General features: G+C 65.0%; 48 protein-coding genes and 2 pseudogenes (1 of these 50 cut by a window edge). 30 read left to right on the forward strand and 20 right to left on the reverse strand.

What is annotated here, in order from left to right; all coding sequences use genetic code 11:
* The 3 genes from sucD to DUGA2_RS18785 all read left to right on the forward strand — a co-directional run.
* Window positions 1-318: the final stretch of a succinate--CoA ligase subunit alpha gene (gene sucD / locus DUGA2_RS18775; protein ID WP_008452531.1), read on the forward strand. 564 nt of this gene lie to the left of the window's left edge; the window shows 318 of its 882 coding nt (coding positions 565-882); its start codon lies off the left edge, out of view; it ends in the stop codon at window positions 316-318.
* Between the two features lie 97 nt (window positions 319-415).
* Window positions 416-991: an FHA domain-containing protein gene (locus DUGA2_RS18780; protein ID WP_070271008.1), complete on the forward strand. Its 576-nt coding sequence runs from the start codon at window positions 416-418 to the stop codon at window positions 989-991.
* A gap of 197 nt (window positions 992-1,188) precedes the next feature.
* The gene (locus tag DUGA2_RS18785; protein ID WP_008452528.1) at window positions 1,189-1,656 is read left to right on the forward strand and encodes a pilin; all 468 of its coding nucleotides are present in this window, start codon (window positions 1,189-1,191) and stop codon (window positions 1,654-1,656) included.
* A gap of 49 nt (window positions 1,657-1,705) precedes the next feature.
* On the opposite strand, the gene DUGA2_RS18790 is transcribed toward DUGA2_RS18785, so the two are convergent.
* Window positions 1,706-2,419, reverse strand: a complete 714-nt coding sequence (locus DUGA2_RS18790; protein WP_008452526.1) for a flagellar brake protein — start codon at window positions 2,417-2,419, stop codon at window positions 1,706-1,708.
* Window positions 2,420-2,668: 249 nt separating this feature from the next.
* A complete protein-coding gene (locus tag DUGA2_RS33625; RefSeq protein WP_141753316.1) occupies window positions 2,669-2,863 on the reverse strand; it encodes a hypothetical protein in 195 nt (64 codons plus the stop codon).
* A gap of 162 nt (window positions 2,864-3,025) precedes the next feature.
* On the opposite strand from DUGA2_RS33625, the gene DUGA2_RS18795 reads away from it, so the two are divergent.
* From DUGA2_RS18795 to DUGA2_RS18805, 3 genes are read left to right on the forward strand one after another with little or no spacing between them, the layout of a single operon-like run.
* Window positions 3,026-3,517: a type VI secretion system tube protein Hcp gene (locus tag DUGA2_RS18795; protein ID WP_070271009.1), complete on the forward strand. Its 492-nt coding sequence runs from the start codon at window positions 3,026-3,028 to the stop codon at window positions 3,515-3,517.
* 8 nt (window positions 3,518-3,525) lie between these two features.
* Window positions 3,526-4,008 carry a penicillin-insensitive murein endopeptidase gene (locus tag DUGA2_RS18800; RefSeq protein WP_070271010.1) on the forward strand — a complete coding sequence of 161 codons (483 nt, stop codon included), beginning with the start codon at window positions 3,526-3,528 and terminating at the stop codon, window positions 4,006-4,008.
* 2 nt (window positions 4,009-4,010) lie between these two features.
* Complete coding sequence (locus DUGA2_RS18805) at window positions 4,011-4,388, forward strand: hypothetical protein (protein ID WP_229214725.1); 378 nt, start codon at window positions 4,011-4,013, stop codon at window positions 4,386-4,388.
* Between the two features lie 159 nt (window positions 4,389-4,547).
* Here the strand turns inward: DUGA2_RS18805 and DUGA2_RS18810 are convergent, their stop codons facing one another.
* On the reverse strand, window positions 4,548-4,784 hold the full coding sequence (locus tag DUGA2_RS18810; RefSeq protein WP_070271011.1) for a hypothetical protein: 237 nt from the start codon (window positions 4,782-4,784) through the stop codon (window positions 4,548-4,550).
* Window positions 4,785-4,949: 165 nt separating this feature from the next.
* Here DUGA2_RS18810 and DUGA2_RS32805 point away from each other — a divergent pair, with 165 nt between their 5' ends.
* Complete coding sequence (locus tag DUGA2_RS32805) at window positions 4,950-5,816, forward strand: DUF2971 domain-containing protein (RefSeq protein ID WP_083296373.1); 867 nt, start codon at window positions 4,950-4,952, stop codon at window positions 5,814-5,816.
* Between the two features lie 166 nt (window positions 5,817-5,982).
* Here DUGA2_RS32805 and moaC read toward each other — a convergent pair whose 3' ends face one another.
* The gene (gene moaC, locus DUGA2_RS18815) at window positions 5,983-6,486 is read right to left on the reverse strand and encodes a cyclic pyranopterin monophosphate synthase MoaC (protein ID WP_070271012.1); all 504 of its coding nucleotides are present in this window, start codon (window positions 6,484-6,486) and stop codon (window positions 5,983-5,985) included.
* A 112-nt stretch (window positions 6,487-6,598) separates the two neighbouring features.
* On the opposite strand from moaC, the gene DUGA2_RS18820 reads away from it, so the two are divergent.
* Window positions 6,599-8,272 (forward strand): M48 family metalloprotease, encoded by a 1,674-nt coding sequence (locus tag DUGA2_RS18820; RefSeq protein WP_070271013.1) that lies wholly within the window; start codon window positions 6,599-6,601, stop codon window positions 8,270-8,272.
* Here the strand turns inward: DUGA2_RS18820 and DUGA2_RS18825 are convergent.
* The 4 genes from DUGA2_RS18825 to DUGA2_RS18840 all read right to left on the reverse strand — a co-directional run bounded on the left by DUGA2_RS18825 (window position 8,250) and on the right by DUGA2_RS18840 (window position 10,564).
* The gene (locus tag DUGA2_RS18825) at window positions 8,250-8,831 is read right to left on the reverse strand and encodes a DUF2946 family protein (RefSeq protein ID WP_070271014.1); all 582 of its coding nucleotides are present in this window, start codon (window positions 8,829-8,831) and stop codon (window positions 8,250-8,252) included. The two genes, DUGA2_RS18820 and DUGA2_RS18825, sit on opposite strands and share 23 nt — an antisense overlap.
* Entirely contained in the window at window positions 8,824-9,798 is a 975-nt protein-coding gene (locus DUGA2_RS18830; protein WP_070271015.1) for a YheT family hydrolase, read from the reverse strand. Before DUGA2_RS18830 ends, DUGA2_RS18825 begins: the two co-directional genes overlap by 8 nt.
* Before the next feature lie 90 nt (window positions 9,799-9,888).
* Window positions 9,889-10,314 carry a nuclear transport factor 2 family protein gene (locus tag DUGA2_RS18835; protein ID WP_070271016.1) on the reverse strand — a complete coding sequence of 142 codons (426 nt, stop codon included), beginning with the start codon at window positions 10,312-10,314 and terminating at the stop codon, window positions 9,889-9,891.
* A 31-nt stretch (window positions 10,315-10,345) separates the two neighbouring features.
* Complete coding sequence (locus tag DUGA2_RS18840; RefSeq protein ID WP_008452514.1) at window positions 10,346-10,564, reverse strand: zinc-finger domain-containing protein; 219 nt, start codon at window positions 10,562-10,564, stop codon at window positions 10,346-10,348.
* A 137-nt stretch (window positions 10,565-10,701) separates the two neighbouring features.
* Here DUGA2_RS18840 and DUGA2_RS18845 point away from each other — a divergent pair, with 137 nt between their 5' ends.
* From DUGA2_RS18845 to DUGA2_RS18900, 12 genes are all read left to right on the forward strand, one after another.
* Window positions 10,702-11,448: an AzlC family ABC transporter permease gene (locus DUGA2_RS18845; RefSeq protein WP_070271088.1), complete on the forward strand. Its 747-nt coding sequence runs from the start codon at window positions 10,702-10,704 to the stop codon at window positions 11,446-11,448.
* The gene (locus DUGA2_RS18850; protein ID WP_070271017.1) at window positions 11,441-11,770 is read left to right on the forward strand and encodes an AzlD domain-containing protein; all 330 of its coding nucleotides are present in this window, start codon (window positions 11,441-11,443) and stop codon (window positions 11,768-11,770) included. The genes DUGA2_RS18845 and DUGA2_RS18850 overlap by 8 nt, the downstream gene beginning before the upstream one ends.
* A 68-nt stretch (window positions 11,771-11,838) precedes the next feature.
* Window positions 11,839-13,056, forward strand: a complete 1,218-nt coding sequence (locus DUGA2_RS18855; RefSeq protein WP_083296374.1) for a phosphoglycerate kinase — start codon at window positions 11,839-11,841, stop codon at window positions 13,054-13,056.
* A 203-nt stretch (window positions 13,057-13,259) separates the two neighbouring features.
* Window positions 13,260-14,711, forward strand: coding sequence for a pyruvate kinase (pyk, locus tag DUGA2_RS18860; RefSeq protein ID WP_008452504.1), 1,452 nt, complete (start codon window positions 13,260-13,262; stop codon window positions 14,709-14,711).
* A 99-nt stretch (window positions 14,712-14,810) separates the two neighbouring features.
* Window positions 14,811-15,875 carry a class II fructose-bisphosphate aldolase gene (gene fba, locus DUGA2_RS18865; protein WP_008452502.1) on the forward strand — a complete coding sequence of 355 codons (1,065 nt, stop codon included), beginning with the start codon at window positions 14,811-14,813 and terminating at the stop codon, window positions 15,873-15,875.
* A 121-nt stretch (window positions 15,876-15,996) separates the two neighbouring features.
* Window positions 15,997-16,890, forward strand: a complete 894-nt coding sequence (locus DUGA2_RS18870) for a phosphoribosylaminoimidazolesuccinocarboxamide synthase (RefSeq protein WP_070271019.1) — start codon at window positions 15,997-15,999, stop codon at window positions 16,888-16,890.
* 1 nt (window position 16,891) lies between these two features.
* The gene (purE, locus tag DUGA2_RS18875) at window positions 16,892-17,392 is read left to right on the forward strand and encodes a 5-(carboxyamino)imidazole ribonucleotide mutase (RefSeq protein ID WP_070271020.1); all 501 of its coding nucleotides are present in this window, start codon (window positions 16,892-16,894) and stop codon (window positions 17,390-17,392) included.
* A complete protein-coding gene (locus DUGA2_RS18880) occupies window positions 17,393-18,607 on the forward strand; it encodes a 5-(carboxyamino)imidazole ribonucleotide synthase (RefSeq protein ID WP_070271021.1) in 1,215 nt (404 codons plus the stop codon).
* Window positions 18,604-19,683, forward strand: coding sequence for an L-threonylcarbamoyladenylate synthase (locus DUGA2_RS18885; RefSeq protein WP_070271022.1), 1,080 nt, complete (start codon window positions 18,604-18,606; stop codon window positions 19,681-19,683). The genes DUGA2_RS18880 and DUGA2_RS18885 overlap by 4 nt, the downstream gene beginning before the upstream one ends.
* 143 nt (window positions 19,684-19,826) lie before the next feature.
* The gene (locus tag DUGA2_RS18890; RefSeq protein ID WP_070271023.1) at window positions 19,827-21,368 is read left to right on the forward strand and encodes a S9 family peptidase; all 1,542 of its coding nucleotides are present in this window, start codon (window positions 19,827-19,829) and stop codon (window positions 21,366-21,368) included.
* A 183-nt stretch (window positions 21,369-21,551) separates the two neighbouring features.
* On the forward strand, window positions 21,552-22,925 hold the full coding sequence (locus DUGA2_RS18895) for an SGNH/GDSL hydrolase family protein (RefSeq protein WP_070271024.1): 1,374 nt from the start codon (window positions 21,552-21,554) through the stop codon (window positions 22,923-22,925).
* A gap of 75 nt (window positions 22,926-23,000) precedes the next feature.
* Window positions 23,001-23,681 carry an OmpW family protein gene (locus DUGA2_RS18900; protein ID WP_070271025.1) on the forward strand — a complete coding sequence of 227 codons (681 nt, stop codon included), beginning with the start codon at window positions 23,001-23,003 and terminating at the stop codon, window positions 23,679-23,681.
* Window positions 23,682-23,799: 118 nt separating this feature from the next.
* Here the strand turns inward: DUGA2_RS18900 and DUGA2_RS18905 are convergent, their stop codons facing one another.
* Together DUGA2_RS18905 and DUGA2_RS18910 are read right to left on the reverse strand one after the other, a co-directional pair.
* A complete protein-coding gene (locus DUGA2_RS18905; protein WP_070271026.1) occupies window positions 23,800-24,984 on the reverse strand; it encodes an acyl-CoA dehydrogenase in 1,185 nt (394 codons plus the stop codon).
* Window positions 24,985-25,079: 95 nt separating this feature from the next.
* The gene (locus tag DUGA2_RS18910; RefSeq protein ID WP_070271027.1) at window positions 25,080-25,583 is read right to left on the reverse strand and encodes a flavin reductase family protein; all 504 of its coding nucleotides are present in this window, start codon (window positions 25,581-25,583) and stop codon (window positions 25,080-25,082) included.
* Between the two features lie 110 nt (window positions 25,584-25,693).
* Here DUGA2_RS18910 and msrA point away from each other — a divergent pair, with 110 nt between their 5' ends.
* From msrA to DUGA2_RS18925, 3 genes are read left to right on the forward strand one after another with little or no spacing between them, the layout of a single operon-like run.
* Window positions 25,694-26,248: a peptide-methionine (S)-S-oxide reductase MsrA gene (gene msrA / locus DUGA2_RS18915; protein ID WP_070271028.1), complete on the forward strand. Its 555-nt coding sequence runs from the start codon at window positions 25,694-25,696 to the stop codon at window positions 26,246-26,248.
* 16 nt (window positions 26,249-26,264) lie between these two features.
* A complete protein-coding gene (locus DUGA2_RS18920) occupies window positions 26,265-27,320 on the forward strand; it encodes an HD domain-containing phosphohydrolase (RefSeq protein ID WP_070271029.1) in 1,056 nt (351 codons plus the stop codon).
* The gene (locus DUGA2_RS18925; RefSeq protein WP_070271030.1) at window positions 27,313-29,574 is read left to right on the forward strand and encodes an ATP-binding protein; all 2,262 of its coding nucleotides are present in this window, start codon (window positions 27,313-27,315) and stop codon (window positions 29,572-29,574) included. Before DUGA2_RS18920 ends, DUGA2_RS18925 begins: the two co-directional genes overlap by 8 nt.
* Here the strand turns inward: DUGA2_RS18925 and DUGA2_RS18930 are convergent.
* Both DUGA2_RS18930 and pdxH read right to left on the reverse strand, forming a co-directional pair.
* On the reverse strand, window positions 29,508-30,857 hold the full coding sequence (locus tag DUGA2_RS18930; protein ID WP_229214720.1) for a cyclopropane-fatty-acyl-phospholipid synthase family protein: 1,350 nt from the start codon (window positions 30,855-30,857) through the stop codon (window positions 29,508-29,510). The two genes, DUGA2_RS18925 and DUGA2_RS18930, sit on opposite strands and share 67 nt — an antisense overlap.
* Window positions 30,858-30,930: 73 nt before the next feature.
* The gene (gene pdxH, locus DUGA2_RS32810) at window positions 30,931-32,166 is read right to left on the reverse strand and encodes a pyridoxamine 5'-phosphate oxidase (protein WP_071658948.1); all 1,236 of its coding nucleotides are present in this window, start codon (window positions 32,164-32,166) and stop codon (window positions 30,931-30,933) included.
* A 73-nt stretch (window positions 32,167-32,239) separates the two neighbouring features.
* Between pdxH and DUGA2_RS18940 the strand changes: the two genes are divergently transcribed.
* From DUGA2_RS18940 to cysK, 3 genes are all read left to right on the forward strand, one after another.
* Window positions 32,240-33,082 carry a ThiF family adenylyltransferase gene (locus DUGA2_RS18940; protein WP_070271031.1) on the forward strand — a complete coding sequence of 281 codons (843 nt, stop codon included), beginning with the start codon at window positions 32,240-32,242 and terminating at the stop codon, window positions 33,080-33,082.
* A 119-nt stretch (window positions 33,083-33,201) separates the two neighbouring features.
* Window positions 33,202-33,693 carry an FKBP-type peptidyl-prolyl cis-trans isomerase gene (locus tag DUGA2_RS18945; protein ID WP_070271032.1) on the forward strand — a complete coding sequence of 164 codons (492 nt, stop codon included), beginning with the start codon at window positions 33,202-33,204 and terminating at the stop codon, window positions 33,691-33,693.
* A gap of 51 nt (window positions 33,694-33,744) precedes the next feature.
* A complete protein-coding gene (gene cysK / locus DUGA2_RS18950; RefSeq protein ID WP_070271033.1) occupies window positions 33,745-34,680 on the forward strand; it encodes a cysteine synthase A in 936 nt (311 codons plus the stop codon).
* 16 nt (window positions 34,681-34,696) lie between these two features.
* Here cysK and DUGA2_RS18955 read toward each other — a convergent pair whose 3' ends face one another.
* The 3 genes from DUGA2_RS18955 to DUGA2_RS18965 are packed head-to-tail and all read right to left on the reverse strand — an operon-like array spanning window position 34,697 to window position 37,089.
* Entirely contained in the window at window positions 34,697-35,725 is a 1,029-nt protein-coding gene (locus DUGA2_RS18955; protein WP_070271034.1) for a cation diffusion facilitator family transporter, read from the reverse strand.
* Entirely contained in the window at window positions 35,722-36,048 is a 327-nt protein-coding gene (locus tag DUGA2_RS18960; protein ID WP_070271035.1) for a helix-turn-helix transcriptional regulator, read from the reverse strand. The genes DUGA2_RS18955 and DUGA2_RS18960 overlap by 4 nt, the downstream gene beginning before the upstream one ends.
* A gap of 54 nt (window positions 36,049-36,102) precedes the next feature.
* Complete coding sequence (locus tag DUGA2_RS18965; protein WP_070271038.1) at window positions 36,103-37,089, reverse strand: zinc-binding dehydrogenase; 987 nt, start codon at window positions 37,087-37,089, stop codon at window positions 36,103-36,105.
* A gap of 89 nt (window positions 37,090-37,178) precedes the next feature.
* Between DUGA2_RS18965 and DUGA2_RS34910 the strand changes: the two genes are divergently transcribed.
* A complete protein-coding gene (locus tag DUGA2_RS34910; RefSeq protein WP_307170714.1) occupies window positions 37,179-37,469 on the forward strand; it encodes a LysR family transcriptional regulator in 291 nt (96 codons plus the stop codon).
* Between the two features lie 6 nt (window positions 37,470-37,475).
* Window positions 37,476-38,072, forward strand: a complete 597-nt coding sequence (locus DUGA2_RS18970; protein ID WP_307170716.1) for a LysR substrate-binding domain-containing protein — start codon at window positions 37,476-37,478, stop codon at window positions 38,070-38,072.
* Here the strand turns inward: DUGA2_RS18970 and DUGA2_RS18975 are convergent.
* Window positions 38,069-38,740: a DUF6683 family protein gene (locus DUGA2_RS18975; protein WP_070271041.1), complete on the reverse strand. Its 672-nt coding sequence runs from the start codon at window positions 38,738-38,740 to the stop codon at window positions 38,069-38,071. The genes DUGA2_RS18970 and DUGA2_RS18975 overlap by 4 nt on opposite strands.
* A gap of 70 nt (window positions 38,741-38,810) precedes the next feature.
* Window positions 38,811-39,437 carry a DJ-1/PfpI family protein gene (locus DUGA2_RS18980; protein WP_070271045.1) on the reverse strand — a complete coding sequence of 209 codons (627 nt, stop codon included), beginning with the start codon at window positions 39,435-39,437 and terminating at the stop codon, window positions 38,811-38,813.
* A gap of 85 nt (window positions 39,438-39,522) precedes the next feature.
* Between DUGA2_RS18980 and DUGA2_RS18985 the strand changes: the two genes are divergently transcribed.
* Together DUGA2_RS18985 and DUGA2_RS35025 are read left to right on the forward strand one after the other, a co-directional pair.
* Window positions 39,523-40,068 carry a TetR/AcrR family transcriptional regulator gene (locus tag DUGA2_RS18985; RefSeq protein WP_229214721.1) on the forward strand — a complete coding sequence of 182 codons (546 nt, stop codon included), beginning with the start codon at window positions 39,523-39,525 and terminating at the stop codon, window positions 40,066-40,068.
* Window positions 40,069-40,377: 309 nt separating this feature from the next.
* Window positions 40,378-40,659: pseudogene (locus DUGA2_RS35025) on the forward strand (GNAT family N-acetyltransferase); the annotation flags it as partial.
* A 36-nt stretch (window positions 40,660-40,695) separates the two neighbouring features.
* Here the strand turns inward: DUGA2_RS35025 and DUGA2_RS18995 are convergent.
* The 3 genes and pseudogenes from DUGA2_RS18995 to DUGA2_RS19005 all read right to left on the reverse strand — a co-directional run.
* A complete protein-coding gene (locus tag DUGA2_RS18995; RefSeq protein ID WP_070271056.1) occupies window positions 40,696-42,207 on the reverse strand; it encodes a triple tyrosine motif-containing protein in 1,512 nt (503 codons plus the stop codon).
* Window positions 42,208-42,225: 18 nt separating this feature from the next.
* Entirely contained in the window at window positions 42,226-43,704 is a 1,479-nt protein-coding gene (locus DUGA2_RS19000; RefSeq protein WP_070271058.1) for a two-component regulator propeller domain-containing protein, read from the reverse strand.
* A pseudogene (locus DUGA2_RS19005) lies at window positions 43,701-44,009 on the reverse strand (hypothetical protein); the annotation flags it as partial. The gene DUGA2_RS19000 and the pseudogene DUGA2_RS19005, both read right to left, overlap by 4 nt.

The following is a 44,009-nucleotide window of genomic DNA, read 5'->3' on the forward strand; positions in this document are numbered from 1 at the left end:
AACGGTCTGAAGCACATCGACGTGATGAAGATGTTCAACGACGATCCTGATACCGACGCGGTCATCATGATCGGCGAAATCGGTGGTCCGGACGAAGCCAACGCGGCTTACTGGATCAAAGACAACATGAAAAAACCGGTCGTCGGCTTCATCGCCGGTGTAACCGCTCCTCCGGGCAAGCGCATGGGCCACGCCGGCGCGCTGATCTCCGGCGGCGCTGACACCGCACAAGCCAAACTGGAAATCATGGAAGCTTGCGGCATCACCGTCACCAAAAACCCGTCCGAAATGGCGCGTCTGCTGAAAGCCATGCTGTAATAACAGCCGGCTTGAATGTGGAAAAAAAGCCCCGTGTGTGCATGCGACGCTCAAGATCGTCGCACGGCCACACGGGGCTTTTTCATTGGAGAATAACTTGGCGAAGATCCTCATCTCGCGCGACGGACAGCTAGAACAGCAAATACAACTGAGCAAGGAGCGGATGACCATCGGCCGTCACCCGCGCAACGACATCGTGCTGACGCATCCGGCCGTCAGCGGCGACCACGCGGTCATCGTCACCATCCTCGACGATTCTTTTCTGGAAGACCTGCACAGCACCAACGGCACCTTCGTCAACGGCCATCGCATCGGCAAGCACTTCCTGCAACACCAGGACGTGATCAAAATGGCCAAGTTCCAGGTCGAGTTCATCGCCGACGGCGTGCGGCCGATGATGGCGGCGGCGCCCGTGCTGGCGCAGATCGAAGTCTTAAACGGCAACAATGCCGGAAAACAAATGGCGCTGACCAAGCCGCAGACCACGCTCGGCCGCGCCGGCGTGCAGGTGGTGGTGATCCATCGCCACCCGGATGCCTACACCATCACCCACCAGGAGGGCGCGCAGGCGCCGCTGGTCAACGACATCCCCCTCGGCAAGCAGCCGCAGCGCTTGAACCATGGCGACGTGATCGACCTGGGCGGCACGCACATGGCCTTCCGCATCGCCTGACAATATTTGTCAGCGCGCCGGACGGCTGACAAATTGCGGCGCCGCGACTGACAAAAAACGGCAGTCCGGGCGGCGAAAAGCGACAGTTTTTGGCAGATTTGGCGGGTTTGGACCCGAAAAATGGGGTGGCACACCAATTGCTCATAGCTAAGTGTCCTACCAAATTTTGATGTTCAACACACCCCCAGGAGTCGAAAATGAAATCCATGAAAATGATGAAGAAACAAGCACAAGCCGGCTTCACCCTGATCGAACTGATGATCGTGGTTGCCATTATCGGTATTCTGGCCGCTGTGGCGATCCCGGCGTACAGCGACTACACCGTGAAAGCCAAGATGGCGAATGCCCAGGGCGCGATCGACTCGATCAAGACCGCGGTGGCACTGTGCGCCCAGGAAGGTGGAGGGGATCTGACCGGCTGCAACGCCGGTGCCAAAGGTGTACCGACCTTCACCCCGACCAAGGAAGTTTCCGGCGCCACCGTTACCGACGGCGTGATCGTTGAAACCTTCGCCACCGGCGTCGGCAAAGACATCGACGGCAAAACCGCGACCTTCACCCCGACCATCGCCGCTGGTGCAGCGAACGTAACCTGGAACGTGACCACCACCGTCACCAACACCGCAGCGTCGCAAGCACTGACCAAAAACAACGTCACCCCATAATGCTGTTGGGCCAGACGTAAAAAAACCGGCTTCGGCCGGTTTTTTCGTTTCAGACGATCTTTTGCCGATCGGCGATCAACGCCTCGTAGGTCAGGTTTTGCAGCATGGTGTAGTGGACCGGATCCAGGTCGATGAACTGTACGCCGTAGGTGAAGACCTCGGCCTTGTCGCTGGTGGCCGGCTTGACCACGTTGATGTTGCGGATGGTGGCGTTCGGATTGATGCGCACCTGGCGGTTGCCGGGCTGGGCGATCAGGTAGAAGGACAGGCCGACCTGGGCCTCGTCCTCGGACAGTTTCTTGGCCGACTCGATCAGCGCACCGGACACGCTCAGGTTCACCAGGAACACCGAGGTGGTGCCGGCCGGCGACGTCACCTGGGCCGGGATATCGACCTTGACCCGCATCGCCGCGCGCAAGCTGGTGCCCTGGATCGACACCGGGAACGACAGGTGGACATAGAACAGCGGCCGTGGGAACACGCGTTGCACGACGCAAGAGAATGAGCAGACGTTGACGCCGGAGAAGACGCGGATGGTCAGCTTGTCGCCGTCATTGAGGGCGATCGGCGCGCCATTCTCGAACGGAACCTTGACGATCATATACTCGTCTTTGACCCAGCCGATCAGCGTGGAGAAGTGCTGGATAGGCTTGATGGTGCGATGAGTAATGAACTGAATCCTGCCACCCACCTGCAGGTTCATCTGTTCGAATTCGTATTCCTGAGTCTTTGCTTCGCTCGGTGGAGGAGGGTTGCTGCTCATTCAAATTCTTTCTCGTATGCGCGAGGCGGGTACGGTGAGGCCTACGTCAAAAAATTACTTCAGCAACATTTATTATATACGCGCCATGCAAAGGTAACAATCAGACAATACACGAGGTTGCTGATTGGTCGCAGACTAGCACGTTAGCGGCGATGCAAGGCTGAAAAACGTTGCATTTCTGAGCAAGTGGGGGCAGGGCCACGGAGATGGACTTTGCTGTTCTCGGGCGTTAATCAGGAAATTGCCTAGCTAATCCTGTTCTGTCCTGATCTCTAGCTGATAGTCCAATCCGTTGTCAGGGAACACGCCCTTGTCTTTCAAGATTCCGAAGGCCGCAGCGATGGCGTTTTTGCGTGCATCAGACTTCGCCGCGATATCGGCCGATGCCGCCGGTGCGTTGGGCACGGCCGGGTTTGGATCATGCGTTTTTGAACGACGTTGCATGGCGACCTCCCGAGTGAACCGCTGGACGGTAAATTATAGATCACCGTGCTGTGATCTGTATCTGTCCTGGACTGTGTATTTGACGGCGCCTGATAAGGCGCAATGCCACCAATGCAGCAGTCGTCAATACTTGCACCGTCATCTACGCAACGGAGAGTAACCATGGCAATCGACGTGTATCTGCAAATTGACGGAGTCAAAGGCGAATCGACGGACTCCGCGCATACGGGCTGGATCGAAATTAGCTCGGCCCACTTGGGCGTCGAACAGCCCAAGAGCGCCACGTCATCGACCGCTGGCGGCCATACGGCCGAACGCTGCGAGCACCGCAGCATCGCGCTCACCAAGTTAGCCGATCTTTCCTCGCCGATTTTGATGCAACTTTGCTCCGCTGGGAAAACGATCGCCAAGGCGAAGTTGGAGTTCATGCGCGCTGATGGACAGGGGGAGCGTGTCAGGTACTACGAAGTCGAATTGGAAAACGTACTGATCGGTAGTATCAATCAAATGGTCCATGAAGGCGATATCCTGCATGACAGTTTTGCTTTGAAGTTCTCCAAGATCAAGCACAAGTACACGCAGCAGAAAATCGGCGGCGGTGCCGGCGGCAATACGTCGGGTGGTTGGGACTTAGCGGCCAACAAAGTTGTCTGAGGTCCACCATGAACCAAGAACAAGAACCGCTGGACTCGCGGCGCTACTTTATGGTTCCTCAAGCGCCAGAAGACGCCGGCTACTACGTGTACGGCAGGCTTGATGGCAAACCCAGCAAAGGCGCCTACCAGTATGCGAACGCCACAATGCTTACCGCCATCCTGTGGGTCGAAAGGGAATGGCAGCTAATCGATGATCGGAAGTTTGGGGTCGGAGACATTAGCCTTGCCGGCGGCCCGAAGCACAAGGACCATGCCACGCATCGAAGCGGGCTGGAAGTGGACATACGGCCTATCCGTAAGGACGGCAAGCACGAGCCATGCAAATGGTGGGATGAAGCGTACGACCACGACGCAACACAGCGGCTGATAGAACTATTTTGCATCTATTCCCCGGTCATTCTGATCTACTTCAACGGACCGAATCTACCCGTGGTGAGGAAGCGGATCAAACACGACGACCACTTTCACGTCCAACTAATAGCCCCTTGAATATGAGAAAATTAATTTGGCTGGCCGTCGCCGGCGGCGGCATGATCGTTTCCCTGGCTTGTGCCGCAGAGTGGTCCGGGGAGTGGAAGGCGCTTCGCGCGACCTACACGATTTACTCTGGTGAGTTGGCGGAGCGGGAGGCGCCAACCTCTACCGAGCGGAGCATGACTGTGGCGTTTGAAGGTCAGGCGGCCAAGGAATTATTCGATTCGATTGGTCCTGATTCTCGCGATACATGCAGCCAAGACAAGGGCGACAGGGAGCGACGTAAGAGGGGCATCTACTGCACCTATACCCTGAAGGGCACAGGGCGTGGATATCAGTGCTGGATTGGGCTGAACCTGCGCACGGGCGAGAGCATTCCAACTGTAAGTTGCTGAGTTGATCTGTTGTAATGTCCTGAATCTAGGGTAGCAGAGTTGTAGGAAAAGCTGTAAGCGCATTTCATGAGGCTAACTCACAGAGGTTGTACCTCTTTGCGTACTGGTGTGGGATGGCGCTGGCTCTTGTGCCATGCTTTCAGCTTGGCGATGCTCCCCCTAATGTCTTTTATTCTGTGCCAGTTGCTTACAGTAGGACATCGCCATCAGCGTGCTTGCTTCTTCGTCAAGGTAGTCGCACGGTTTCCCGCGTCCCAGTTTGTCGATATAGATGCCGCTCTCCCCTGCATTATTAATTTCATCACGAACCTTCTTCAGAAAGTCGTAATGTTCCGTCAAAGGCCCGCCCTTCGTACTGGGCGAGTTGATGAACGCTACGATGTCCACCCTGGACATGGTGGGTACGCCGTTGACTTCGTGGATGTTTAGGGGCGCTTCTACTGCGTTGGCACTGTAACGACAACGGCCCCTGGAGCGCTAGCAGCGGCCTTGGCAGAGTTTGCAGCGGTGCCAGATTATGCCGTTGTGTTACGCTACAGATAAACTACACACGGATTAAACATGCCGACCATTTATCATTACTGCGACACAAACGCTTTTTTATCTATTGTTGAGAGAGACATACTTTGGCTTTCGTCTGTGTTTTCAATGAACGATTTGGGCGAGATGAGTTTTTTTGGTGAAAAGGTTCTTCCAGCAATACTCAAATCAATTGATAACAATCCTGACATTCATAGTAATCGTGAGTTGACAGATCAAAGAGCGGTCATTAAGAATGCTATGGAGAATGTTGATTGTTATTCTCTTTGCTTTTCTGAAAATGATGACGATCTTTATCAGTGGCAAGCATATGGTTGTAGAGGGAAGGGTATTTCCATCGGATTCGACTCCTATTCGCTGTGCGATAACCACGTCGATTTCAACTTTAAAACTCGATCTATCAATGTTCCACGTAATACGAATTCCATTCCTGATGTGGAGCTTGCGCGGGTAAATTATGTTAAAGCGGAACAGGTAGCGGAATATGCAGATATGCTACGTAGTGCTATGTGGGCCATTACGCCAACTGGAGAAGAGCAAGGGAGTGATCCACTTACGCGATTCATGCTCACAGCATGTAAGCTAATTAAAAGCACAGCCTTTGATGCCGAGCGTGAGCACAGGCTGATGTATTCTCCAAGTATCATTGAGCCTGTGCGTCCCGGCGACAAAGAAGAGATAAAAGGAATTCTTGATAAGAGAAAATGGCGGATGGGTGCGTATGGTATAACTCCGTATTTTGAATATCCAGAGAAAGCAAAAGAAGCTATACGTGAAGTGACAATTGGTCCGAGCAGCTTGGAAACTGTGGAGAAGGTGCAGGCTTTTTTACGCAGCCAAGGTCTGTCTGATGTTAAGGTAACTAAGTCTGCATCAACGCTGCGCTAAAAAATCTAAAAATTTTAGCAAGGTCGAGGGGCTGACTTAACCACAGCCAGCGGCACTAAAACTGCCACTGCCAGAAGCTGAATCTCGCATGGTGTCGGTACGGTCTATCAGCAGTGCCGGTTATTGGCAGTCTAACCACGAGAAATTCCCTAGCCAGATCAGCAACTTAGCTCGTCACGCTCCAATCCCCCGACTTGCCGCCATGCTTCTCCATCACCCGGATATCGGTCATGACCATGCCCCGGTCTACGGCCTTGCACATGTCGTACACGGTCAGCAGGCCGACTTGCACCGCCGTCAGCGCCTCCATTTCCACCCCGGTCTTGCCGTAGGTCTCGACCTGGGCCTTGCAGTGCACGCTTGAAGCGGCGACATCGGTCTCGAAATCCACCGTCACCCGGGTCAAGGCCAGCGGGTGGCACAGCGGCACCAGGTCGCTGGTGCGCTTGGACGCCATGATGGCGGCGATGCGCGCGATGCCCAGTACGTCGCCTTTCTTGGCCGTGCCGCCGGTGATGATGGCCAGCGTTTCCGGCTTCATGCGGATGGTGCCGCTGGCCAGCGCGATGCGGTGCGTCTCCGTCTTGGCGCCGACGTCGACCATGTGCGCCTGGCCGGCGCTGTCGAAGTGGGTCAGGTGGTCGGCGGGTGCGGAGTTTTCGATGGTCATGGCAGGCTGAAAAACGTAACAAAATAATTCGTCGGCGGACGCCGTGCGTGAGCGCCCAAGTTGCGGGTATCATATCATCGTGAATACCAAACGTTCCCCCCGCTCCCTGCGCATGCGCGCAGTCGCCGCCGCGCTGCTGGTCGCCATGCCGCTGGCCATGGCCCAGGATGTGCTCGCGCCCGCCAAAATCCCGAACCTGCCCGCGCTCGGCGATACCGAACGCCAGGATTTGTCGCCGCTGATGGAGCGCAAGCTGGGCGAGGAAATCATGCGCGATATCCGCCGCGACCACGATTTCCTCGACGACGGCCCCATCCTCGAATACCTGAACAACTTCGGCAACTCGCTGGTCGCCGCCCGCCCAGGCGCGCGCGGCGAGGCCAATTTCGATTACTTCTTCTTCGCCGTGCGCGATCCGCAACTGAACGCCTTCGCACTGCCCGGCGGCTTCATCGCCGTGCACTCGGCGCTGCTGCTGGCGGCGCAGTCCGAATCGGAGCTGGCGTCGGTGCTGGGCCACGAGATCGGCCACGTGGCGCAGCGCCACATCGCCCGCTCCATCGGCCAGCAGAAGCAGGACGCGCTGATCCCGCTGGCGGCGATGATCCTGGCCGCGCTGGCGTCCAAGGCCGGCGGCGACGCGGCCCTCGGCGTGTTCTCGGCCGGGCAGGGCCTGGCGATCCAGCGCCAACTTAACTTTGGCCGCGACGCCGAGCGCGAAGCCGACCGCATCGGCTTCCAGATCATGGGCGCGGCCGGCTATGACACCTCGGGCATGGTGGCCTTCTTCCAGCGCATGCAGACCGCCACCCGCAACTACAGCGACCTGGTGCCGGCCTATCTGCAAAGCCACCCGCTGACCACCGAGCGCATCGCCGACATCCAGGCGCGCATCCGCGAGCAGCCGTACAAGCAGCGCCAGGACAGCCTGGACTTCTACCTGGTGCGTTCGCGCGCGCGCGTGCTGCAGGATTCCAGCAGCAACGGCCTGGCCGAGGCCAGGACTTTCTTTGAAAGCCAGATGAAACAGGAGAATCGCCAGCAAGTCACGGCAGGCCAGTACGGCATGGCTTTCCTGTCGCTGAAAAAAGGCGAGACCGCCAACGCCCAGGCCTGGCTCGACAAGGCGCGCGCGACCTTCGACAAGCCGCCCGCCGCCGGCACCTTCAGCGCGGCGCCGCGGCCGGCGCCGGATTCGATCTTCGTCAGCACGTCGATCGAGATCAAGCTGGCGCAGCCGGACGACAAGGCCATGATAGAGAAGGCGCTGGCCGAGGCGGAGGCGGCGCACCTGCAGTTCCCGCTGTCGCGCGGCATCGCCCACCAATATGGCGAAGCCTTGATCGCGGCCGGCAAGCTGGAGCAGGCGGCCACCTATCTGCGCGACCAGGTGCAGCTGTACCGCGAAGACCCGGACGCCTACGATTTGCTGGCGCAAGCCTATTCCAAGCAGGGCAAGCTGGCCTTGCAGCATATCGCGCTGGCCGAATCGTATGTGTTGCAGGGCGGCGTGCTGTCGGCGCTGGACCAGCTGAGCTATGCGCGCAAGGCGCCCGACGCCTCGTTCTACGACCAGGCCGTGATCGATGCGCGCGAGCGCGAGTTGCAGGCCCGCCGCCGCGAGGAGCTGGGCGAGAAGGGCAAGAAGGATTTGCGCGAGGCGGAATCGCGCCCGGCGTTCAAGGCGGAGATGCGCCACAGCGCGGAAGAGACGACGCCGGCCAACCGCTTCGACCGCATGCGCCAGGATGCCGACAGCCTGACTAAGGGGCGGCAGGTACGCTGACGTAGCCGTAGCGCGCCGGCAGTTCGGCGGCCGCCACGCGCTGCACGGCCACGCCGTCCAGCGTCAGCGCGCCGGCGGCGGCGCCATCCATCCACGCCAGCAAGGCGTCGTCGTCCACGGCGGCGCCGTCCATTTGCAGGCGATGCAGCACCTGCGCGAAATCGCGGTCGTCCAGCTGCGCCACCGCGCCGCCGCTGCGCAAGACCAGCGCGCCCGTCTCCGTCAGCACCACTTCCTCGACCGTGCCCAGCGCCGCGCCCGTGTGCAGCAGCCAGCCCTGCGCCGGATCGGTGCGGACGATGTAGGGCGTGGCCTCCAGCTGCACATACACGCGCTGCGGGCCGTTCTGGAAATACCAGCAGCCGCGCTCGTCGGCCGCGTAGTTGCGGACGATGAAGGCCACCAGCGCCGCATGCTGCAATTTGTCGCCCGGCAGGTTCAGGTGCTGGGCGCGTTCGTCGCGCATGCGCCAGTGGCCGCGCGCATCCAGTCCCAGCCAACCGTAGCAGTAGGGCACGTTCGGCCATTTGGCCAGGGCTTGCTTGACGATGTCATCCATGTTGTTCTGCCAGTGCGTCGTTGGTGGCGGTCGCGCCCGTCATGAAGTTGAGCAGGCGCTGCGGCAGCCAGTGCAGCTTGCCCGGCAGGCCGCCGACGGCAAAGCCCACATGGCCGCCCTCGGCAGGATAGTCCAATATCACGTTGGCCGCCGCACGTTGCGGCAGGTGGCGGCCCGGCAGGAAGGGATCGTTCTTCGCGTTCAGCACCAGCGTCGGCACGGTGATGTCGTTCAGCACGTGCTTGGCGCTGGCGCGGTCCCAGTAATCGTCGGTGTCGCGGTAGCCGTGCAGCGGCGCCGTCACCACGTTGTCGAAGGCGTACAGGTCGCGCGCGGCGTGCAGCGCGTCGAGGTCGAACAGGCCGGGGAACTGCTGCAGCTTGGCCACGCACTTGGGCTTGAGCGTTTGCAGGAACATGCGCGTGTAGAGCATGTTGAAGCCGCTCGACAGCGAGACGCCGCCCTGCGCCAGGTCCAGCGGCGCCGACACCGAACAGGCGGCGTCGACGAAGTCGGCCTGGTGCTGCGACTCGCCCAGCCAGCGCAGCAGCGCGTTGCCGCCCAGCGAGACGCCGGTGGCGTAGAACTTGCCGCTGCTGCGCGCATGCAGGCGGCGTAGGATCCAGTCGATCTCGGCGGCGTCGCCGGAATGGTAGAAGCGCGGCGCGCGGTTGGGCTCGCCGGAGCAGCCGCGGAAATGCGGCACCGCGCCCGACCAGCCGCGCGCCGCCACGGCCGCCATCAGCGCCCGCGCGTAGTGGCTGTCGGACGAGCCTTCGAGGCCGTGGAACAGCACCACGAAAGGCTGGCCCGGCTGGCCGTCGACGAAATCGACATCGACGAAATCGCCGTCCGGCGCTTCCCAGCGCTCGCGCCGGAACCGCACCGCCGGCCTGGCGATGCACAGGGCCGGGTAGATGGTTTGCAGGTGGCCGGTGGGTAGCCAGAAGGGCGCCGAGTATGTCATTGCTGTCCGTTGATTGAGCCGAGCTTTTACCCCGGTAGGGCGGGGTCGTACCCCGTACGGGGTACGACCCCTGTGGATCGCCGTGCGGGTTTAATGCAGGATCTGGCTGTGGCTGTCCGCCGGCGCCGGTCCCGGCGCCACCGAGGCGTGGTGCAGCACGATGCGCCAGCCGCGCGGCGTCTTGACGTAGACGTTGGTGGCGACCAGGTGCGCGGCCTCGCCGCCGGCGGCCGTGCCCTCGACCACGGTGTGCACCGAGCTCATCAGATTGTGGGTTTCATGTAGCTGCGTCGGCACGATGTGCAGGCCGCCATGCTCCAGGATCGCCGCCCACGAGGTGCGGATCGCCGCATGCCCGATCAGGCGCGGCCCGCCCGGATGCACGCAGACGATCTCGTCGTCGTCGGCCCACAGCGACATCAGCGTGTCCAGGTCGGCGCGGTTGAGCGCGTCGTAAAAAGCCGCTTCGGTTTCTGCGGCACTGCCGTTCAACTGCTTGACTCGCTTGGTGGGCATGCTGGCTCCGGGACGCGCTGGCTGGCTGGGATTAGTGGTGGCCGACGACGGTGCCCGGCTTCAGGCGGTAGGCGGTGCCGCAGTATGGGCACTTGGCGATGCCGTCGTGGTTGAATTCCAGGAACACGCGCGGGTGCGACGACCACAGCGGCATGGCCGGGTTAGGGCAGTGGGCCGGCAGATCCTTGCCTTCGAGCTCGACTGCGTTGACAGCTGCGTTGGTGGCGGCGGACGTGTGGGCGTTGGTCATATTCTTGTGCTCCGAAAGGCTGGGGAAAACCACGATTTTAACGGATTCGCGCATTGAGCAAAAATCATCGGTAAAATAGCGCCTCTACAACCCCGGTGCGGCCCGCTATGTGGCGGGAATGACACACGATGACGCACATGACCGATTTGAGCAGCACACCTCCCCAGCCCTACGTCGCCGAGCACCACGAACCCTCGTGGCGCGAAGGCTTGAAGACCGGCACCCCCACCCTGTTCGGCATCGGCGCCTGGGGCCTGGTGGTCGGCATCGCCATGGTCAAGAGCGGCCTGACGGTGCCGCAGGCGCTGGGCATGACGCTGCTGGTGTTCGCCGGATCGGCCCAGCTGGCCGCGCTGCCGCTGATCGCCTCGCATTCGCCGATCTGGGTCATCTTCGCCACCGCCTTCGTGGTCAACCTGCGCTTCGTGATCTTTTCGGCACTGCTGGCGCCGCACTTCGCCCACCTGCCGTGGCGCAAGCGTTTCGTGCTCGGCTACGTGGCCGGCGACATGACGGTCGCCCTGTTCCTGCAAAAATACCCGAGCGAGGCGCCGCAGGTGGGCAAGCTGTCCTACCTGAAGGGCTTGCTGTACCCGAACTGGGCCGCCTGGCAGATCGGTTCGATCGCCGGCATCTTCCTCGGCAGCGCCGTGCCCACCGAATGGGGGCTGGGCTTTGCCGGCACCCTGGCCATCATCTGCGTGATGATCCCGCTGATGGTGGGCCGTCCCGCGCTGTGCGGCGTGCTGGTGGCCGGCGTGGTGTCGGTGCTGGCGGCCGGCCTGCCATACAAGCTGGGCCTGCTGCTGGCCGTGCTGGTCGGCATGCTGACCTCGATGGCGGTCGAAGAGGGCGTCGAAAAATGGAGAAAACACCATGGCTGATTGGGAAATCTGGGCCGTCATCGGCGTGCTGGCGCTGGCCACCGCCGCCACGCGCAGCTCGTTCTGGCTGATCGGCCAGCACATCACCATCCCCAAGCGGGTGCAGGAAATGCTGCGCTACGCGCCGGCCTGTGCGCTGGCCGCCATCGTCGCGCCGGACCTGGTGCTGGTCGACAGCCACCCGCTGCTCGATTTGAGCAATCTCAAACTGGTATCAGGCATCGTGGCGACGATTTTTTACTTGCTGCGCCGAAATATGTTGCAGACGATTGTGTTCGGCATGGCCTTTTACACGGTTTTGCGACTGATGCATGTATTTTAATAACAGATAAATCACCCCGTCCTTGCGGTAAAATAGCGCTCTTTCCTCAACTCGACCTTTGGGTAGCCATGTCCGCTGTTTTGAACTTCATCCGTCTGCAAGATCTCATCGCCCAGAATGCGCTGCAAGGCAAGCGCGTTTTCATCCGCGCCGACTTGAACGTGCCGCAGGATGATAGCGGCAATATCACCGAAGATACGCGCATCCGCGCTTCCGTACCGGCCATCAAGGCTGCCGCGGCCGCCGGCGCCAAGGTCATGGTCACGTCCCACCTGGGCCGTCCGACCGAAGGCGAGTTCAAGCCGGAAGACAGCCTGGCGCCGGTCGCCGCGCGCCTGGCTGAGCTGCTGGGCCAGCCGGTCGAGCTGAAACAGAACTGGGTCGACGGCGCCGGCCTGGAAAACCTGCAGGCCGGCCAAGTGGTATTGCTGGAAAATGTACGCGTCAACAAGGGCGAGAAGAAGAACAGTGACGAACTGGCGCAGAAAATGGCCGCTTTGTGCGACATCTACGTCAACGACGCTTTCGGCACCGCGCACCGCGCCGAAGCGTCGACGCACGGCATCGCCAAGTTTGCGCCGGTCGCCTGCGCCGGCCCGCTGCTGGCCGCCGAACTGGACGCGCTGGGCAAGGCGCTGGGCGCCCCGGCCCGTCCGCTGCTGGCCATCGTCGCCGGTTCCAAGGTGTCGTCCAAGCTGTCCATCCTGAAGGCGCTGGCCGACAAGGTCGACAACCTGATCGTCGGCGGCGGCATCGCCAACACCTTCATGAAGGCCGTCGGCCTGAACATCGGCAAGTCGCTGGTGGAAAACGAGCTGGTCGAGGAAGCCAAGGCCATCATCGAAATCATGGCCAAGCGCGGCGCCCAAGTCCCGATTCCGGTCGATGTCGTCTGCGCCAAGGAATTCTCGCCGACCGCCGCCGCCACCATCAAGGATGTGGCCGACGTCGCCGATGACGACATGATCCTGGACATCGGCCCGAAAACCGCCGCCATCCTGGCCGCGCAGATCGGCGCCGCCGGCACCATCGTCTGGAACGGCCCGGTCGGCGTGTTCGAGTTCGACCAGTTCGGCGAAGGCACCAAGACGCTGGCGCTGGCCATCGCCGCATCGAAGGCGTTCTCGATCGCCGGCGGCGGCGACACGCTGGCGGCCATCGCCAAGTACCACATCACCGAGCAGATCGGCTACATCTCGACCGGCGGCGGCGCTTTCCTGGAGTTCCTGGAAGGTAAGACCCTGCCGGCGGTGGAGATTTTGACGCAGCGTGCTGCGGCGCAGTAATACAGCTGGAAAATACTAGGTATAAAAGCACGGTCGTGCGGTGTAGCAAATTAACAGTAAAATCAAGTTAATGCCTGGGAATGGCTAAAATTTTGTAGCTTTGCTACAAAATTCTGGCCTCACCATCACAAACAGCGCAGCTCTTCCGCGTCCCCGCCGCTTTTGCGGGGACGGTTCGCATGACCCAACGCTCAAGGAATCCTATGTCCCGTGGTACCAAAATTGTTGCAACGATCGGCCCAGCCTCCACTGACTTCAACGTCTTGGTGAAAATGATACGTGCGGGCGTCGATGTCGTGCGCCTGAATTTCTCGCATGGCAAGGCCCAGGATCACATCGACCGCGCCCGCCTGGTGCGCGAAGCGGCGGCCGAATGCGGCCGCGAGGTGGCGATCATGGCCGACATGCAGGGTCCTAAAATCCGCGTCGGCAAGTTTGAAAATGGTAAGATTGACCTTGCGAACGGCGATAAATTCATCCTGGACGCGAAATGGGGCGAAAACGGCGAACTGGGCAACCAGGAACGCGTCGGCCTGGACTACAAGGCGCTGCCGCAGGATTTGCGCGCCGACGACAAGCTGCTGCTCAACGACGGCTTGATCGTGCTGGTGGTCGACAAGATCGTCGGCCATGAGATTTACACCACCGTGAAAATCGGCGGTGAACTGTCCAACAACAAGGGCATCAATCGCCAGGGCGGCGGCTTGACCGCGCCGGCGCTGACCGCCAAGGACATGGAAGACATCAAGACGGCAATGAGTTTCCAGTGCGATTACCTGGCGATCTCGTTCCCGAAAAGCGCGACCGATATGGAAATGGCGCGCCAGCTGGCCAATATCGCCGGCGAGCCGTTCGGCCACAAGCCGCTGATGATCGCCAAGATCGAGCGCGCCGAAGCGATCCCTGTGCTGCAGGAGATCCTCGACGCTTCCGACGGCATCATGGTAGCCCGTGGCGATCTGGCGGTGGAGGTAGGCAACGCGGCGGTGCCGGCGCTGCAGAAGCGCATGATACGCATGGCGCGCGAGTCGAACAAGCTGGCGATCACCGCGACCCAGATGATGGAGTCGATGATCTTCAACGCCGTGCCGACCCGCGCCGAAGTGTCGGACGTGGCCAACGCGGTGCTGGACGGCACGGATGCGGTGATGACCTCGGCGGAAACCGCATCGGGCCGTTATCCGATTGAAACGGTGGAAATGATGGCCGCCATTTGCGTGGAAGCCGAGCAGTCCGAGTATAACAAGCTCGACGCCGACTTCCTCAATGCGACCTTCACCCGGATCGACCAGTCGATCGCCTACGGCGCGCTGTTCACCGCGCACCATCTGGCGGTGAAGGCCATCGTGGCGCTGACCGAGTCCGGCTCGACCGCGCTGTGGATGAGCCGGCACAACATCGACACGCCGATCTTCGCGCTGACGCCCAGCGTGACGACCCAGCGCAAGGTGGCGCTGTACCGCAACGTGAAGGCCTACAATCTGCTGCAAAAAGCCGGCAGCGCGGAAGTGCTGAAGCAGGCGGAAGATTTGCTGGTCGAGTACGGCATCGTCAAGAAGGGTGACATGATCGTCGTCACCTGGGGCGAGCCGATGGGCCAGGTCGGCGGCACCAATGCGCTGAAGATCGTCAAGGTTGGAGAATTTACCAAGTAAGTCCGGTAGCGCCCCCTCGCGGAACGAGGGTGGCCAGCTTCGAACAACGAAGCTGGCCGGCTCCGGCAACCAGGTTTTTTTATTGTTTGGAGTATTACCATGTCCCTCGTATCCATGCGTCAACTGCTGGACCACGCCGCTGAAAACGGCTATGGCATCCCTGCGTTCAACGTCAACAATCTGGAGCAAGTGCAGGCCATCATGGCCGCCGCCGACGCCCTGAACAGCCCGGTCATCATGCAAGCCTCGGCCGGCGCCCGCAAATATGCCGGCGAAGCCTTCCTGCGCCACCTGATCGACGCCGCCGTCGAAGCCTACCCGCACATCCCGGTCGTCATGCACCAGGACCACGGCCAGTCGCCGGCCGTGTGCCAGGCCGCGATCCGTTCCGGCTTCACCTCGGTGATGATGGACGGCTCGCTGGAAGCGGACGGCAAGTCGGTCGCTTCGTACGAGTACAACGTCGAAGTGTCGAAAGAAGTGGTCAAGTTCTCGCACGCCATCGGCGTCACGGTGGAAGCCGAACTGGGCGTGCTCGGTTCGCTGGAAACCATGAAGGGCGACAAGGAAGACGGCCACGGCGCCGACGGCACCATGACCCGCGAACAGCTGCTGACCGACGTGGCCCAGGCCGCCGACTTCGTGCAGCGCACCCAGTGCGACGCGCTGGCGATCGCCATCGGCACCTCGCACGGCGCCTACAAGTTCACCCGCAAGCCGACCGGCGACATCCTGGCCATCGACCGCATCAAGGAAATCCACGCCCGCATCCCCAACACCCACTTGGTGATGCACGGTTCGTCGTCGGTGCCGCAGGAACTGCTGGCCATCATCCGCGAATTCGGCGGCGACATGAAGGAAACCTATGGCGTGCCGGTCGAAGAGATCCAGGAAGGCATCCGTCACGGCGTCCGCAAGATCAACATCGACACCGACATCCGCCTGGCCATGACCGCGGCCGTGCGCCAGTTCATGTTCCAGAACCCGTCGAAATTCGACCCGCGCGACTTCCTCAAGCCGGCCCGCGCCGCCGCCGAGCTGGTCGTGCGCGCGCGCTTCCAGTCGTTCGGCTGCGAAGGCCAGGCGTCGAAGATCAAGGTCATCCCGCTGGAAAAAATGGCCGAGCGTTACAAGGCCGGCGAGCTGTCCCAGATTGTGAAGTAAAATTCTGTTTTGGAACGGATCGATTCTCTCGGGAATCGGTCCAACTCTCTTGACCGGCTAGCAAGGTTTTCCCTGCGCCGGTTTTCGCTTTTCTATACCGCTAGTCTATCCACCTCCCGCTATGAACAGCCTTTACCAGACCTCCATCAAGTCCCTGCCACTCCTCGGCCACGGCAAAGTCCGCGACAACTACGCTGTCGGCGACGACAAGATTTTGATCGTCACCACCGACCGCCTGTCGGCCTTCGACGTCGTCATGAACGAGCCTATCCCCGGCAAGGGCATGGTCCTGAACCAGATGAGCGATTTCTGGTTCGAGAAACTCGGCCACATCGTGCCTAACCACCTGACCGGCGTGGCGCCGGAATCCGTGGTCGCCGCCGACGAAGTGGAGCAGGTCAAGGGCCGCGCCGTGGTCGCCAAGCGCCTGAAGCCGATCATGGTCGAGGCGGTGGTGCGCGGCTACATCATCGGTTCGGGCTGGAAGGATTACCAGGACACCGGCAGCATCTGCGGCATCAAGCTGCCTGCGGGCCTGCAACAGGCCGAGAAGCTGCCTGAGCCGCTGTTCACCCCGGCCGCCAAGGCCGACCTGGGCGAACACGACGAGAACATCAGCTTTGCCGACATGGAAAGCCGCATCGGCGCCGAACTGGCCGCCAAGATGCGCGACGTCAGCATCGCCCTGTACCAGGCCGCCGCCGACTACGCCGCCACGCGCGGCATCATCATCGCCGACACCAAGTTCGAGTTCGGCTTGGACGAAAACGGCGTCATGCACCTGATGGACGAGGTGCTGACCGCCGATTCCTCGCGCTTCTGGCCAGCGGACTCGTACCAGCCTGGCATGTCGCCGCCGTCGTTCGACAAGCAGTTCGTGCGCGACTACCTGGAAACCCTGACCTGGGGCAAAACCGCACCGGCGCCGGCGCTGCCTGCCGACGTCATCGACAAGACCCAGGCCAAGTACTTCGAAGCCATCGAGCGCCTGACCGGCCAGAAGCTGAAGGCCTGATATGAGCGAGCAGAACAAGCCACTGGTCGGCGTCATCATGGGTTCGTCGTCGGACTGGGACGTGATGCAGAACGCGGTCGCCATCCTCAAGCAGTTCGGCGTGCCGTATGAAGCGCAAGTGATTTCCGCCCACCGCATGCCGGACGAGATGTACGCCTACGCCAAGAGCGCCCGCGCGCGCGGCCTGCGCGCCATCATCGCCGGCGCCGGCGGCGCGGCCCACCTGCCTGGCATGGTGGCCGCGATGACCATCGTGCCGGTGCTGGGCGTGCCGGTGCCGTCCAAGTACCTGCGCGGCGAGGATTCGCTGCTGTCCATCGTGCAGATGCCCAAGGGCGTGCCGGTGTCGACCTTCGCCATCGGCGAAGCCGGCGCCGCCAACGCCGCGCTGACGGCGGTGGCGATGATCGCCGCCAACGACGACGCGCTGGCCGACAAGCTGGAAGCATTCCGTGTCACGCAAACCGAAGCCGCCAAGGCCATGACTTTACCGCTGGAATAAATGAGTAATCTGTTACCCCCGCAGTTTTCACCAATTCTGCCAGCCGCCAATCCGCCAGCCTGGCTGGGTGTGATGGGCGGCGGCCAGCTCGGCCGCATGTTCGCCCAGGCCGCGCAAAGCATGGGTTATCAAGTGGCCGTGCTGGAACCGGCGGCCGACTGTCCCGCAGGGCAGGTCGCGCAGCGCCTGGTCGAAGCCGGCTATGAAGATGCCGCCGGCCTCGACGCGCTGGCCGCGCAATGCCTGGCCGTCACCACCGAATTCGAGAACGTGCCGGCCGACAGCCTGTCGCGCCTGGCGCAGCAAGTGTTTGTCGCGCCGAACGCGCATGGCGTGTCGGTGGCGCAGGACCGCATCGCCGAGAAACGCTTCTTCGTCGATTGCGCGCCCAAGTCGGGCGTGATGCCGGCGCCGCACAAGGTGATCGCCACGCATGCGGACATCGACGCCATCGGCGACGAGCTGCTGCCCGGCATCCTGAAGACGGTGCGCATGGGCTACGACGGCAAGGGCCAGGTCCGCGTGCGCAGCCGCGAGGATGTGCGCGCCGCCTTCGACAGCATGGACGGCGTCACCTGCCTGCTGGAGAAGATGCTGCCGCTGGCCTACGAGGTCTCGGTGCTGACCGCCCGTGGCGCCGACGGCGAATCGGTGGTGTATCCGATCGCCGAGAACGTCCACCGCGACGGCATCCTGTTCACCACCACCGTGCCCGGCCCGAACGTGTCGGAAGCCAGCGCCAGGGTCGCGCAACAGGCGGCGCAAGCCATCGTTGCCGAGCTCGGTTATGTCGGCGTGCTGTGCATCGAATTCTTCGTGCTCACCGACGGCAGCCTGGTGGTCAACGAGATGGCGCCGCGTCCGCACAACAGCGGCCACTACACGATGGATGCCTGCGTCACCAGCCAGTTCGCGCAGCAGGTGCGCGCCATGGCCCGCCTGCCGCTGGGCGATGTGCGCCAGCATTCGCCAGCCGTGATGCTCAACATCCTCGGCGACGTCTGGTTCACCGACGACACCGACGCCACGCGCGAGCCGGCGTGGGACCAGGTGCTGGCGCTGCCGGGCGCTTGCCTGCATCTGTACGGCAAGGACGATCCACGCCGCGCCCGCAAGATGGGCCACCTGACCTTCATCGCGCCGACCCTGGCGCAAGCGCAGCAGCAGCTCGACGCCGCCTGCGCCATCCTGGGCATCGCCAAGGCGGCGCCGTGAAGCAGCAGGCCGCAACGGTAGCCGACCACACCGCCATCGCGGCGGCGGCGACGATCCTGGAGGAGGGCGGCCTGGTCGCCTTCCCTACCGAGACCGTCTACGGCCTGGGCGCCGACGCCGAGAACCCGGCGGCCGTGGCCCGCATCTACCAGGCCAAGGGCCGGCCGAACGACCATCCGGTGATCGTCCACGTCGCCCCCGGCGCCGCGCTCGACTACTGGGTGGCCGACATTCCGGACGAGGCCCGCCAGCTGGTCGCGGCCTTCTGGCCGGGCCCGCTGACGCTGATCTTGAAACGCGCCAGCCACATCCCCGACGCCGTCTCCGGCGGCCAGGATACGGTCGGCATCCGCTGCCCCTCGCACCCGGTCGCGATCGCCCTGCTGAGCGCCTTCAAGGGCGGCAAGGGCGGCGTGGCAGCGCCGTCGGCCAACAAGTTCGGCAACGTCAGCCCGACCACGGCCCAGCACGTGCGCGACGAGTTCGGCCTGGACGAGCATGACGACGGCGCCACCGACGGCGAAGCCTGCAGCGGCGCCTTGCTGAGCACCGTGCTCGAAGGCGGCCCCAGCCAGGTAGGCATCGAATCGACCATCGTCGACCTGTCGCGCCTGGCCACGCACGGCCCGGTGCTGCTGCGTCCCGGCCACATCAGCGCGCAGCAGATCGCCGACGTGATCGGCGCCATGCCGGCCGCGCCGGACCAGGCCGCGCCGCGCGCCTCCGGCACGCTGGAATCGCACTACGCGCCGCGCACGCCGGTGACGATGCTGCCGCAGTCCGAACTGGCGGCCGCGCTGGCGCAGTTGCAGGCGCGCGGCGTCAAGGTGGCGCTGATCGGCCATACGCTGCCGCCGCAGTCGCAGTCGCCGTCGTCGCAACGCCTGCTGCCGTCCGACCCGGCCGGCTACGCCTACGGCCTGTACGCCGCGCTGCGCGACATGGACCAGACCGGCTCCGACCTGATCCTGGTGGAGACCCCGCCGCAGGACGCGGCATGGCTGGGCGTCAACGACCGCCTGCGCCGTTCGGTGTTCGGCTCGGCCGGCGTGATCGCGTCCCTGTTGAAAAACTGAAATGTAAGTGTTGCGATAGGTCATGCATTTGGCTTGCTTTTCTGCTAAGCTGAAGCGTTGCTCGACAAAAAAAAATTCCGGCAACCTTGACCTACCAGCAGGGGCCGCCTCATAGGGCCCTGCACCCTATTCGAGGACGCATCATGTTCAACGCCGCACGCTTTTCCGTGATTTCCCTGGCCGTACTGCTCGCCTGTTGTGGAGGCGGCGGCGGTTCCGCCGGCAACCAGACCGGCGGCGCCATCGTGACGCAGCCTCCGACCCAGCTGCGCGGCGTGCCCATCGGCGGCGCCACGCTGGTGCCGGCCGCCATCGGCAACGGCGCCATGGCCAACACCGTCGAGCCTGGCGTCATGAAGAAGCTGATGGATGGCACCATCCCCCTCGGCAGCTCGATGACCGGCACGCCGACCTGCGCCGTCACCGCCTACACCCTCAAATACCACACCGTCGACTCGGTCGCGGCCGACACCGACGCCAGCACCGCCATCATCGTGCCGTCCGGCACGGACGCGGCCTGCCAGGGCAGCCGTCCGGTGATGTTGTACGCGCACGGCACCTCGCCGCGCAAGACCACCGATATGTCCAACCTGTCCGCCACCGAGGCGCGGCTGGTGGCGGCGATGTTCGCGGCCCAGGGCTACATCGTGGTGGCGCCCAACTACGCCGGTTATGCCGGCTCGTCGCTGGCCTACCATCCCTACCTGGACGCCGACCAGCAATCGAACGACATGATCGACGCCTTGCGCGCCGCCCGCAGCGTGTTCGGCAGCATCGGCGCCAGCGCTTCCAGCAAGCTGGTAGTGAGCGGTTACTCGCAAGGCGGCTTCGTGGCCTTGGCCACCCAGCGCGCGATGCAGACCAGGTACGCCGGCGAATTCTCGGTGGCGGCGGCGGCGCCGATGTCCGGCCCGTATGCGCTGCTGCAATTCGGCGACGCCATCTACGGCGGTGCGCCGACGGTGGGTTCCAGCGGCTTCCTGCCGATGCTGATCAACGCCGGCCAGCGCGCCGGCGCCAACATCTACGCCAGCCTGGACGACATCTACGAAGCCAAGTACGCCCCCGGCATCGACACGCTGCTGCCGGGCACGCAGGGCCTGGGCGACCTGGTGGCGGCCGGCAAGCTGCCGAACGACGTGCTGTTCGCGCAGGATTCGCTGCCGCAGGCGTCGGGCTACGCGTCCTACTTCGGTTTCGACCACCTGATGAAGACCAGCTACCGCAACGGCTACCTGGCCGACCTCAAGGCCAACCCCTGCAACACCAACAGCGTCGCGCCGCTGGGCTGCACGCCGACCCAGCCGCTGCGCAAGTGGCTGCTGAGGAACGATCTGCGCACCTACACGCCGACCGTGCCGCTGCTGCTGTGCGGCGGCAACGAGGATCCGGTGGTGCCGTTCGCCAATACCGACGCCACCAACGATTACTTCCGCGCCCACGCCATGGCTTCCGGCCTGCTGACGGTGCTGGATGTGGACGATTCGGCGCTGCTGGGCCCATATCGCACCACCCGCGCCGAATTCGCCGCCGCCAAGCAGGTGCTGCGCTTGTCCACGCTCTCCAGCACCGGTTCGGCGGCAGCCGCCAACAAGGCCGTCAGCGACGCCTACCACGCCGGCCTGGTCGCCCCATTCTGCATGCGCGAGGTAAGAAACTTCTTCGATTCTGCACCTGGGCGCTAAAATCGGTTTGCGTAAAGTTGTCTCCTTGAAAATAAAGCCGAGCAATCGTTCTTTTTAGCCACAGACGACAGGGGATTTGATGTGCTCCCCTATACATCGATAGCTAACGCTGGCATATTAGTTGGGTTGCGAATAGCACGGCCGTTCGTATCACACTATAAAAATATTTTCCTAGGAGACAACATGCGTCATACCAAATTTGCACTTGCTGCAATGACCCTGGCCGTCCTTGCAGGTTGCGGCGGCACCGATCCCAAACCCGGCGATCAAACTGTCAAGAACAAATACAGCGCGCAGGTGTCGTTCGGCGACAGCCTGTCCGACGTTGGCTCCTACGCGGTCGGCACGGTCGTCGCGCTCAAGGGCGGCAAATTCACGATCAATGGCGATAGCTCCGCCACCGTCTCCACACTGACCGGCAAGAACTGGACCGAACTGGTCGCCGCCCAATTGGGCCTGGCTGCGCCGTGCGCGGCAGTGACCGGCCTCGATGGCGATGCCAGCAAAGGTTTCTCGGTACCGCAAGTGGCCCACGCCGGCTGCTACGGCTACGCCCAGGGCGGCGCCCGCGTCACCAATCCTGTCGGGCCTGGCCACAAGCTGACCGGCAGCGTGCTGGGCGCGCTGACCATCCCGGTCGTCACCCAGGTGGCCAACCATCTGAAAGCGGTGGGCGGCAAGTTCAAGGGCGATGAAATGGTGTTCGTCATGGCCGGCGGCAATGACGCGCTGTTCAACCTGACCAAGCTGAGCACCGACGCCACCGCCGCCGGCACCGCCGCTGGCGGCACCGCCTATGTCACCAGCCTGGTCGGCCAACTGGCCGCCGGCGCCACCGATCCGCGCAGCGCCGCCGGCGCCATCGGCCTGGCCGCGCAAACGGAAGCGGCCCGTCCGGGCAGCACCCAGACCACCATCACCCAGGTCGCCGTCGGCACCGCGGCGGTCCAGCCGGGCAATTCGGCCGTGGCTTCGCCGGCCGTCTACGGCCCGATGGTGACGAAGGCCACGGCCGACGCCACCGCCGCCGGCGCCAAGGCCGGCGCCGACTACGCCGCCGCCCACGGTCCGGAACTGGTGGCGGCCATGGCCACCGCCGGTACCGAACTGGCCAACCTGGTCAAGACCCAGATCCTGGCCAACGGCGCCAATTATGTCACCGTCAACAACCTGCCGGACGTGGCCACCACGCCGTCCGGGCGCGCCAAGCCCACCTCGCAGCCGCTGATCAACGCCATGGTTTCGGCGTTCAACAGCGCACTGAGCGCCGGCCTGGCGGCGGAATCGAAGGTGCTGATCGTCGACGTGTTCTCCGTCAGCCACGACCAGGCCACCAACCCTGGCCCCTATGGCCTGACCAATGTCGAGGAGCCTGCCTGCAACCTGACCGCGCCGACCAACCCGCTGGGCAGCGCGCTGGCGTGCAACGCCGGCAACGTCAAGTCCGGCGATATCAGCCACTGGTCCTTCGCCGACGAAGTGCACCCGACGCCGTTCAACAACCTGCTGCTGGCCCGCTACGTGGCCGAGAAGCTGGTCGTCAAGGGCTGGCTGTAATTCAGTCGTCGCGCGCAGCCGCCGCCCGCGGGAGGGCGGCTGCCGGACTCACCACACAATAAATCAGGAGACGATATGAAGAACACGGTAAAACTGCTGGCGCTGGCCGCCGCACTGACGGTAGCCTCGGCCGCATCGGCGCAACAAACCGCCGGCACCTGGCTGGGCACGCTGGGCATCAACAAGATCACGCCGAAAGTCGATTCGGGCGATGTGTCGGCGCCGGCGCTGCCGGGCACCAAGGCCGACGTGGGCACGGACACCAAGCCGCGCTTCGCGATCGCCTATATGTTGACCGACAATATCTCGGCCGAGCTGGACCTGGGTCTGCCGTACAAGCACGACCTGATCGGCGCCGGCGCCATCCAGGGCACGGGCAAGCTGGGCACGTCGGAAGTATTGCCGCCGACCGCCTTTGTGCAGTACCGCTTCCTGCCGGCCAACTCGATGTTCCGTCCGTACGTGGGCCTGGGCATCACCTACGCGATGTTCCAGAAGGAGACCGGTTCCGGCCAGCTGACCGCGCTGCTCAATACCGGCGGCCCGGGCACGACCTTCAAGCTGGACGACAAGTGGGCGGTCAGCTACCAGATCGGCGGCACGGTGAAGATCAACGAGAAATGGTTTATCGACGCCACCGTCATCAAGACCAAGCTGAAAACCATGGTGCACTTCTCGACCGGCCAGACCCAGGACGTGCGCCTGGATCCGCTGGCGGTCAGCGTCAGCGTGGGCTACAACTTCAAAGGCTTCTAAGCCCAGCCTCCGAAGCAAAAAAAACCGCTGGGGCCTTGCAGCCGCAGCGGTTTTTTTACGTCCACCCCGAACCGAGGCGGGGTCTGACCCCACGGGGTCAGACCCCAGGCTTTGGGGGTTACTGGAAGGCCTGGATGCCGGTCTGGGCGCGGCCCAGGATCAGCGCGTGGATGTCGTGCGTCCCTTCGTAGGTATTGACCACTTCCAGGTTGACCATGTGGCGGATGATGCCGAACTCGTCCGAGATGCCGTTACCACCCAGCATGTCGCGGGCGACGCGGGCGATGTCCAGCGACTTGCCGCAGGAATTGCGCTTCATCATCGAGGTGATTTCCACCGCCGCCGTGCCGGCGTCCTTCATGCGGCCCAGCTGCAGGCAGCCTTGCAGGCCCAGCGTGATCTCGGTCTGCATGTCGGCCAGCTTCTTCTGCACCAGCTGGTTGGCGGCCAGCGGACGGCCGAACTGGTGGCGGTCCAGCACGTACTGGCGCGCGGTGTGCCAGCAGTCCTCGGCCGCGCCCAGCGAGCCCCAGGCGATGCCGTAGCGTGCCGAGTTCAGGCAGGTGAACGGACCCTTCAGGCCGCGCACGTCCGGGAAGGCGTTCTCTTCCGGGCAGAACACATTGTCCATCACGATCTCGCCCGTCACCGAAGCGCGCAGGCCGAACTTGCCGTGGATGGCGGGGGCGCTCAGGCCGGCCATGCCTTTTTCCAGCACGAAGCCGCGGATCGCGCCCTCATCGTCCTTGGCCCAGACCACGAACACGTCGGCCACCGGCGAATTGGTGATCCACATCTTGGCGCCGCTCAGCGCGTAGCCGCCCGGCACCTTCTTGGCGCGGGTGATCATCGAGCCCGGGTCGGAGCCGTGGTTCGGCTCGGTCAGGCCGAAGCAGCCGATCCATTCGCCGGTCGCCAGTTTCGGCAGGTATTTCTGTTTCTGCGCTTCGGTGCCGAACTCGTAGATCGGCACCATCACCAGCGACGACTGCACGCTCATCATCGAACGGTAGCCGGAATCGATGCGCTCGACTTCGCGGGCGATCAGGCCGTAGGCCACGTAGTTCAGGCCGGGACCGCCGTACTGTTCCGGAATGGTCGGGCCCAGCAGGCCCAGTTCGCCCATCTCGCGGAAGATCGAGGTGTCCATCTTTTCGTGGCGGAAGGCGTCCAGGATGCGCGGCGCCAGTTTGTCCTTGCAATACGCGGCGGCGGCGTCGCGCACCATGCGCTCGTCGTCGGTCAGTTGCTGGTCCAGCAGCAGGGGGTCATCCCAGTGGAATTGGGCGCGGGCTAGGCTCATAGTGGTCTCTCATTATGAAAATTGGTGAAGGCTGCCCGCATTCTATGCCGCGGCCACCATCACGGCTTTTCAAATGGCGACACCAATTTCCGTTTTTAGCCCAGCTCGCCGAACTGGCCGCCGTGGAAAATCAGCGGCGGCGACGGCGAGAACTCGCACAGCTCGACCTCGCCGACGAAAATCACGTGGTCGCCCTCGGGGTAGCGGCTGCGGTTGTGGCATTCGAACCAGGCCGACGCCCCCTTGAGGATGGGCTGGCCGGTGCGCGACAGCTCGTATTCGGTGTTTTCCCACGGGTCGATGCCGCGCGTGGCGAACTGCTTGGCCAGATGGGCCTGGCTGGCCGACAACACATTGATGACGTAGTGCGAGTTGCCGGTGAAGATGGGCATGCTGTTGGCCGTGGTCGCCAGGCTCCACAGCACCAGCGGCGGGTCCAGCGACACCGAATTGAAGGAACTGGCCGTCAGGCCGCGAAACGTGCCGTCCGCCAGCCGGGTGGTGATGACGGTGACGCCGGTGGCGAACTGGCCCAGCGCCTGGCGGAAATGGCTGGTATCGAAGGGGCGCTGGTCGGCGCGGGGAGAACGAGTGTGCATGGTGGACCTGTGACTTTTCAGCCATTATGCCAAAGTTTACCGTGCGATAGCGTATTGCCCTGGTTTGCGTTACAGTGAACCCATGGGCATTCTTCTACGCGGGGGGAGTCATGACGAGTCAGACCGCGCCGGCCACGGCGCTGGAAACGGCGTATCTGGGCGGCGGCTGCTTCTGGTGCACCGAGGCCGTGTATGCCCAGGTGAAGGGCGTCGTCCAGGTCGAGTCGGGCTACACCGGCGGCCACCAGCCCGACCCCACGTACGAGCAAGTCTGCGCCGGCGGCACCGGCCATGCCGAAGTAGTGAAATTGCAATTTGATCCCGCCGTCATCGGTTTCCGCGACCTGCTGGAAATCTTCTTCACCATCCACGATCCGACCACGCTGAACCGCCAGGGCAACGACGTCGGCACCCAGTACCGCTCGGTGATCTTTTACCAGTCGCCGCAGCAGGAAGCCACCGCGCGCCAGGTGATCGCCCAGATGGCCGGGGTGTGGGACGCGCCCATCGTCACCGAGCTGGCGCCGGCCTCGGCCTACTATCCGGCCGAGCCCTACCACCAGGATTATTTCACCCAGCATCCCCTGCAAAGCTATTGCGCCTTCGTGGTGGCGCCCAAGGTGGCCAAGTTCAAGAGTACCTACGCGTATCGCCTGAAATCATAACAACGAGGGGACGTGCATGAAGGTGGTGCTGGTCGACGATACCCATATCAACCTGGTGCTGATGTCGCGCCTGGTGGACAAGCTGCAGGACGTGAGCACCATCAGCTTCCAGTCGGCGCGCGAGGCGCTGGCCTGGTGCAACGCCCATCCCTACGATCTGCTGATCGTCGACTACATGATGCCGGACATGAACGGCCTGGAGCTGATCGCCCGGCTACAGGCGCCGGCCGACCAGCGGCCGCCAGTGCTGATGGTCACGGCCAGCGTCGACGTCGACGTGCGCCACCGCGCGCTGGAAAACGGCGCCAGCGATTTCCTCATCAAGCCGATCGACAAGGTCGAGTTCCTGGCGCGCACCCGCAACATGCTGGCGCTGCGCAGCGCCACGCTGGGCCTGCAGCACCGCGCCAGCTGGCTGGCCGAGGAAGTGGCCAAGGCCACCGCCGAGCTGCGCGCGCGCGAGCAGGAAACCATCATGCTGCTGTGCCGCGCCTCCGAGTACCGCGACCCCGAAACCGGCGCCCACATCCAGCGCATGGCGCACTACTCGCGGCTGATCGCCGAGCAGCTGGGCCTGCCCGAGGAACAGCAGCAGGACGTGCTCAACGCCGCGCCCATGCACGACATCGGCAAGGTCGGCACGCCCGACCACATCCTGCTCAAGCCCGGCCGGCTGGATCCCGACGAAATGGCGGTCATGCGCCAGCACGCCGGCATCGGCTACAACATCCTCAAGGATTGCCAGGCGCGCATGTTGCAGCTGGCGGCCGAGATCGCGCTGACCCACCACGAGCGCTACGACGGCACCGGCTATCCGCGCGGCCTGGCGGGCGAGGCCATCCCGCTGGTGGGCCGCATCGTCGCCGTGGCCGACGTGTTCGACGCGCTGACCAGCGTGCGGCCGTACAAGAGCGCCTGGAGCATGGAGGACGCGCGCCAGCACCTGCTGGACAACTGCGGCGGCCACTTCGATCCGCGCTGCGTCGACGCGCTGTTGCAGCGCTGGGACGACGTGCAGGAGATCCGCGCCCGCTTCCGCGACGAGCCCGGCGCCGCCACGGCCCATGGATAGTCACGTCGCCCTGATACGGCAAGCGCTGGCAACGCTGGACGCGCAGGAACTGGCGCGCCTGCTGGAGCCGCAGCTGGCCGCGCTGGCCGAGCTGGAAGCGGAGGCGCACCAGCTGCGCTCGGCCAACGCGCTGCTGCGCAAGGAGAACCGCCAGCAGCGCGGCAACGTCGGCACCTGGCGCGACGAGCACACCGCGCGCCTGGCCGGCCTGCAACGCGAGCTGCACGCAGACCTGCAGGTGCAGCCGCGCCCGCCGTCCGCCGACCAGGCCGCCCGCGACCAGCAGGAGCTGACCGAGCAGATCCTCGACCAGCTGCCCATCCCCATCTTCCTCAAGGACCGCGACGGCCGCTTCCTGCGCTTCAACAGCCGCTTCGAGGAATTCACCCAGCGCTCGCGCGCCGAAATCCTCGGCCGCACCATCGACGACTTCGCCTCGCCGCGCTGGGCCGCCGCCACCCACGTCGAGGACGAGCAAGCCTGGTCCACCGGCCGCATGGTGACGACCGAGCGCCGCATGGCCACCTTCGATCCGCCGCTCGACGTGCTGGTCAGCCGCAAGGTCATCAACAGCGGCGGGCTGTCCTACATGCTGGGCTACTTCATCGACATCAGCGAGCAGCGCGCCGCCCGCGCCGCCATGCAGCACGCGGTCGAATCGGCCGAGGCGGCCAGCCGCGCCAAGAGCGAATTCCTGGCCAATATGAGCCACGAAATCCGCACGCCGATGAACGGCATCCTCGGCATGACCGAGCTGGTGCTGGAGTCCGACATCGACGCCCACCAGCGCGCCGACCTGACGCTGGTGAAAGCCTCGGCCGACGCGCTGTTGCAGATCGTCGACGACATCCTGGACTTCTCCAAGATCGAGGCCGGCAAGCTGGACATCGAGGAAGTGCCGTTCGACCTGCGCCAGCTGGTCGGCGACACGCTGCGCGCCATGAGCTTGCGGGCGCGGCAGAAGGGGCTGGCGCTGGCGTCCGAGATTCCGCCGGACGTGCCGCGCATCATGAAGGGCGATCCGGGGCGGCTGCGGCAGGTGCTGCTCAACCTGGTCGGCAACGCCATCAAGTTCACCGGCGCCGGCAGCGTGACGGTGCAGCTGTCCATCGGCGCCGAGCACGACGGCCGCAGCGAGATCGTGTTTGCCGTGCGCGACACCGGCATCGGCGTGCCGGAAGAAAAACAGCACCTGATCTTCGAAGCCTTCGCCCAGGTCGACGGCTCGACCACGCGCCAGTACGGCGGCACCGGCCTGGGACTGGCGATCTGCCGCCGGCTGGTGATCCTGATGCAGGGCCGCATCGAGGTCCACAGCGCGCCGGGGCAGGGCAGCGTGTTCAGCTTCGCCGTGCCCTTGCAGCACACCGGCGTGGCGCAGGCCGCGCCGCTGCCGCCGCTGGCCGTGCTGGCGCCGGGCCAGGGCATGAACCTGAGCGCCAACGACGGCGGCCTGATCGTCGGCGAGGGCGATCTGCCGCCGCCGGCAGGCCGGCAGCATCCGGCGCCAGGCGGCCTGCGCGTGCTGCTGGCCGAGGACAACCCGGTCAACCAGCGGCTGGCGGTGCGGCTGCTGGAAAAGCTGGGCCACCGCGTCACGCTGGTCGACAGCGGCCTGGCGGTGCTGGAGCGCGCCGCGCGCGGCGCGCACGACGTGATCCTGATGGACGTGCAGATGCCGGGCCTGGACGGCCTGGCCGCCACGCGCCAGATCCGCCAGCGCGAGGCCATGCAGGGCGGCCACGTGCCCATCATCGCGATGACCGCGCGCGCCATGGCGGGCGACCGCGAGCGCTGCCTGGAAGCGGGCATGGACGACTACCTGGCCAAGCCGGTCGACAGCCAGCAGCTGCGCGACATGCTGCTGCGCTACCAGCCCGACAGCGGCCACCAGCTGCTGGACTGGCGCGGCGCCTTGCAGCGCCTGGACGGCGACGCCGAACTGCTGCTGGAACTGGCCGCGCTGTTCCTGCACGACGGCCCGCAACTGTGGCAGGAGCTGGGGGAGGCGCTGGCGGCGGGCGACCTGCCGCGCAGCACGCGCGCGGTGCACAGTTTGAAGGGCGTGCTGGTCAACTTCGGCGCGGCGCGCGCGGTGGCGCTGGCCGAGCAACTGTCGGCCGCGCTGCACGCCGGCCAGCCGTGGCAGCTGGCGGCCGGCCGTCTGGAGCCGGCCTTGCAGCAGGTCTACGTCGCCTTGAAGGAGTTGATCGCCGGCGGCGTCGACGCCATGGCCGCGCCGCCGTCTTCCTGAAGCAGCGTGAACGAGGGCAGGCCGGCGTCCGCCAGCGCGTAATGGGCGCCGATGCCGATGCCGATGCCGATGCTGGCCGGCGCCGGATACATGTGCCGGCGCGACCACGGCAGCGCCGCACTGCGCTGGCCCGCCTTGCGGCAGACGATCTGGTACAGGCTGATCCAATCCTGTTCGAAGGCATAGCTGCAACCGGCCAGGTACACATGCCAGATGCGGTAGCGCTTGTCGCCCGCCAGCGCCCGCGCGCGCTCGGCGTGGGCCTCGAAGTTGTCGGTCCAGATGGCGCAGGTGCGGGCGTAGTGGCGGCGCAGGTTCTCGACGTCGCCGACCTCCAGCTTGGCCTGCTGCATGGCCTTGAGCACATGGCCGATATGCGCCAGCTCGCCCTGCGGGAACACGTATTTTCCGATGAACTCGCCGCCGCCGTAGGGTGTCTCGCCGTTGTCCGGATCGGTGGTGGTGATGCCGTGGTTCATCACCACGCCGTCGTCCGCCAGCAGCTTGTGGATGGCGGCGAAATACTCGGGCAAGTGCTTGATGCCCACGTGCTCGAACATGCCGACGCTGGTGATGCGGTCGAAGCGGCCGCGCACGTCGCGGTAGTCCTGCAGGCGGATTTCGACCAGGTGCTCCAGCCCCGCGCGCCGCACCCGCTCCTTGGCCAGCGCGAACTGGTTTTCCGACAGCGTGATGCCGACGCAGCGGGCCCGGTACTGCTGCGCCGCACGTATAACCAGCGCGCCCCAGCCGCAGCCGATGTCGAGCAGCGTCTGGTTGGGCCGCAGCTCGATCTTGCGCAGGATGTGGTCGATCTTCTTGGCCTGGGCGGTGGCCAGGTCTTCGTCGCCGTCCTCGAAGTAGGCGCAGGAATACACCATGGCCGGATCGAGGAACTGCTGGTAGAACTCGTTGGAAACGTCGTAGTGGTAGCGGATCGCCTCGGCGTCCTTCTGCTTGCTGTGCACCATGCCGCGCACGATGCGGGCGAACTTGCCCTCGGCCTTGAGCGTGGTGCGCGCCAGCGCGTTGACGATGGCGATCATGTCGTGCGCCCGGCCCCGGACCTCGATCGCGCCCTCGACATAGGCCGCGCCCAGGTTGGACAGCGAAGGCGTCAGCAGGTAGCGCGCGGCCGACACGTTCGGCAGCCGTATCGTCACGCGCGGCGTCTCGGTGGAAAAGTCGACATGCTGGCCGTTCCACAGCTCGATGCGCAAGGGCAGGGCGATCTGCCGGCGGATGCCGGCGATCCAGCTAGTGAGTCGGTTTTGTACGAACACAATCACCTCCGCATCCAGAAATGAAAAGACCACCGCGAGCGATGGTCTGGTGTGCTGCGAGGGGGCGGTCCGCTTACGGCTGCAGGCGCTCCTTCACCCAGCTTCCATCTGCCTGTTTCACATACACGATCCGGTCATGGAAGCGCGAGCGGCGTCCCTGCCAGAACTCGATGCGCACCGGATCGAGGCGATAGCCGCCCCAGTATTCCGGCCGCAGCGGATGCTCGCCGCCGACGGCGGCGGCCGCATCGTAATTGGCTTCCATCTGCTCCCGGCTGGCGATGCGCGCGCTTTGCTGCGAGGCGATCGCGGCGATCTGGCTCTTCACCGGCCGGCTGTAAAAATACTTGTCGCTTTCCTCGGCGGACGTCTTGACCACCTTGCCTTCGATGCGCACCTGGCGTTCCAACTCGCTCCAAAAGAATAGCAGCGCGGCGTGCGGGTTGTCGCCCAGTTGCCGGCCTTTCTGGCTCTCGTAGTTGGTGTACCAGGTGAAGCCGCGGTCGTCGTACTGCTTGATCAGCACGATGCGCGAACTCGGTTTGCCTGCCGCATCCACCGTGGCCACGCTCATCGCGTTCGGTTCGTTGACCTTGGCGCGCATGGCCTCTTCAAACCACTTGCCGAACTGGGCGATCGGATCGTCCAGCACATCGTCTTCCGTCAAACTGGCGCGGCCGTAGTCGAGGCGCAGATCGGCCAGCACCACGCCGTCGGCCACCGTGTTGGCGACCGCCACTTGCTGCTGCTCCGGCACCTGGCTCTGGGGCAGGGAGGGCGCGATGCCGCGCCTGACCTGCATCGCGCTGCCCAGCTGCGCCATCTGCTCGGGGCTGAACAGGCGCTTGGCCATGGGGGCGATATTGCTTTCTTCGATGACCATGTGGGCGGCGTAGGCGTCGCAGAAACGCTGCACCTGCTCGGCCGACAGGGCGGTCCCTTGCCCGTTGGCTATTTGATCAAGTTGCGAATTAATTATATGCCAGTCCTGATCCATTTGCTGGTGGTCGGCCAGGATGCCGGGCACCAGTTCGGCCAGCAGCGCGGCGTCGGCGTCGCGGGCCGTGGCCTGCAGCATCGGCACCAGGTTTTGCTCCTCGTCTTCGTGGTGCAGATGGGCCGCGTTGTTGAAATATTTCTGCACCGCCTGCGCGGCCTTCTGCGCCTCGGCGTCGGCGCCGTGCTTGGGCAGGTGGGCCAGCAGCTTGTGCAGCGTCTCCAGCTGCTTGCGTATCTTGTCGTGGCAATGTTTCAAGACTGCTATCGGCTGGCTGAAGTCGGGGGCGGTGTCGTGCAAGGAAAGGCTCATGGATAGGCGCTCGGGCAAGGTGAGAAAGTCATTCTAAAATAATTTTTGCGGCGGCGTCCGTTAAAATGTCGGCATGAACTCCATCGCACCTACCCAATTCGACGATATCGACTTCGAGCGCCGCTTCGGCGGCATCGCCCGCCTGTATGGCGACGCCGCGCTGGCGCGCTTCCGCACCGCCCACGTCTGCGTGGTCGGCACCGGCGGCGTCGGCTCGTGGATCGTCGAGGCGCTGGCCCGCAGCGCCATCGGCCAGTTGACCCTGATTGATCTGGACAACGTTGCCGAGTCCAATATCAACCGCCAGATCCAGGCCCTGGGCAGCACCGTCGGCCAGGCCAAGATCAGCGCGCTGGCCGCGCGCATCGCCGACATCAATCCCTTCTGCGTGGTCAGGCAGATCGAGGACTTCGTCACGCCGGACAACCTGGAGCAGATGCTGGGCGCCGGCCGGTACGACTTCGTGGTCGACGCCATCGACAGCGTCAAGGACAAGGCCGCGATGATCGCCTGGTGCCGCCAGCACAGCATGCCGATGATCATCATCGGCAGCGCCGGCGGCCAGACCGACCCGACCCAGATCGCCGTGCGCGACCTGGCCCGCACCGAGCAGGAACCGCTGCTGAAGAAAGTGCGCAAGGTGTTGCGCACCCAGTACGGCTATCCGCGCGGCGAGAAGACCAAGTTCCATGTCGACGCCGTGTTCTCGATGGAGCGCCTGAAGTTCCCGGAAACGCAGGAAGTGTGCGCGCTGGAAGGCGGCCAGCCCGCCGCCGGCGTGACGGGCCTGAACTGCGCCGGCTTCGGCTCGGCCATGGTGGTCACGGCCACCTTCGGCATGGTGGCCGCCGGCCAGGTGCTGCGCCAGCTGGCCGACAGCGTGCAACCGCCGGTAGCGCCGGCCGGCACACCGTAGATTTTATCCAGTTGCGGATGCGGTTTTGCTATCATGGTGCGCGCTGGCACGGGGACCGTGCTATCCACAGACTTCATCGAAAGAATAAAACCATGATGCGTAGTTCCGTAGTAGTAGCCATGCTGTGCGCGCTGGCGGCCTCCGTGGCCCAGGCCCAGACTCCGACCCCGACCCCGGCCGCTCCGGCCGCACCTGTGGCGCCGGCCGACGTGCCGCCGCCACCGCCGATGGTGGTCGGCTCGGCCACGCCCGGCCCTGCCGCAGAACAGCTGATCGTCACCGACACCAAGATCGGCACCGGCAAGGAAGCGACCACCGGTTCCACCGTCTACATGCACTACTCGGGCTGGTTGTACCGCCCGCTGGCCAAGGGCATGCACGGCAAGCTGTTCGACTCGTCGATTCCACGCGGCGAGCCGCTGGACTTCGTGCTGGGCGCCGGCCGCGTCATCAAGGGTTGGGACCAGGGTATCCAGGGCATGAAGGTGGGCGGCAAGCGCACGCTGATCATCCCGTCGGAACTGGCATACGGTTCGCGTCCGACGCCGGGCAGCGGCATCCCGCCGAATTCCGCGCTGATCTTCGATGTCGAACTGATGGATGTGAAATAAGCACCTGAACAGGCGTAGACTGGAACCTCCGTCCCACTTCGGAGGTTTTCCATGAAGATTGCCAACGACGTCACCGAACTGATAGGCCGCACCCCGCTGGTGCGCCTGAACCGGCTGGCCAAGGGCAGCACCGCGCAGGTGCTGGTCAAGCTGGAGTACTGCAATCCCGCCCATAGCGTCAAAGACCGCATCGGCCTGTCGATGATCGAAGCGGCCGAAGCGGCCGGCCAGATCCGTCCCGACACCGTTATCCTCGAACCGACCAGCGGCAATACCGGCATCGCGCTGGCGATGGTGTGCGCCGCGCGCGGCTACCGCTGCATGCTGGTCATGCCGGACACCATGAGCCGCGAGCGCCGCATGCTGCTGCGCGCCTACGGCGCCGAGCTGGTGCTGACACCCGGCAGCGAGGGCATGCTGGGCGCGATCCGCAAGGCCGAGCAACTGGCCGACAGCGATCCGCGCTACCTGATGCCGCAACAGTTCAACAACCCCGCCAATCCCGATGTGCACCGCCGCACCACGGCCGAGGAAATCTGGGCCGACACCGACGGCCGCGCCGACATCCTGGTGGCCGGCGTGGGCACGGGCGGCACCATCACCGGCGTCGGCGAAGTGATCAAGGCGCGCAAGCCGGAGTTCCGCTGCATCGCGGTGGAGCCGGAGGCTTCGCCCATGCTGGCCAAGGGCACCAAGGGGCCGCACCCGATCCAGGGCATAGGCGCGGGCTTCGTGCCGGCCGTGCTCAATACCAGGGTGTACGACGAGATCATCGGCGTCAAGAACGAGGACGCCTTCGCGACCGCGCGGCTGGCGGCCAGCCAGGAGGGATTGCTGGTGGGGATATCCTCCGGCGCCGCCTTGTGGGCGGCGCTGCAGGTGGCGCGGCGGCCTGAGAATGCGGACAAGATCATCGTGACGATCATCCCGTCCTTTGGCGAACGCTACCTGAGCACGGCGCTGTACGCCAACCTGGTGGACAACTAGGCAGCGTGGTGCGGCTTCAGTGCGGCTGCTCCTGCAGGCTGCACTCGTGCGCGGTGGTGCCGAGGCGCACCTGCAGCGTGGCGTGGTCGATGGAATAGTCTTGCTTCAGCTTGGCGCTGATGGCGTCCAGCGCGGCGTCGCCCGGATGGCCGGCCGGCGTCACCAGGTGCGCCGTCAGCGCGTTCTCGGTGGTGCTCATGGCCCAGATGTGCAGGTCGTGCACTTCGGTCACGCCCGGTTGGCTGCGCAGGAATTGCTCGACTTCGGCGTGGTCCAGATTGTCCGGCACGGCCGCCAGCATCATGCGCATCGACTGCTTCAGCAGCGACCAGGTGCTGTAGACGATGAAGGCGACGATGATCATGCTGACCAGCGGATCGAGCCAGTTCCAGCCCGAGTACTTGACGATCACGCCGGCCACCAGCACGCCCAGCGAGATGGCGGCGTCGGCCGCCATGTGCAGGTAGGCGCCGCGGATGTTGATGTCGTCCTTGCTGCCGGACATGAACAGCCAGGCCGAGAAACCGTTGATCAGGATGCCGACGCCGGCCACCACCGAGACGGTCAGGCCGGCCACCGGATCGGGGTGCGCCAGTTGCTGCACCGCTTCCCAGGCGATGCCGCCGCAGGCCGCCATCAGCAGCATGGAATTGAACAGCGCCGCCAGCATCGACGTGCTGCGCAGGCCGTAGGTATAGCGGCCGTTCGGCAGGCGCTTGGCCAGGATCGCCGCGCCCCAGGCCAGCATCAGGCCCAGCACGTCGGACAGGTTGTGGCCGGCATCGGCCATCAGCGCGGTGGAGTTGGCCAGGAAGCCGTAGAAGAATTCCACCGCGACAAACACGGTGTTGAGCACGATGGCGATGGCGAAGGCGCGGCCCATGGTGTTGGGATCGCCATGGTGGTGATGGTGGCCGTGGCTATGGTCGTGCCCGTGGTGGTCGTGGCTGTGCGCCTTGGCCTTGGCCGGGGCGTGGGAGTGGCCGCAATCCTGGCCATGCTCATGGCTATGGTCGTGATCGTGGTGGTCGTGGTGCTTGCTCATGCTTCGTTCCCGTTGGAAGGTTCGGCGATATGTTCGAGCATATCGTTGAGTACGCCGCTGATGTGGGCGTCGGCGGCGGAATAGAACACTTGTTTGCCCTGGCGCTCAGACTTGACAATGCGCGCCGCGCGCAGCAAACGCAAGTGGTGGCTGACCAGCGAACTGCTCAGCTCCAGCGAGGCGGCGATGTCGCTGACGGCGATCGGCGCCGCCACGCAGGCCAGCACGATGCGCAGGCGCGTGGGATCGCCCAGCAGATGGAACAGGTCGGCCAGCTGGGCAATCGCGGGATCGCAGTCGGAATAGTCGTGGTGGCAGCTCATGATGCTAACAAATGAATAGGTGTTCACATGTTAGCAGAAAACCGCCGCGGCCGCCTAGTGGCCGATGTGCACCACCGCCTTGCCCATGCCGGTCTCGGCGTCGAGCCAGGCGTGGGCTGCGGCGATGTCGTCGAAGGCGAACACACGCGCCGGCCGCGCGCGGTACCGGCCTTGCCCGACCCGCTCGACGATGGTTTGCAGCGGCACCCGGTCCAGCTCGAAGCCGGGCGTGCCGAAGGCGAAGCTGCCGAAAAAGCTCAGCTGGACGCGCGGCGGCAGATGTTGCAGCGGCAGGAAATGCTCCAGCGGCCCCAGCCCGCCGAGGAAGCCGGCCTGGCACACGCGGCCCGGGCGTGCCGCCAGCGTCAGCGAGTCGAGCAGGGTGGTGTTGCCGACCAGGTCCAGCACCGCGTCCACGCCGCCGGGCGCGATCTCCCGCACAGCGCCGCCCAGGCTGGGTTGCTCGGCGACGATGTGGCGCGCACCGTTTTGCTTGAGCACGTCGGCCAGCTCGGCCGGCCGGCGGCTGGCGGCGATCACCTGCGCGCCCAGGTGGGCGGCGATATTGCTGGCGGCCTGGCCCAGCGCCGAGCTGGCGCCGCGTATCAGCAGGGTTTGCCCGGCTTGCAGCGCCAGGCCGTCGTGCAGGCAGGCCCAGGCGGTTGCATACGATTCCGGAATGGCGGCCAGCTCGGCCCAGGGCAGGGCGCTGCGCAGCGGCACCACGTTGGCGGCCGGCACGCACACATACTCGGCGTAGCTGCCGTTGATGCTGCGGCCCATGCCGCCCATGATGGCGGCGACCCGTTCGCCCTCGCGCAACGCCGAGCCCGGCGCGCTGGCGACTACGCCGACGCATTCGATGCCCGGCACCTTGACGGCGTCGCCCCACAGCCCTTGCCGCATATAGCTCTCCGCGCGGTTGAGGCCGAACGCCTTGACGCGGATCAGCACCTGGCCGGCCGCCGCGACCGGGGTGGGCAGTTCTATCGCTTGCAGCTGTTCCGGGCCGCCGAAGCCGGCGATGTGTATGGCACGCATGATGTTCTCCTGAAAATGATCGAGGCTTCACTGTAGGGAAGAACATAGTCGGATAAAATTCAGTAATTCAGTCTATCTCTGTAGGATTTATGAACTCTGTCGGTTTTACCCTGCATGAGCTGGCCTGTTTCCTGGCGGTGGCCGAACTGGGCAGCTTTCAAAAGGCCGCGGCGCAGCTGCACCGTTCGCATCCCAGCGTGTTTGCCGCCGTGGCCAGCCTGGAGCGTCAACTGGGGCTGGCGCTGCTGGACCGCAGCGGCTATCGCGTGACCGTGTCCGCCGCCGGCCAGGCTTTCGTCGGGCAGGCGCGGCAACTGCTCGACGGCGCCCGGCAGCTGGCCACCCAGGCCAGCCAGGCGGCGATGGGGGAGGAGCTCTAGCTGTCCGTGGTGATCGGCGACCTGTGCCCGCTGCCGGCCACGTTGCGCCTGCTGCGGCAATTCTTTGCCCAGTGCCCGGCGACCCGCCTCGACCTGCATTTCGAAGCGCTGTCCGGCCCGTGGGAGCGGCTGCACAGCGGCGAGGCCGACCTGATCTTCCACCACCTCGACCAGGCCGACCTGCGCTTCGATGCGCGGCCGTGGCAGCGCGTGCGGCTGGTGCCGGTGGTGGCGCCGGGCTTCCTGGATTTTCCGCTGCACGCCGGCATCACGCCGGAGATGATGCGGCCCTACGTGCAATGCGTGATCCGCGACAGCGCGCGCAACGGCCCGCCGCGCGACTACTTCGTGGTGGACGGCGCGCGGCGCTGCACCGTGGCCGACCAGTTCATGAAGCGCGAAGTGATTTTGCAGGGCATGGGCTGGGGCCACATGCCGGCTTATCTGGTGGACGAGGATCTGGCGCAGGGAAGGCTGCTGTCGCTGGCCGGCGACCATTTCCGCGAAAGCGAACTGGAGCTGGTCATCGCGCGCCGCCGCGATGCCGCCCATGGACCGGTCGCCCAGCGGCTGTGGCGGCATCTGCTGGCGGGGCTGGACTAGCGCAGGTGCATGCCGCCGTTGTCGATCTGCACGGTGGCGGGATCGGTGCGCAGCACCAGCTTGAGGTTTTCGCGCGCGGCGTTGCGCAGGTTTTGCTGCACGGCCGGCGGTTGCGGCGTCCGCTGTCCGGACTTGTAGGCCAGCGCCATGAAGGTGCCGACCATGGCGCTTTGTTCGAAGGTGTCGCGCAGCGTGATGGCGTCCTGCTTGCCGACCAGCGCCTGCATGCCCGGCTCGCGGCGCAGCTGCTTCGCCACCGCCTGGAAGGCTTCGTCGGAGACGTCGGCGTCGTTCAGCACCATGTAGTTGCCGACCAGGAAGGCCGCCAGTCCGCCCGCCATGTCGCGCGAGGTCCAGCCCATCTTCTTCTCGATTTGCAGATACACGTCCATGCTTTGCAGATAGGCCTGCTGCATTTCAAACTGCTTCTTGGGCGGGAAGGATTGCGCCAGGATGCGCGCATTGGCCTTCGGCGCGGGCTGGGCGCTGGCGCGCACCGGCGCTGCGGCGGCGCCGCCGGACGCATGCACCGGCACCCGCAAGTCCGGCACCGGCCAGACGGTGACGTTGTCGTACTGCATGCCATAACCCGCCATCTGCGCATGGGCGGCCTGGACTGCCGCCAGCGCCAGCGCGGCCAGCAGGAACTTGCGAACGAGCGTATTCATGGAGATGGCTGCCTTGATGGAAAGTTGATGTATTTACAATCTCCCAGCATGGCATAAAATCGCCCGAGTATCAACGTCCGCACGCTACCGAAGGGGGCTCGCCGCCCTGGCGGATGCTGGAGACTATCAATTGCTCGTAGCATTCGTACTGGCCGGCCGGCAGCACCGGCCGCAGCGTCTCCAGGCTTTTCTCCATGCCGTACAGCCGCTCGACCGCCCAGCCGACCAGGTAGAGCGCGGACAGGCAACCGCCCGCCGTCGCCACATTGCCGACGCTCATGAACGGCCTGTCGTCCGCTTCCACGCCGGTCGCGCGCAAGGCCGCGCGGGCGTCGGGGTGGGTGGCGGCCCGGCGTCCGGGCAGCAGGCCCAATTGCCCGAGGATGAAGGCGCCGCCGCAGATGGAGCCGATCAATTGCCGTTCGGGGTCCAGCTGGAAGGCCGCCATGAAGTCGCGGTCCGCCAGGGCCGCCGGCACGCCTTCCTTGCCGCTGGAGAACAGCACCACGTCGGCCTGGTTCGCTTCGTCCAGCGCGCCGTGCACGCCGACCTGCAAGCCGTGCGCCGAACGCAGCGTGGCCTGCTTGCCGAGGATGCGGACCTGCCAATCATGTTGCTTGCGTCCGAGAATATCCCACATCAAAAACAGGTCGATATCGGTGAAGTGGTCAAAGGCGATCAGGGCTATCTTTTTCATACCGGCTCCATGCGTAGGGGATGGATGCAGTCTAGCGAGGGCGGTGCTACCATACACAGTCTGTATGTTTTCGAGGTGGGCCTTGGTGTTGACGCGTGACCATTGGATTGCAGCCGGCTTCGACGCCCTGGACCAGCAGGGCTATCAAGGCGTCTCCGCCGAGCAATTGGCGCGGCGCCTGAATGTGACGCGCGGATCGTTCTACCACCACTTCCGCAGCCGCGACGAGTTCGTCCATGCGCTGCTGGCGGCCTGGGAGGCCGACTATGCCGGGCGGATGCTGGCCCACGCGGCCGCCGGCGGCAGCCTGGAGGATGTGCTGCAGCGCTACCTGAGCATCGCTGCGGAAAAGCGGCCGCAGCGGGAAACCGCGATCCGTGCCTGGTCGCGCATCGATCCCCTCGTGGCCGGGTACCAGCAGCGCGTCGACCAAACCCGGCTGTCGTTCGCCATCTCGGCCTGCCGCGCGCGCACCGATGGCTCGGTCGATGCGGAGCTGGTGGGCCGCATGGCGCACCTGTGCCTGATCGGCGGCCAGGAATCCGGCGAGCGCGCCATGCCCGCCGTCTTCGGCCAGCGCGTGCAGCAGGCGCTGGCGTTGCTGCGCGCCGCGTCGTTCCGTCAACCATAGGCAGCACCAGCCACCATGCATCTGAATCTGGATTTACTTGAACGTTGGCTGTCCGGCTGGAGCCTGGCGCGCGGCTTGCCGCTGCCGCAGCGCGCAGGAGGCGGACTGGTCGTCGAGGTCGGCTGGCCGGAGCAATTGCGCCGCCATGTGTTTGTCGATGCCGGCGCTGCACTGCAAGCGTGCGCGGCGCAGACCCTGCAACATCGCGTGTTCCTGAAGGCTGCCGTCGACGTCGAGACCCTGCGCCACGTGCTGCCGCCGCGCTGGACCATCGAACGTCCGCGCTACCTGATGTCCCGCGCCACGCCGATGGCGCAGGCCGCGCCGCTGCCAGCCGGCTATGCGCTGACATCGGCGATCGAACACGGCGCGCACATCATCCGCATCGTCGACGCCGGCGGCCAGGCGGTGGCAACGGGCGGCGTGGTGCTGCATCGGGGAACCGCGATCTTCGACCGCATCGAAACGGCGCCGGCGCATCGGCGCAAAGGATGGGCCAGCGCATTGATGTCTGCGCTGGACGTCTTGGCCGGCGACGCCGATCGCCTGCTGGTGGCGACCGCCGAAGGCCGCGCGCTGTATCTCAGTTTGGGCTGGCGGGAGCTGGCGCCGTACTCGACGGCGGTGCTAGCCGAAAGCCAGCCTGGAGATGATGGAGAACACGACGGTGGTGCCGACGTCCTGCCGGCTGTCGATCCGCAGCTGCCCGCCGACCTGCTGCGCGCGTTCGCGCATGCCGCTCAGCCCCCAGTGTCCCGGCCGTTTTCCTGACGACTGCACGCTCGCATCCAACCCCTTGCCGTAGTCCCGCACCGTCATCGAGAACTGCGCGGATGCATACACCAGCTCGATCTTGACCTCGGCGCTGCCCGAGTGCCGCACCGCGTTGAACAGGGCTTCCTTGCCGATGGCCAGCACTTCGGTCTTGACCGCCGCCAGCAGTTCGCGCGCCTCGCCCTGCGTGCTCAGCGAAAAACAAATGCCATGCTGCTGCGCCATCGCCTGCCCGAACTCGTACAGGTAGTCGCCGAGCGCGCCCGGATGCCCATCGCGCCCGCGCAATTCCAGCACCCGTTCGCGTCCCTCGTCGACCACCTCCTGCGCGGCATCGAGCGCGGCGTCGATCTGGCACAGCGCCGGGTCGGCGGCGGGCAGGGCGCGCTTGATGCGGTCGAAGCGCAGGATCAGCGCCTGCGCGCTTTGCAGGATCGTGTCGTGCAGCGTGCGGGCGATGCGCTCACGCTCCGCGTGCCGCACTTCCATCTGCGCCTTGATGCGCAGTTCCATGCGTTTCAACCGCAGCCGGTGCAACAGCCAGGCCAGCGCCATTCCGCTCAGGGCCAGCAGGCATTTGAACCACCAGGTCTGGTAAAAACTCGCGGCGACGCTGAAGCGCAGGCCCGGGCCTTCCGGCCCCCAGTTGCCGGCGCCGTTTTCCGCGACCGCGCGGAAGCGGTACTCGCCCGGCGGCAAGCCCGTGTAGAAAGCCTGGCGGCGTTCGCCCGCGTCCTGCCATGCCTGGTCGTAGCCTTCCAGCAGATACTTGAAGCGCATGCGCTGCGGCGTGCCGAGCAGCGCGCTGCTGTAGTCGATCTGCACATTGCCGGCGCCGGCGGGCAAGGCCAGTTGCGCGGGCCGCCGGTACGTCTGGCCCAGCGCGCTCAGCGACTGCATGATGACCGGCGGCGGCGCCGGCGCCTTGAGCAGATGCAGCGGATCGATCCAGGCGACGCCGTCGTGCGTGGTCAGCCATATCTTGCCGTCGCCGGCTTGCGCCAGCGATTGCGCACCCAGCAGGTCGGTGATGCCCAGCCGGCCGTCCGTGGCGTCGAACAGCCGGCCTTGCACCGGCTGCCCGGGGTGGGCGATGGCGTTGGCCAGCGAGCGACCGTCCAGCCGCACCGTGCCCGCCGATGAATTGAGCCACATATTGCCGCTGCTGTCGGCCAGGAGGGCGGAAATGCTGCGGATGTCGGGCAGCGCCAGGTTCACCTTGACGAAGCGTCCGTCGTGATAGCGCGCCAGCCCGGCCTCGCCGCCGGCCCAGATCTGTCCGAGCGCTTCGTACAGCACCGACGTGCCCTTCAGTTGTCCGTCCTGCTCGATGGGCACCGTCACCGCCTTGCCCTTGTCCAGCATGACCACCGTGTTCCGGCTTTAGCCGAACCACATCCTGCCGGCCGAGTCGGCCAGCATCGACATGGCCGAGCGCGTGCCTTCGCCCGGCAGCAGCGTTTCGCGGTCCCAGCGCCCGCCGCGCAGCCGGTGCACGCCGGCGTTCACCACCGACATCCACAAGGTATCGTCCTCGCCATGCGCCAGCGCATGGACCAGATGGACCGGCCCCATGTCCTCGGGATATTCGATGGCCTGCACCGCGCCGTCCGGCATGACCCGGCGCAGGCGGGCGCGCTCCGCCAGCCACAGCGATTGATCGCGCCCGCGCAGTATCGCCTGCATCTGGCCTATCCCGTGCTGCTTCAGCCAGGCGCTGTTGTGCACTGCGCCGTCCGGCGTGACTTCCAGCCAGCTGCCGACCTGCGCCACGGTGGTCAGCATCATCGCATTGGCCGGGCCGGCCAGCAGCCTGCCTTCTCTCACCTCCGCGTCCGGCAAGGCCGGCGTCACCAGATTGACGTCGACCTGGCGGAAGCGCTCCAGCCCCTTGGCGGTGGCGACCCAGACATTGCCCTCGCGGTCCTCGAGAAAAGTGGCGACCAGATTCGAGCTCAGGCCGTTCTTGACGCTGAAGCTTTCCATCTTGTCCGGCCGGCGCGGATCGAAGCGGCAGACGCCGCAGGTCGCCGTCTCCAGCCACACGCTGCCGGAACGGTCGACCAGCATGCGGTGGGATGCTTCCGGCCTGGCCCGGAACAGCCATGGCCCGTCGGCCTGGTCATACGTTTCCAGGCTGTCGATGATGCGCAGGCCGCGCGCCTCCATGAAGTAGATGCGGCCGTCGGGGCCGACTTGCGGCGGCTCGATGCTGCCCAGATGCCCGAGTGGCGGCTTGAAGCTGGCGGCGCCCGGCGGCAGGCGGAACAAGCCGTGGTCGGTGAAGACGGCCAGCGTGCCGTCCTTGTCGACAAACATGACGGACGCCTTGTCCGCCGTGAAGCCCTGCGCCGGCCCCAGCTTGTGCCAGCGCCGGCCGTCGAAGCGCATCACGCCGTCCAGGCCGGCGGCAAACACCTGGCCTTGGCGGTCGAAGGCGAAGGCCCACCAGCTGGCCAGGCTCAGCCCGTCGTCGGCGCCGTAGTTGACCACCGCGCCATCCTTGACGAAGCTGATGCCGCCCTGGCGCCAGCCTATCCACAGGCCGCCGCCCGGCTGCGCCTTGATGAAGTAGACGGCGCTGGTCGAGATCTTTCCCGTGCTCGGCTGGAAGGGCTGGAAGCGCACGCCGTCGAACTGGAACAGGCCGGCGCCGGTGCCCAGCCACAGATAGCCGTCGTCGGTCTGGTCCATCGTGATGATCGATGGCGGCACGCCGTCCTTGGCGGTCCAGGAGCGGTGCTCCAGTTGCGACAGCGTGCGGTCGGGGGGGATGGCGGCCGCAGGCAGGCCCGCCATTAGCATGCCGGCCCATAGCAAGCGGCGGGCGATGGGGAAGGCCATGCCGCCGGCGCCGCTCACTTCTGCAGCTCAGCTTGCAGCTGCGCGCGGAGTTTCGGGTCCAGCTTCTGGATGGCCTTGTTGAGTTTGTCCGCGCTGGCCAGCGCGGCGGTCTGTTCCGGCGTCAGCGCCCTGGCTTGCTCGATCACCGGCGCCGGCGGCGGCAGCGGCTTGAAGAAGGCGGCCTGGCCGCCCAGCACCAGCAGGGCGCTCAGCACCGAGATGCCGGCCGCCGCGCCCAGCAGCCGCAGCTCGCGCGGCGTGATCGCCGGCGACTGGGTGGCGATGGCGCGCACCGGCATCGCCGGCGCCGGCGCGTAGCCGGC

Source organism: Duganella sp. HH101, from assembly GCF_001758795.1.
Classification (GTDB): Bacteria; Pseudomonadota; Gammaproteobacteria; order Burkholderiales; family Burkholderiaceae_D; genus Rugamonas; species Rugamonas rivuli.

Excerpts from the sequence above, each read along its gene's own strand:
- DUGA2_RS18965 (WP_070271038.1), bottom strand. The coding sequence starts at position 37,089 with ATGCGTGCCATACACATCGCCGGCTTCGGCGGCCCGGAACAGCTGCAA.
- DUGA2_RS18910 (WP_070271027.1), bottom strand. The coding sequence starts at position 25,583 with ATGCACACTCGTTCTCCCCGCGCCGACCAGCGCCCCTTCGATACCAGC.
- DUGA2_RS18785 (WP_008452528.1), top strand. The coding sequence starts at position 1,189 with ATGAAATCCATGAAAATGATGAAGAAACAAGCACAAGCCGGCTTCACC.
- DUGA2_RS33625 (WP_141753316.1), bottom strand. The coding sequence starts at position 2,863 with ATGCAACGTCGTTCAAAAACGCATGATCCAAACCCGGCCGTGCCCAAC.
- DUGA2_RS18945 (WP_070271032.1), top strand. The coding sequence starts at position 33,202 with ATGCTGTGCGCGCTGGCGGCCTCCGTGGCCCAGGCCCAGACTCCGACC.
- DUGA2_RS18835 (WP_070271016.1), bottom strand. The coding sequence starts at position 10,314 with ATGCCCACCAAGCGAGTCAAGCAGTTGAACGGCAGTGCCGCAGAAACC.
- pyk (WP_008452504.1), top strand. The coding sequence starts at position 13,260 with ATGTCCCGTGGTACCAAAATTGTTGCAACGATCGGCCCAGCCTCCACT.
- cysK (WP_070271033.1), top strand. The coding sequence starts at position 33,745 with ATGAAGATTGCCAACGACGTCACCGAACTGATAGGCCGCACCCCGCTG.
- DUGA2_RS18980 (WP_070271045.1), bottom strand. The coding sequence starts at position 39,437 with ATGAAAAAGATAGCCCTGATCGCCTTTGACCACTTCACCGATATCGAC.
- DUGA2_RS18940 (WP_070271031.1), top strand. The coding sequence starts at position 32,240 with ATGAACTCCATCGCACCTACCCAATTCGACGATATCGACTTCGAGCGC.
- DUGA2_RS18895 (WP_070271024.1), top strand. The coding sequence starts at position 21,552 with ATGCGTCATACCAAATTTGCACTTGCTGCAATGACCCTGGCCGTCCTT.
- DUGA2_RS18845 (WP_070271088.1), top strand. The coding sequence starts at position 10,702 with ATGACCGATTTGAGCAGCACACCTCCCCAGCCCTACGTCGCCGAGCAC.
- DUGA2_RS18825 (WP_070271014.1), bottom strand. The coding sequence starts at position 8,831 with ATGGATGACATCGTCAAGCAAGCCCTGGCCAAATGGCCGAACGTGCCC.
- DUGA2_RS18975 (WP_070271041.1), bottom strand. The coding sequence starts at position 38,740 with ATGAATACGCTCGTTCGCAAGTTCCTGCTGGCCGCGCTGGCGCTGGCG.
- DUGA2_RS18900 (WP_070271025.1), top strand. The coding sequence starts at position 23,001 with ATGAAGAACACGGTAAAACTGCTGGCGCTGGCCGCCGCACTGACGGTA.
- DUGA2_RS18955 (WP_070271034.1), bottom strand. The coding sequence starts at position 35,725 with ATGAGCAAGCACCACGACCACCACGATCACGACCATAGCCATGAGCAT.
- DUGA2_RS18810 (WP_070271011.1), bottom strand. The coding sequence starts at position 4,784 with ATGTCCAGGGTGGACATCGTAGCGTTCATCAACTCGCCCAGTACGAAG.
- DUGA2_RS18820 (WP_070271013.1), top strand. The coding sequence starts at position 6,599 with ATGCGCGCAGTCGCCGCCGCGCTGCTGGTCGCCATGCCGCTGGCCATG.
- DUGA2_RS18920 (WP_070271029.1), top strand. The coding sequence starts at position 26,265 with ATGAAGGTGGTGCTGGTCGACGATACCCATATCAACCTGGTGCTGATG.
- msrA (WP_070271028.1), top strand. The coding sequence starts at position 25,694 with ATGACGAGTCAGACCGCGCCGGCCACGGCGCTGGAAACGGCGTATCTG.
- DUGA2_RS18855 (WP_083296374.1), top strand. The coding sequence starts at position 11,839 with ATGTCCGCTGTTTTGAACTTCATCCGTCTGCAAGATCTCATCGCCCAG.
- DUGA2_RS18960 (WP_070271035.1), bottom strand. The coding sequence starts at position 36,048 with ATGAGCTGCCACCACGACTATTCCGACTGCGATCCCGCGATTGCCCAG.
- DUGA2_RS18850 (WP_070271017.1), top strand. The coding sequence starts at position 11,441 with ATGGCTGATTGGGAAATCTGGGCCGTCATCGGCGTGCTGGCGCTGGCC.
- DUGA2_RS18905 (WP_070271026.1), bottom strand. The coding sequence starts at position 24,984 with ATGAGCCTAGCCCGCGCCCAATTCCACTGGGATGACCCCCTGCTGCTG.
- DUGA2_RS18805 (WP_229214725.1), top strand. The coding sequence starts at position 4,011 with ATGAGAAAATTAATTTGGCTGGCCGTCGCCGGCGGCGGCATGATCGTT.
- purE (WP_070271020.1), top strand. The coding sequence starts at position 16,892 with ATGAGCGAGCAGAACAAGCCACTGGTCGGCGTCATCATGGGTTCGTCG.
- DUGA2_RS32805 (WP_083296373.1), top strand. The coding sequence starts at position 4,950 with ATGCCGACCATTTATCATTACTGCGACACAAACGCTTTTTTATCTATT.
- DUGA2_RS18925 (WP_070271030.1), top strand. The coding sequence starts at position 27,313 with ATGGATAGTCACGTCGCCCTGATACGGCAAGCGCTGGCAACGCTGGAC.
- DUGA2_RS18995 (WP_070271056.1), bottom strand. The coding sequence starts at position 42,207 with ATGCTGGACAAGGGCAAGGCGGTGACGGTGCCCATCGAGCAGGACGGA.
- fba (WP_008452502.1), top strand. The coding sequence starts at position 14,811 with ATGTCCCTCGTATCCATGCGTCAACTGCTGGACCACGCCGCTGAAAAC.
- moaC (WP_070271012.1), bottom strand. The coding sequence starts at position 6,486 with ATGACCATCGAAAACTCCGCACCCGCCGACCACCTGACCCACTTCGAC.
- DUGA2_RS18870 (WP_070271019.1), top strand. The coding sequence starts at position 15,997 with ATGAACAGCCTTTACCAGACCTCCATCAAGTCCCTGCCACTCCTCGGC.
- DUGA2_RS34910 (WP_307170714.1), top strand. The coding sequence starts at position 37,179 with ATGAACTCTGTCGGTTTTACCCTGCATGAGCTGGCCTGTTTCCTGGCG.
- DUGA2_RS18795 (WP_070271009.1), top strand. The coding sequence starts at position 3,026 with ATGGCAATCGACGTGTATCTGCAAATTGACGGAGTCAAAGGCGAATCG.
- DUGA2_RS18800 (WP_070271010.1), top strand. The coding sequence starts at position 3,526 with ATGAACCAAGAACAAGAACCGCTGGACTCGCGGCGCTACTTTATGGTT.
- pdxH (WP_071658948.1), bottom strand. The coding sequence starts at position 32,166 with ATGAGCCTTTCCTTGCACGACACCGCCCCCGACTTCAGCCAGCCGATA.
- DUGA2_RS18790 (WP_008452526.1), bottom strand. The coding sequence starts at position 2,419 with ATGAGCAGCAACCCTCCTCCACCGAGCGAAGCAAAGACTCAGGAATAC.
- DUGA2_RS18880 (WP_070271021.1), top strand. The coding sequence starts at position 17,393 with ATGAGTAATCTGTTACCCCCGCAGTTTTCACCAATTCTGCCAGCCGCC.
- DUGA2_RS18840 (WP_008452514.1), bottom strand. The coding sequence starts at position 10,564 with ATGACCAACGCCCACACGTCCGCCGCCACCAACGCAGCTGTCAACGCA.
- DUGA2_RS18830 (WP_070271015.1), bottom strand. The coding sequence starts at position 9,798 with ATGACATACTCGGCGCCCTTCTGGCTACCCACCGGCCACCTGCAAACC.
- DUGA2_RS18890 (WP_070271023.1), top strand. The coding sequence starts at position 19,827 with ATGTTCAACGCCGCACGCTTTTCCGTGATTTCCCTGGCCGTACTGCTC.